This is a genomic window from Allofrancisella inopinata (assembly GCF_012222965.1).
Taxonomy (GTDB): Bacteria; Pseudomonadota; Gammaproteobacteria; order Francisellales; family Francisellaceae; genus Francisella; species Francisella inopinata.
Genome location: NZ_CP038241.1, coordinates 1557128 through 1614798, shown reverse-complemented (window position 1 = coordinate 1614798; position 57671 = coordinate 1557128). Strand labels below are relative to the sequence as shown.

Genomic DNA, 57671 nt, shown 5'->3' with positions numbered 1-57671 from the left:
TTTGAGTATATTGAGGCTTACTATAATACAAAAAGGAAACATTCTACAATAAATTATATGACTCCAAATCAGTTTGAATATATAATGGAAAATAAAAAGGTAAACTGTCCCAAATTGACGGGGTAGATCATTATTAGTGCTTTAATCCACGTTGGAGATGCTAATATTCCTGTAGGCTTTGAAGTACAAACTAAGGAAAACTTTGTAGTAGAAAAAGATAAAGCAGGTATGGAGCGCTTAAAGCGTAAAGCACGCTACACAATTAATGAACTGGCAAGAAAACTGATATTGAAAATTATTAAGAATTTCTCTAGTTTTGATTATATAGTAGCTGATAGATATTTTGCTTCTAAAACTAATTTGAAATTCTTTAACAAACATAAACTCTCGTATGTAATAGGTATAGCAAATAATCGTTTAGTTGCTAAGAGTAAAGCTAATGCTCTTGCTGGTAACTACTGTAGGTTAGATGAATTAGGATTGCTAGAAAATGAGGCTATGAAAATTTATTTAAAAGATATAAAATATAGTCTTGTGGTTACTCGCCAAGTCTTCAAAAACGGGGACAATTCAACAGGTGAGATTTATTTAATTACTAATGATCTAAACCTAGAGAGTAACCACATAGAAGATATCTATCAAAAAAGATGGAATATAGAAGTTTATCATCGAAGTATAAAACAAAACGCTAGTCTTGCTAAATCACCTACATCTGTAATTACTACTCAGCTTAACCATATAGGTTTATCTATAGGTGCATTTATTGAACTTGAAAAACTAAAACTTGCTTCAAATAAAAATCACTATGCGTTGAAAAGGAAAATGTTAATCGCCGCCAATCAAGCGAGTCATAGGGAAATTATAAAAATGAAAAAAATACTCAAAATGACTGCTTAAATTTAAAAGTCCGTAACTCCAGTAACTAATAGAGTTGGACAGACTGATCATTTTAATTTACAGTTAGGGTTAACAGCTGGAAATATCTCAATGGCACTTAAGCCATTAGGTTATATTCCTGTCCTTGGCGGAACAATAGAATCATATTTTAACACTATTTTAGGAGGGCTAGCTGATAAAAAAACTTATGGAATCTTAGAACCCCATGGCGTAGATGGCCGAGTTCGTGCTTTTTTATTTGGTAACGCTTGTAAGAATTTTGCTATGCACGTTAGAAAAACGCAGCAATATCTTACCTCTTCTCACAATAAAGCCAGGACTGGTCTACAGTTTGGTCAGTTAAATAATAGATCATTATTATTAGCTATCGATTGTTTTCATACTAAATATAAAGACTGTTTAAAAATCATGCCAAATAAAAAAGGGTCTCTTGGAACAATGTTGTGCATGTATGCCAATCCTGATATGGATCTAATGAATGGCAACTTACCAGATATAGATCAAAAAGCAATGGCCACATACGTTGAGAAGCGCCTATAAGGTTCTATTTAATCCCACATAGCACAGTCTATAAGTAGTAGTGCCTCTACGACGCCTTTAATTGGTTACATTTGTGGTTCTTAAAAAGGAATATCATCATCAAAATTAGACGAATTTATCTCTGCAAAATCAGGGATATTGTCTTGTTGAGTGGTTTGTTGATTGAAATTACTAGTTGCTTGCTCATTATTATAGCTTGCATCACCTTGAGTATTGCCACCACCAATAAACTGAAAATTACTTGCCACTACTTCAGTTGAGTATTGTGTGTTACCATTTTTATCTTGCCATTTGTTTGTACGTAATCTACCTTCTATAAATAGCTGCGAACCTTTGTTAGCATACCTTTGAATAATCTCCGCTGCTTTACCAAATACAACAACTTTATGCCATTCTGTAGTTATATTTTCACCCATGCCATCATTTGTAGCTAAACTTAAGGTCGCAACAGTTGTACCATTTTGGGTAGTTCTAACTTCTGGAGTTATACCCAATCTACCTAGTAAAATAACTTTATTTACAGTTCCTTTTGCCATTATCAAACTCCTATATTAAATTTTCATCAGCAACTATAGCTTACCCTAAAAAAAACTAACTTATAAGTAATTTATAATAAAAAACATAATTTTTTTTAATCTTCGGTAATTATAGTACTCTTTATTTCATCATAACTAAACCCATTATATACTAAATAGTTTATAGCTTTTTGTTTTAGTTTTGGATCTAGCTGTAACATTTCAATATCTGTATACTTTTTATATAAACGCTTCTTGCATAAGTCAAACCAGTCAACGTCTAAACCCGCCAAAAAGTTTTCTACTAACTCTTGAGATAAACCTTTTTGATATGCAGCTATATTTATAATCCTCTTCTTTCCTCTTAATTTGTTAATTTCACTACTAACAAAAACCTCTACGAAGCGTTTGTCTGATAACCAATTATTTTGTTCAAACTCATCTAGCAATTGCTCTATTTGCTCTTGGGAGATATTTGCTCTTTTATTTAATTTATCAAAAAGCTGTTTACGTGAATAATCTTGCTTAGCAAGAAGATATAAAAGATAATTTCTTTCTTTAGATAAGCTCATTTTGAGTTTTTGAGTTTACTTTTGGTTCAGATTTTGGGTTTTGGTTTGCGTACTTTTGAGGAAGTAAAAGCTCTAAAATAGACTTTTCTATCTCATCACGTTCGACAGTATTTTCTTTTAGATAGTCTTTGGCTTTTTCTTTACCTTGACCTATTTTTTTACCTTTATAACTATACCAAGCACCAGATTTTTCAATAATATTATGTTTTGCACCAAGGTCAACAAGTTCTGCCTCTAAAGATATACCCTCTCCATACACTAGCTCAAATTCTGCCTGTTTAAATGGAGGAGCAACTTTGTTTTTAACTACTTTCACTTTGATTTCATTACCACTAACATCAGCACCATCTTTTAGCGACCCACCTTTTCTTACTTCTAATCTTACAGAAGAATAGAATTTTAAAGCATTACCGCCAGTTGTAGTTTCAGGATTACCAAACATTACTCCTATTTTCATACGAATTTGGTTAATAAACATTACCAAAGTATTCGAGCGTTTGATATTGGCTGTAAGCTTTCTCAAAGCTTGTGACATTAATCTAGCTTGTAGACCCATATGAGAATCTCCCATATCACCTTCTATCTCAGCTTTGGGAGTAAGTGCTGCTACAGAGTCAACAACAACGATATCCACGCCACCAGAGCGTACAAGCATATCAGCAATTTCTAAAGCTTGTTCACCAGTATCTGGTTGAGACACTATTAGATTATCAATATCCACCCCTAGAAGCTTAGCATATTTAGGATCAAGTGCATGCTCAGCGTCAATAAAGGCTGCTGTGCCACCTTGCTTTTGGCATTGTGCTATCGCAAGAAGAGTAAGAGTAGTTTTACCTGAAGACTCATGCCCATATATCTCTATTATTCGTCCTTTAGGATAACCTCCTATTCCTAAAGCAACATCTAAAGCTATAATCCCTGATGGGATAATGTCAATATCATGTGCAGCCTGCTGGTCACCCAACTTCATGATTGAGCCTTTGCCAAACTGCTTTTCAATTTGTGATAATGCTGATTCTAACGCTTTTTCTTTACTCATTTTTAGACTTCCTTAGTGTTGCTTAGTGCTATCACTAGATTTCAAAGAATCTTGATACATTGCGTCAAAATTTACTGCTGATAGACATAACTGAGGGAAACCGCCGCTAACTACTAAGTCAGAAATAGCTTCACGAGCGTAGTGATAAAGTATGTTAGGGCAAAAAGAATACTTAGCATGTTCTATTTGTTGATCTTGCATATTAGAAATTGTAAAAACACCTGCTTGCTTAACTTCTATTTCAAAAGCTGTGACACCATCATTCTCAACTTTCACTTCTACAGTTAGTATACTTTCATAAGTATTTTCTTCTGGTAGTTTTTCTGCTGTAATTTTTAAATCTGTATGTAATTGCGGTTTCCACTGTGTAGCCCATATTTTGTCAGAATTTGGAACAGAGAAAGAAAGATCCTTTATATAAACTTTTTGGATTTGAAATTGTGGTTGTGTTTGTTGATCCATTTTATGATCCCTCTTTAGTTTAGTCTTTTAGTTTGAAGATGATTTTACTGGATAGCTGGCTTGTAGCCATGCTTTTAGACCATCTTTCAAAATATATACTTGCTCAAAACCTTCTTTACGTAATAATTGCATAGCTTTTTCTGCTTGGTCACCATAAATAACTATTGGTTTTGTTTTGCTTTTAATTAACTTTTTATGCTTATCTGCCAAATCATTAATATTAATATTTTGAGCTCCTATAATATGAGTTTTACTGTATTGCTCATGATCTCTAACATCTAAATATATCCCTTTATTTTTATTTACAGTAGCAACTGCTTCTACTACCGAAAGCTTATATTGAGACTTCTTTGATTGTGTTAGCTCAAAAACTATATATATAGCTAAAATAAGAATAAAAGATATACAAAATAACAAATTCTGTGATACAAAGTAAGCTAGATTTTCCATAACTTATTGCTAATAATTAAAATATACCTGAGATAAGATTATACATATCTTTAGGTATAAAAAAAAGCAGTTTTGGGTATATGGGAGTTTGCAAACTAAAATTATATGTTTCTAACTGTGTTAAAAATGGGTTGCAAGTGTGAGATTATATACACACCTATATCGCATCAATGATAAAGTAAACCATGTCACAAATAAATCCCCAGCAAGTATATTCTCCCACTTTGAAAAGTTACACATCCTAGAATAATCATAAGAAGGAACACGAACTATTAGAGATGTAAATTTCAGATTTAGTAGTGATATCTGCATTGAGCAATGAGAATATTATTATCCTGAATTTTGTAAACTAAGCGATGTTCTCTATCGATCCTTCTTGACCAGTATCCAGTCCAATTGTGTTTAAGTGGTTCTGGACCACCCAAGCCTTCAAAATAATTTCTTTTAATATCTTTGATTAACTGATTTATACGCTTTAACTTTTTCTTATCATTTGCTTGCCAATAAAGATAATCTTCCCAAGCGTTAGTTGACCAAGATAATATCATTCTTCAATAAGCTCTTTTTGTATTGAATTACCAGACTCAAGTTCTTTTATAGATTGATCAAGTCTATTATAGTTATTTATGCTAGACATCAAATGCGCCGTTTCTTGATACGATTTAAAATCATCTAAAGACATCACAACAACAGCTTTTTTTTCGGAGCCTCTAGTAACAACGATAGGTTGATGATCCTCAATGACGCTATCCATCGATGATGCCAGCTCATTTCTGAATGAGGTATAGTTTAAAGTTCTCATAATTATCTCCAATTTATTCAATTAATGACTAGTATACTATAAGTACTCATATAAGTACATGATTTATCGTCCATCTAATTTCAGCTTGCAACAGCCCTACTATAGATCTCTGACTGGTGTAAAGTGTTAATTTTCACAATTAAAATTGCCAACTGTGAAGGGTGCCTGCAGTTGCGTGCTTATTTATAGACATTTCTCTAGCAAGTACTTTTATTTAGTTTAGAGAAAGTTTTTATTCATGAAACCTAAACTCTTTTGAATGCTTTGTCTCAGGCATCTTGTATATGACTACTAGAGTGATTATAGATGTAATTACTAAGTAAAAGGCAGGAGCATAACTAGAGTTGGTTAAATTAATTAACCAAATACAAATCATAGGAGTAGTTCCAGCAAATAAGGCATTTCCTAAATTATAAGCAGCAGACATGCCACTATACCTATAGTTTGTTGGAAAAAGCTCTGTAACAGCTATTTGAAAAGCTGCTGTCATGGCGGAAATAAGTAAAGCTAATATTAGCTCTAATATTAAGATACTTTCTAACCCCCCATTATTAAAAAATATAAACATAGGAAAACTTAAAATAGCAATTAGAATTATAGGAAAGTATAAAAATGGTTTTCTTCCCCATATATCTGATAACCACCCAAAAATAGGCGAGACTACCGCATACAGAGTTGAGACAACTACAGTTATAAACATAATTTTATTTACATCGAACTGTCTATTGGTTATCAAAATATTAGGTAAAAAAGTAGCCATCATGTAATAAGCAATACCCACATAGCCTGTTATTACAAATGTCCAAACAAGAGGCATCTTAGGGCCACTTAAAGCATCCCTTAGCGGAGTTTTGCTTAGTCTACACTCATTTTTTATGCTTCTAAAAAACGGAGACTCTTTTGCCTTTTTCTGAAGAGTAGTTGAAACAATTGCTAATATTAAGCCGACTCCAAAAGCTACACGCCAGCCATATGCTAGCATTTGTTCTTTAGTTAAAAAAGTAGATAATATACCAACAGTTGAAGCACTCATAATAACGCCTATTTGTGAAGCTAAACCAGCCAAAGCTGTCGTAAATCCACGATACTTACTTGAAGCGCTCTCTGCTAAAGCTACTAATACACCAGAATATTCACCACCTACAGAAAATCCTTGGAACATACGGGCAAAAAGTAATATAAAAATAGCCCATATTCCTCCAGACTCATAAGTAGGCATAATCGTCATAATGAACATAGGCACACACATAAGGATCATACTTAATGTAATTGCATAACGCCTACCAAACCTATCGCCTAATGATCCAAAAAAGAACCCTCCAAGCGGGCGCATAATATAACTAGCTGCAAATATACCAAACACTGTAAGCAAAGCTACTGTTTGATCTTCTGTTGGGAAAAACAATATGCTTAAATAAATAGAAAGATAACCATAAAGACTAAACTCAAACCATTCTAAAACTGCCCCAAGATTTGTTATAAAGATAGTTTTTTTTCGTTGACTTGGAGTTAATTGCTTTACCATTCTGGTTAGATAAATATTAGTGCTGCTATTTATTATATAGTTTTAAAACGTTTTAAAAGCATTTTTTTCTAAGTTTCGGTTTAAATATTTGGATTATTATTTGGAAACTTTCATCTAGTTTACAATTTTAAATTACAAATAGACTTGAATAATAATCTAAGGAATGTTTAAATTACTTGACTCCTAATGAGGTGTATTTTGGAATCAGAATAAACATTGAAAATACAATCTAGCGTTGATATACGAATTATGGTTTTATAAAAAGTTTAAATTACTTTTTGATTTCTCCATTAAGACAGCATTATTTAAAGTTGTATTTGCAATCTCTTCAAGTGCTTCTTTAGTTAAAAAAGCTTGGTGAGCAGTTACTAAAACATTTGGAAATGTGAGAAGCCTTTCAAAGATTTCATCATTAATGATTTCTCCAGACATATCTCTAAAGAAAATATCTTTTTCATACTCATAAACATCTATAGCTAAACCAGCTATGGATTTAGATTTAAGAGCTTTGATGGTAACTTGAGTATCAATTAATGCTCCACGACTTGTGTTGATTATAAATGCCGAAGTTTTTATTAAACTAAGAGCTTTTTGGTCAATTATATATTTAGTATCCTCATTTAGAGGGCAATGTAAGCTTATAACATCAGCTTCCTTAAATATAGTATTCAAATCTACTAACTTAGCATATACAGGTATATCCTTTTTGTTTATAAAAGGATCATACACTAAAATTTCTCCACCAAATCCAGACATAATTTGACCAAAAGCTTTACCAATATTACCGAAACCTATTATTCCTATAGTTTTTTGATGAATATCAAAACCTTCTAACCCCTCTATATTAAAATTACTTTCTTTGACTCTATTATAAGCCTTATGTATCTTACGATTTAAGCATAATAAAAGAGCTAAAGTATGTTCAGCAACTGAAAATGGTGAATATGCTGGTACTCTGGCAACTTTTATACCTAGACTTTTAGCATGGGCAATATCAACGTTGTTAAAACCGGCGCACCTTAGAACTGGAGTTACGGACTTTTGGGAAAAAGTTAAAGCGAAAAAGTTTTCTATGTGTTAATTTATAATTACATCAACTATGTTATGTTCTAAAAATGAAACAACGTGAATTAGCCAATCTATATACTGAATATTTATTATGTCAAAACTCCCAAGCAAGTGCGACAATGTGTTCAAGTATGTTAGATGAACTAGTAAAGCATGATAGTTTTTCTCGGATGTTAAAAGTTGGTAGTTATGAAAGTAAATATGTCTGGTTAAAAGGTAAAAGTATTTTAAACGCCTACAAAGATAAGCCAAAGATATTATCTATAGACAATACAATAAGTCCTAAATCTGATAGTATGGTCAATGAGGTAGTAAACTGGTTTTATGATCATTCTGTAGGTAGAGCAGTTAAAGGCATCAATCTTATTAGTGCTTTAATCCACGTTGGAGATGCTAATATTCCTGTAGGCTTTGAAGTACAAACTAAGGAAAACTTTGTAGTAGAAAAAGATAAAGCAGGTATGGAGCGCTTAAAGCGTAAAGCACGCTACACAATTAATGAACTGGCAAGAAAACTGATATTGAAAATTATTAAGAATTTCTCTAGTTTTGATTATATAGTAGCTGATAGATATTTTGCTTCTAAAACTAATTTGAAATTCTTTAACAAACATAAACTCTCGTATGTAATAGGTATAGCAAATAATCGTTTAGTTGCTAAGAGTAAAGCTAATGCTCTTGCTGGTAACTACTGTAGGTTAGATGAATTAGGATTGCTAGAAAATGAGGCTATGAAAATTTATTTAAAAGATATAAAATATAGTCTTGTGGTTACTCGCCAAGTCTTCAAAAACGGGGACAATTCAACAGGTGAGATTTATTTAATTACTAATGATCTAAACCTAGAGAGTAACCACATAGAAGATATCTATCAAAAAAGATGGAATATAGAAGTTTATCATCGAAGTATAAAACAAAACGCTAGTCTTGCTAAATCACCTACATCTGTAATTACTACTCAGCTTAACCATATAGGTTTATCTATAGGTGCATTTATTGAACTTGAAAAACTAAAACTTGCTTCAAATAAAAATCACTATGCGTTGAAAAGGAAAATGTTAATCGCCGCCAATCAAGCGAGTCATAGGGAAATTATAAAAATGAAAAAAATACTCAAAATGACTGCTTAAATTTAAAAGTCCGTAACTCCAGTTAGAAGAATATTTTTGACTCCAATATCATCAAGTTTATCTAATACATCTGCGTCACAAACATCATTTACAAAGATGCACACAGCATCATAGCCTTTAGCAAAAATAACGGTTTCCTGGTTTAAAGGATAATCACCAAAAGTTAGTTGATGATTAGAGTTTAGTTTAGAAAAATACTCTTTGTCATACTTTTTAGTAGAATAAAAAAAGATTTTCATGAGCTTTAGCTCCTGTTTTTAGCCAACAGAAATTCTCTTGTATTTAATTTTAGTAATAGCATCATACTTATCGCCAAGACGGCGTTTTTTATCTTCGATATAAGCATCATAGTTACCTTCAAACCATACTACTTCACTATTGCCTTCAAAAGCAAGCATATGTGTAGCAATACGATTTAAAAACCATCTATCATGTGAGATAACCATAATACAACCAGGGAATGCTAAAATAGCTTCTTCTAGAGCTCTTAAAGTTTCTACATCTAGATCGTTTGTCGGTTCATCAAGCAATATTACATTACCACCACTTCTTAATAGCTTGGCTAGATGAACACGGTTTCTCTCACCACCAGATAATTGAGAAATATATTTCTGCTGGTCTGCACCTTTAAAATTAAATCTACCTACATACTGACGTGATGGGATTGTAAATTTACCCACTGTGATTACATCTAAACCATCTGAGATCTCTTCCCACACAGTTTTGCTATCATCTAGAGCATCGCGAGATTGATCTACATATGCTAGATTTACAGTTTCACCAATTGTGATATTTCCAGCATCTGGAGTTTCTTTGTCTGTTAGCATTTTAAAGAAAGTCGATTTACCAGCACCATTAGCCCCAATGATTCCAACAATCGAGCCAGGATAGACATCCATATCAAGACCATCGATTAGTAATTTATCATCAAATGATTTAACAAGATCTTTAACCTTAATTACATTATTTCCTAAACGTTCTCCAGGTGGAATATATAGCTCTTGAGTTTCATTACGCTTTTGGAACTCTTGCGAGCTTAATTCATCAAATTTTGCAAGTCTTGCTTTTGATTTTGCTTGGCGGCCTTTAGCGTTTTGACGCACCCACTCTAACTCTTCTTTTAGTGCTTTTTGGTGGGATGATTCACGCTTTTCTTCCATTTCTAAGCGTTTTTGTTTTTGCTCAAGCCATTGTGAGTAATTACCTTTAAATGGTATACCTTCACCACGATCTAGCTCTAAAATCCATTCAGCAACATTATCTAAGAAATATCTATCGTGCGTAACAGCTACAACAGTACCTTTGTATTCTGCTAGGAATTTCTCAAGCCATGCTACAGACTCTGCATCTAAGTGGTTAGTAGGCTCATCTAGAAGTAGAATATCAGGAGCAGATAATAATAATTTACATAAAGCTACGCGACGAGCCTCACCTCCAGATAATTTAGTAACATCAGCATCCCAAGGCGGTAAACGTAAAGCTTCCGCAGCTACTTCAAGCTTACGGTCTATCTCCCAAGCACCAGCGGTATCTATAGCATTTTGTAACTCTCCTTGTTCTTCAAGGAGTTTTGCCATTTCATCATCAGACATTGGCTCACAGAACTTCATACTAATTTCATCAAATCTAGTAAGCATATCTTTTAAGTGGGAAAGGGCTTCTTCAACATTACCACGGACATCTTTAGTATGATCTAGTTTTGGCTCCTGTGGTAGGTAACCAATTTTAACTCCTTTACGTGGAGCTGCTTCGCCCACTATTTCAGTGTCAAGGCCAGCCATAATTTTAAGTAGGGTAGATTTACCTGAGCCGTTTAAACCAAGCACCCCAATCTTTGCACCATCAAAAAAAGATAGCGAGATATCTTTGAGTATATATTTATTAGGCGGCACAACTTTGCCGACCCTATGCATTGAGTATATATATTTTTCAGCCATGAAAATTATTTAAAAAATTAAAGGTAAACAGATTATAGCAGATATGCTTAATAAAGATGATAAGAGAAGATTATTTTTCATAACCAATATATTCAATAGAATCATTAGTCACTTCAAACTTAAGTATCACCATCATTTGTTTTTGTAACTACTAACCGCCAATGTGCGTTACTTTAATTCTAGTGTTTAAAATGTCTTATATTCGTAAAGACCATTGCTATACCAGCTTTATTCGTAGCGTTGATTACTTCTTGATCATTTTTGAGCCACCTGGTTGAATAACAGCTTTTGCACCTGCTTTGATACATTCTTCTAAACCATCAGCGAAAGGAAAAAAGCATCGGAAAGCAACTACAGAGTTTGTGGCTTAGGAGTCTGCTTTAAATTTTTAATGACTGCTTGCAGTAGTTCAATTAGTAATAATATGAAATATATTCGTAAAAATATATTAATAATTAAATAACTGTGTTATATTTAAAATAAACAAATAATGGAGTTATTTCAAATAATTAAATGGAAGAATATAAAATTAAAAAAATTATTAATAATATTAATCACATGCTAAAACTTGGTCGTAATAGTTTAGACTTATCTAATTATAATCTATATAATGTAGATATTAAACAAATATTTAATAAGATTGAATATCCAAATTTAGTAACCTCGCTTAATCTTAAAGGTAACAAAATTATAACGAATGGAACTTTTGAAATTGCTAACACTCTAAGTAATTTGGAAGCATTAAATTTGTCTGGTAATAAGATTGGGGATGATGGTTTAGGGCATATAACTTACCGTTTAAAGCAAATGAAACACTTAACTCTCTCAGATTGTGACATTACTGACAAAGGGGCAAAGGAAATTGCTAACAACTTAAAAAAGTTGGAACACCTTAATCTTGAGCATAATGAAATAGGAATTGAAGGTGTTCGAGATATTTTTACGAATTTAAAAAATTTGAACTCGATAGATTTTTCACATAATACTTGGTTAAAAACTGGGATAGAAATGTCTGATGGAAAAGAAATGGCTCAAGCTATTGGATCTTATTTACCAGCAAGCTCAAAAACCTCAATGACGACTCTAAAAATTTCAGGCTATCCTGAAGGCATGAGAAATGTAATCATAAAGATTGTATCTTGCTTACCCAACATAAAACACTTACACTTGTCTGGTAATAATATTGGTGATGAAGAAGTAGAACTTATTGTTGGTAAACTAACAGGTTTGGAGTCATTGGATGTTTCGAATAATAGAATCACAGATAAAGGAGTGGGAGACATTGTCTCAAGTTTGCCAAGCTTGAAAATATTAAATTTAAATTACAATAAAATCACAGATAAAGGAGTGGAATCCATTGTCTCAAAGATGAAAAGCTTGGAGTCATTAAAATTATGTGGCAATAAAATAAGTAACCTATCTATAGCTGATAGCCACGCTTTCAGACTGAGCAAATTGAAGTCTCTAGATATTTCAGGTTATGAAATTTCTTATTCTTTAGCATATGTGATTGGCCAATACTTAAATTTAAGGTCACTATACCTTTCTAATTGTGAAATAATTGATATTGATTGGCTACTAAATTTATCAGCTCTGGAATCGCTGGATCTTTCAAATAGTAAAACCATAGACTATTCGCGTGTGGAGAAGCTTACGCAAAGGTTACCAAATTTGAAATACTTAAATATTTCAAATTGTATACATATTGATAGTGAAATATTAACACACTTACGTAGAAAGTATGGTGAAAAAAACTTAATTATAAAAGGATAGTCGTTGTCATATAATTCTAGTGGTTATATTGCTAGATTGTATTCTCAATGTTTATATTTTGATTCAAATAAAATCGCGCTGTATTACACTAAAAATAGGTGTTGTTAGGGATTAATGTGGCATATTTTACCTATTTTTACAGTAAACTAACTTTATGCATTATACTATAGCCTACTAGGCATAAAAGTAGTACTAACTGAAATAGCTTAAAACCAGCTATTTCAGTAGATTCCGTGGTCAAGCCTGACGGAATTGTAAGTTAAATTCTTAGTATAATGTTTACTAAGGAGTTAAATCAGAGCTGTTTAATAGTTTTGATTATAACCCAAGCGACCGTCCCGGAATAGATTTAAACAATCGTCGTCATCAAGGTACTTGGGTTATCTCCTTAATACGTTTGGATAGTTGCTTGGTTTTAACGACCGTTTACAATCGCAAACATTTATAAACATACTAAGGAGATACTTGAAATGTATCATAATTTTATCGGTATTGATATATCAAAGAATGATTTTGTAGTAGCAATTCATGCTAAGAAAAAGACTTTTAAATATCTTAATAACTTAACTGGTTTTGATGAGCTTTTATCAGATCATCCTATACTCAAGGATAATTCTTTTGTAGTTCTTGAAACTACTGGAGGCTATGAAAAAGCTTTACTTGAATATTTAATAGCTAAGAATATAGTTGTTCACAGAGCTAATACTAGAGTAGTTAAACATTTTATTCGCTCTACAGGTCAATTACTGGAGTTACGGACTTTTGGGAAAAAGTTAAAGCGAAAAAGTTAAAGCGAAAAAGTTTTCTATGTGTTAATTTATAATTACATCAACTATGTTATGTTCTAAAAATGAAACAACGTGAATTAGCCAATCTATATACTGAATATTTATTATGTCAAAACTCCCAAGCAAGTGCGACAATGTGTTCAAGTATGTTAGATGAACTAGTAAAGCATGATAGTTTTTCTCGGATGTTAAAAGTTGGTAGTTATGAAAGTAAATATGTCTGGTTAAAAGGTAAAAGTATTTTAAACGCCTACAAAGATAAGCCAAAGATATTATCTATAGACAATACAATAAGTCCTAAATCTGATAGTATGGTCAATGAGGTAGTAAACTGGTTTTATGATCATTCTGTAGGTAGAGCAGTTAAAGGCATCAATCTTATTAGTGCTTTAATCCACGTTGGAGATGCTAATATTCCTGTAGGCTTTGAAGTACAAACTAAGGAAAACTTTGTAGTAGAAAAAGATAAAGCAGGTATGGAGCGCTTAAAGCGTAAAGCACGCTACACAATTAATGAACTGGCAAGAAAACTGATATTGAAAATTATTAAGAATTTCTCTAGTTTTGATTATATAGTAGCTGATAGATATTTTGCTTCTAAAACTAATTTGAAATTCTTTAACAAACATAAACTCTCGTATGTAATAGGTATAGCAAATAATCGTTTAGTTGCTAAGAGTAAAGCTAATGCTCTTGCTGGTAACTACTGTAGGTTAGATGAATTAGGATTGCTAGAAAATGAGGCTATGAAAATTTATTTAAAAGATATAAAATATAGTCTTGTGGTTACTCGCCAAGTCTTCAAAAACGGGGACAATTCAACAGGTGAGATTTATTTAATTACTAATGATCTAAACCTAGAGAGTAACCACATAGAAGATATCTATCAAAAAAGATGGAATATAGAAGTTTATCATCGAAGTATAAAACAAAACGCTAGTCTTGCTAAATCACCTACATCTGTAATTACTACTCAGCTTAACCATATAGGTTTATCTATAGGTGCATTTATTGAACTTGAAAAACTAAAACTTGCTTCAAATAAAAATCACTATGCGTTGAAAAGGAAAATGTTAATCGCCGCCAATCAAGCGAGTCATAGGGAAATTATAAAAATGAAAAAAATACTCAAAATGACTGCTTAAATTTAAAAGTCCGTAACTCCAGTCAATTAGGTAAATCAGATAATATTGATGCTATTGGACTAGCTAAATATGGGTATGAAAGACACCGTGATCTAGAATGTTATCAACCTAATGATGATAAAATGCAGAAGCTTATAAAATATATTCTTAGAAAACAAGATATTAAAAAACAGTTAGTAGCTGAAAAAAATAGATATCAAGCACCAGACCAAAAATGTACAAAAGACTCTCACCAAAGAATGATAGGATTCTATAAACAAGAGATTATGATTATAGAAAGTTATATAAATAAGTTAGTCGATGATTGCCAATACTTAGTAAAAGCTAGAGATCTATTAGTTAAAGAGGTTACTGGTTTAGGAAATGCTACAGCCACATCTTTACTTGCTTTGATGCCTGAGTTAGGAAACTTAAACCGTAAACAAATAGCTTCTTTAGCAGGAGTAGCTCCATATCCGTATGAAAGTGGTAAGAAGGTTGGTTATAGAAAGACTTATGGTGGTAGAGCTGATTTAAAACCTATATTATTTATGTCAGCATTAACTGCTGCTAGAAGTAATGGTAAGCTTGGAATATTTTATAGAGATCTTGTTGAAAAGGGTAAAAAGAAGATGGTAGCACTTGTAGCTGTTATGAGAAAAATTATAGTCATTGCTAATGCTAAAATTAGAGATCTAAAAAGAGATTTGAAGGTCTTATAAAGAAATTAGCAACATAGTTGATGACGTACTACTTTTTAGTATCGTTAGCTATATTTCAGAAAATGATTTCTTAGGGATAATAAACATGAGTGCGTATAGAAAAAATGAGGATACAGTCTATCATTTGGAATTTTATTAAGCGATATGCGTTTAAAGATAGTTAGCTTAAATTACTCAGCACGTTGGTTTTTTTAAAATCGTATCATTTCTCTAGGCGCATTATTTTATTTATATATAGTTAAAATAAATTTATAATTTAACGGATAATTTTTATTTACTTATGTTAAAATTATATATATTGCGGTTTTATTATTAGTTAAAATAAATTATGTATGGTATAACTCATAAAGAAATTGAAAAAATGGCTCGGTTTTTTGATAATGGAAAGGTAATGGACCTATCTAATTATGGATTAACTGATGATGCTATAGAGCTGCTAGTTAAAACTATTAAGCACCCTGACAAAAAAATTTATTTGAATCTTAAAAGTAACAGTATTGAAGATCAAGGAATAAAATATATTACTAATAAGCTAAAAAAATTGAAGGTGTTAGATCTTTCAGATTGTAAAATTACTGATCAAGGAGTGGATTTTATTGTTAATCAACTAGAAGGTTTGGCAAGATTAAACCTTTCAGGTTGTAATGTTACTGACAAAGGAGTAAAAAATATTGCTGTAAAGATATCATCTTTAAAATCCTTGAGCTTTTCAAGTCATGAAATTACTGATGTAGGAGTAAAAAGTATTGCAACTTTTATGTCACATACGAAATGTTTAAAATCCCTAGAACTCTCTAGCAATAGTATTACTGATGTAGGAGTAGAGTATATTACTACAAATCTGTCGTCTTTAAGTTCATTAAGCCTTTCTAGCAATAGTATTACTGATGTAGGAGTAGAGTATATTACTACAAATCTGTCGTCTTTAAGTTCATTAAGCCTTTCTAGTGATAGTATTACTGATGTAGGATTAAAGTATATTGCTCAAAATTTATCGGCTTTAATGTCCTTAAATCTTTCAGGTTGTAAAAAAATTACTGATGTAGGAGTAAGAAGTATTGCAACTTTTATGTCACGTACGAAACGTTTAAAATTCCTAGAACTTTCTAGCAATAATATTACTGATGTAGGATTAAAGTATATTGCTCAAAATCTGCCATCTTTAAGTTCATTAAGCCTTTCTAGTAATAGTATTACTGATGAAGGGGTAAGATATATTGCTCAAAATTTACCGGCTTTAATGTCCTTGAATCTTTCAGGTTGTAAAAAAATTACTGATCAAGGAGCGATAAGAGTTATTAGAAGTATGTTTTTAAAAGAACTAGATCTTTCAGGTTGTAATATTACAGATAGGGCATTGACACATCTTTGTAATCAAAGTTATAAAAGAGAGGGCTTTTTTAACAACCTTTGTGAAGCTAAATTGCCTGATGAAAGAAATTCTATCTCTAGTAATGTGGGAGGAGATACAATTTGGGGGGGACGATCACTTAACCTTTCTAATTGTAAAGGAATTACTGATGCAGGAGTATCATATGTCGCTCATTGTAGATTCTTGGAAGAACTTAATCTTTCAGGTAGTAGTGTTACTGATAAAGGATTGAAACATATTGGTTTTGGGCTATACAATTTAAGGATCTTGGACCTTTCAAATTGCTCTGATGTTACAGATAAAATGATAGCTCCTCTCCTTATAAATAACCTACCTAAATTGGAATTTTTAAATGTTTTGGGTTGTAATAATATTTCTATAGCTATGTTAAATTCGACTATCAGACTACGTCCAAGATTATTATCATTAAAAAGTGACATGAGCATATATAAAGATGACTTTAATACGGTGGATTTATCTTACAGTAAATTACCTCTATCGGATGTTATAGAAAGGGTGAATTTATTTTTAAAACTTAAAAGAAAAATTAATAAATTAAACCTCGAGGGTAACAATATTAAACAATTCCAGCTCAAAAGCATAATATCTCTTCTAAATTCTAGCGAAATATGTCAAAGCCTGAAGTCATTGAACCTTTCAGGTTGTGAAATTGATGATAAAGGATTGGAGGTTATTACTAAAGAACTGACACATTTGAAGACTTTAATTCTAGCAGGTTATACTGCAGGTAGCTTTTTAGAAGGATTGTTTGCAAATGGTAGGATGCCAAATTTGAGGACTTTAGTCCTTGCTGATTGTAATATGGAGGTTGATATGGTGGTGGCTTCTCGTATCACTCAAAAGTTCCAAAATTTAGAATCACTAGACCTCTCGGGCTGTAGAATTAGTGATAAAGGATTAGAAATTATAGCTAAAGGGTTAATACACTTGAAAACTTTAATTCTCGCAAATTGCGATATGGCTAGCATTAATGATGGATTGTTGGCGATTGGAGGGATGTCAAATTTGAGGACCTTAGTCCTTGCTGATTGTAATATGGAGGTTGACACTATGGTGGCTTCTTGTATTACTCAAAAATTCCAAAATTTAGAATCACTAGACCTCTCGGGCTGTAGAATTAGTGATAAAGGATTAGAAATTATAGCTAAAGGGTTAATATGCTTGAAAACTTTAATTCTCGCAAATTGCGATATGGCTAGCATTAATGATGGATTGTTGGCGATTGGAAAGATGTCAAATTTGGAGTCTTTAAATTTTTCAAGTTGTGGAGAAGGTATAAATGACAACGTCATATATTATATAGCTAGAACTTTACCAAATTTAAAGTTGCTCAATATTGCTTACTGTAAAATTACTGAGCAAGGGGTAAAAACTATTACAAACAAACTAAAAGGATTGAGTTCGTTAAATCTTTCAGGTAGTAACATTAGTGAGATGGATGCGCGTAGTCTTGCTCGTCAGCTAAATTGTTTAAAATTATTAGATCTTTCAAACTGTCAGAATATTAACGATAAGATACTGGGGACCTTCACCAAAGAGTTTCCACATTTGACATTCAAGAGTCTAGATTGTAAAAATTTAGGCTTTAAGACAAAGAGCTCGAAGTTATTAATAATAGGGTTTTAATGCCTGAAATGTCTTATATTCGTAAAGACCATTGCTATACCAGCCTTGTTTGCAGCATCGATTACTTCTTGATCATTTTTTGAGCCACCTGGTTGAATAACAGCTTTTGCACCTGCTTTGATACATTCTTCTAAACCATCAGCGAAAGGAAAAAAAGCATCAGAAGCAACTACAGAGTTCATGGCACCGGCATGAGCTTGAGCTTTTTCAGCTCCAATTCTTGCAGAATCAACACGACTCATTTGTCCAGCTCCAATCCCCACAGTTTGAGTATCCCTAGCATAAACGATAGCATTTGATTTAACATATTTGACTGCTTTCCAAGCAAACATCAAATCTGTCCATTCTTGCTCGCTAGGAATTCTGTTTGTAACTACCTTACAGTCTTGTATTGTAACGCCACCGTTATCGTAAGATTGAGATAGTAAACCTCCATGGATATTTTTACTAATCATACGTGATGATTTAGTATCAAAAATTTGACCTGTTTCTAAAACTCTTAGATTTTTTTTACTTGCTAATATTTCTAGAGCTTTAGGTGTGTAGCTAGGAGCTATTATTACCTCTAAGAACATTTTTCCTAATGAGTTTGCAAACTCTTCATCAACTTCGCAGTTAAATGCAACTATACCACCAAACGCTGAAATAGGATCACACGATAAAGCTTTCTGCCACGCTTGATAAGCATTTTTACCAGAAGCTATACCACACGGATTAGCATGTTTAATAATCGCACAAGATGGTTGTGTAAACTCACATACCATTTCAAATGCGCCATCTGCATCGTTAATATTGTTATAAGATAATTCTTTTCCTTGTAACTGTTTGGCGTTTGTTATACTTATTGTGTTAGAGTTTGTAGAGTATACAGCAGCTTTTTGGTGTGGATTTTCGCCGTATCTAAGCACTTGCTTTAGGGTGCCTACAGAAAAAAGTTTTTCTGGGTATTCTTCTTTTAATTCTTTAGAAAACCAATTAGCTATATGACTGTCATACTCTGCTGTATGTGAAAAAGCTTCTAAAGCTAGTTTTCTACGAGTCTCTAAAGTAGTAGAACCATTATTTCCTGCCATCTCTTTTATTATGGTTTGGTATTGGTTTGGATTAGTGACGATAGTAGTATGCTTGTGGTTTTTTGCACATGAGCGGACCATAGAAGGGCCACCGATATCTATATTTTCTATACAGGTTTCAAAATCAGCACCTGAAGCTACAGTGTTAACAAAAGGATATAAATTAACTACAACCATATCTATTTCGCCAATATTATTTTCTTGCATAGCTTTGATATGCTCAAGGTTATCTCTATCAGCCAAAATACCGCCATGAATTAGAGGGTGCAAGGTTTTAACTCGACCATTCATAATCTCAGGAAAAAGAGTATGTTCTGAGACATCTTTAACCTTTAATCCAGCATCTTTTAGAGTTTTAGAAGTTCCACCTGTTGATAAAATCTCAATACCATATTTAGCTAATTGATTTGCAAAATCTACTATACCAGTTTTATCCGAGACAGATATTAAAACCCTTTTGATCTTTTCCATTTTTATTCCTTATGAATTTAGAGTATTTATAAACTTTTGGTACTCATTATAACAATTTTGGATAGAAAAAAACTATAGTTAGTTTGTCTTGATAAAGATTGCACTAGCAAAATTAGTACTAATATATTAGTATATTAGTCATCTAAATTTTAAATCTCAAAAAATTCAAATAAATGTCAAATATCGTAATCGTTGGTGCCCAGTGGGGTGATGAAGGTAAGGGTAAAATAGCAGATACTTTAGCAGAAAAGTCAGATTTGGTCGTTCGTTACCAAGGTGGTAATAATGCTGGCCATACTCTTGTTGTAAATGGTAAAAAAACATTTTTACATCTTATACCATCAGGTGTTTTGCATAAACATACTAAGTGTGTAATAGGTCATGGAGTAGTTTTAGATCCAGTAGCTCTTGACCAAGAAATCACTAGATTACTAACAAATGGTGTAGAAATCTCTTCTAAAAATCTGTTTGTTTCTGAATCATGCGTTGTTATTACTTCTTATCACAAACTTTTAGATGCGGTTAGAGAAAATAGTACTAATGAGAAAATAGGTACAACAGGTAAAGGTATTGGCCCAGCGTATGAAGATAAAGTTTCTCGTAAAGGTATAAAATTTAAACATTTGTTTGATAAAGAACAGTTAAGAACTAGACTTGTTAATAGCTTATCGGAAAAAGAAACTTTGTTTAAAGATTTGTATAAAGTTGAGTATCCAAGCTTAGAAGAAGAGCTAGAAAGGTTGTATAATTTAGGACAAAAACTAAAGCAATATGCAGCAGATACTTTTTCCATAATTGATGGAGCTATTTCACAAGGTAAAAATATTGTTTATGAAGGAGCTCAAGGTGTATTGTTAGACATTGACTATGGTACTTATCCTTTTGTTACATCTTCAAATACTTCAGTAGCAGGTGTTTATTCAGGTGCAACAACAGCTGGTCATAATTTAGACCATGTAATTGGTATTACCAAAGCATATACTACTAGAGTTGGTGAAGGACCTTTCCCTACAGAGCTTTTTGATGATATCGGTAAATTTATCCAACATAAAGGTGGGGAAATAGGTGTAACTACAGGTAGAATCCGTAGATGTGGTTGGTTAGATCTACCACTTTTAAAATATTCTGCTAAATGCTCTAATTTAACATCTATAGCTTTAACAAAAATTGATGTACTTTCAGGTATGGACACTTTGAAAATATGTGTTGGTTATAATTATGAAGGTAGAGAAATCGATTGTGCTTATCCTGGTATTGATTTAGCTAAGGTTGAGCCTATATTAGTCGATTTAGAACCTTTTACTATCCAAGAAAAAATTACTCAAGATAATATACCAGAAGCTCTTAAAATATATTTGGAAACGATCGAAAAACATGTAGGCATTCCTATATCCGCAGTTGCTTATGGTCCATCTAGAGAACAAATTTTATTTTTAGAAGATTATTTTAAATAAAGGTTAAGTGTAATGAGTTATTCTGCGTATGATACAGATGTGTATATAACTAGTGAAGAAATAGAAAAAGAAGTAACAAAGCTTGCTCAAAAAATAAATAAAGATTATGAGGGACAAGAACTTACCTTAATATGTGTGCTTAAAGGCTCATTTATGTTTTTTGCAGACCTTGTTAGAAAGTTACGTGTAGACTTAAGAACTCAATTTGTAACAGCTTCATCATATGGTTCTGGTACTAAAAGCTCAGGTAAGGTAAATTCAACAGTAGAAGCTTTGAAAGAAGAGCATATTAAAGGTAAGAATATAATAATAGTTGAAGATATCGTTGATACTGGACATACTTACCATAGATTGCTGGAAGGAGTTAAAAATTTCCAACCTAAAAGTTTAAAATTTGCAACTTTATTATTTAAGCCAGCTAGATTAGAAAGAGAGGTAGTTTTAGACTATGTTTGTTTTGAAATAGAAGATAAATTTATAGTCGGTTATGGTTTAGATTATGATGAAAGATTTAGAGAGTTGCCATATATAGGTTTGATAAAGTAGAACACTTTTCTAAAATTTACCAATTTATAAGCGTAAGTGTGCTTTAAAACGACAGTTTAAAGTTTTCAAAAACTTCATTGTGTACAAATAATCATTCTAAAGATTTAGTAAATATCACCCTTAATGTTTATAATATAACCATATTTAATGTATCGTAGGTAGATATATGAAAGTTCTAATAGTTGGTGCTGGCCCTACAGGTCTTACTTTAGCTGTAGAATTAGCTTATAGAGGTATCGATGTTCGAATTGTTGAAAAAAGAAAAAATGCTTCTAATTTATCTAGAGCTATAGGCATCCAGCCAGCTACTTTAAAGAGATATGAACATTTAGGAGATATCAAACAAAATATACTAGCTGAAGGTGTACACATACCACACGTAAATATTTTTCGTCATGATAAACTTCTAGTAAGTATAGATCTAAAAAAATATTTGGCTGATGATGAGCTTATGATCTCATTGCCTCAAGATAGAACAGAAGCAATTATAGAGCAGAGATTAAAAGAACTTGGTAGAGAAGTTGAATATGGTGTTGAGCTAAAAAGCTTGCATCAAAATGATGATGCAACAGTTACAGCAGAGTTTTTAAATGCTAAAGATGAAACTTTTGATTATGTGGTTGGTACAGATGGAGCTCATAGCAAAGTTAGAGAATTAGCAGAGATTGAGCAACAAGGTTATGTACTTCCTGATACATGGTATATAGCAGATTTTTATGCCAAGTCAGAAAATATTGACGCAGCTACAGTTTCAAATACTAAAACTGGCTTGCTTTTTATGATGAGAATGGCTGATAAGAGATATAGAATTGTTTCTAACCATGAGATAGATTTAAAAAATTTACCGTATAAGCTAGAAGTTGATAATGTTTATCGACAAGGTAGCTTTAAAATATCTATCAAGCAAGCTAAGCAATATTTTAAAGGACATATTATCCTCTGTGGTGATGCAGCACATACTCATTCTCCTGTTGGTGGTAGGGGTATGAATTTGGGTATAGCGGATGCATTTGCTGCAGCCAAAGCCATTGTAACAGGCAATTTAGCAGCTTATAATGATAAGCAACATGCAAAAGGCAGAGAGATAATAAACATGACTGAACGTATTAGAAAATTTGTTATGTCACAAGGCCAAGGTAACGCATGGCTACTTAGGGTAATTCTTTTAATTTTGTCTAAGTTACCATGGTTACAGCGCAAGTTTGCTAAAACTATAGTTACTTTTTGAGCTTTTTTTAAGAGGTTTTACATTGAATTGAGTTGTGGAAATAGTTCACACGAGTAGTGTTCCCTAAAAAAATTATGTCATGCACTACAAACCAATTTAGCTTTGATTCTATGTTCGTAGATTAGTTTATTAGTGTCATGTTACCTCCAGACTAATTAACATTTATTTAACGACGCTTTCACATAAACGGCTCCTATCATTGATGGTTTTTCTTATGCTGAATTAAACCAGAGTTTTGTTTAAATGCTTGACCACAAACTTCACATACAAATATTTTTTCTTCTCCATGTGTCTGCATATGTGCCTTCAAATTTCCCTGTCGGTTAAAGCTCTTATTACAGCCTTCATGCTTACATACAAATGGCTTTAGCTTTTCTCTTGTTTCAGCATGTGTCTGTAGATGTGCCTTCAAATTTTCCTGTCGGCTGAAGCTCCTATTACAGCTTTCATGTTTACATACAAATGGCTTTTCTCCTGTATGTGTCTGCTGGTGTCTCAGCAAATTCGATCGGGAGAAAAAACCTTTATTACAGCCTTCATGCTTACATACAAACAGCCTTTCTCTTGTTTCTGCATGTGTCTGCTGGTGTTTCTGCAAATCCGATCGGGAGAAAAAACCTTTATTACAGCCTTCATGCTTACATACAAACAGCCTTTCTCTTGTTTCTGCATGTGTCTGCTGGTGTCTCCTTAAATTCGATCGGGAGAAAAAACCTTTATTACAGCCTGCAAAATCACATTTATGATTTTTTACTTTTATGTCTGTTTGCTCCTGTTTATAAAGACTACTTTGATTATCAATATTAAATTCTTTTTCTAAAGCTTCAAGTGAAGTACTACAATCTTTCCTTTTTTGGCCTATCATATTACTAGAAGTCTGTGGAAGTAAATTTTTAGTAGATAAAGTAGATTTTTTAGATATACTGGCACTTAAATTACTTTTTGGGCTAGTATTCACAGTAGATACAATCTGATTATTATTATCTTTTATTTGCCCTGCAAAATAATGGTCGCCAGTATAACCTAATGTGATGATATTATGACCATTACCAACCGTTTGCATATTGTTACCGCCTACATATGTTGAGACAATATTAATACTCAAGCCCGGGTAAGCCAATGAGAGTAATTGTGGTGCTAAATCGCCAGCAGAATTATTCCAATTACCCATCTGAATTAGGCTACTTCTAATATTAGCTAAGTTACCCGCATTATATCCAGAATTCCTTAAAGCTTGCTGAAAATTATAACTATCAAAAACTTGTAATAAATCATATCGCATTGCTTGGATTATTGCTTCATCACTAGCTCTATTGATAGGTAATAAATGAGCACTATTATTATCTCTTGCTGCTCTTAATACTGCTCTATAGAAACAATTTCCATCCGATTCTACATCTTTATAATTACTTATTTTATACCACTGGTTATCAGGTGGTCTCCTTGGTGTCTTAGAAGGTGGTTCATATTGTAAAGCTTTAATTAGTAAGTCAATTACTTCCTTGCTAAGGTTTATATTAGATCGGTCTGAAAAAACTTGAGTTTGTTTAAAGTTATAAAATTTATCTATTTCTGGTAAAATATCTTTACTAAATTTAAGCTTATTTTCTCCATTAAACTTACTTCTTACAATCCTGCTTATAATTATAATTTTTGATATATAATTTGTGATGTTCTTTATCTTTTTCTTAAAATATGGACTACTTCTATTAATAATGTTTTTTGATAAAAGAAAATTTAATTCTTGAGCTGTTAATAAATCCTCCCTAAGAGATCTGGCTTTATCTAAAGGGTTTTGGTTATTGATCTTTAAAGTCATTAAATGTAATTGTTTTATAAATTTGACTAATTCATCAAAATCCTGTTTATCCCAAAATGTTTTGAACAAATTATCAAAAATTTCCTTACCATCGTTGTGATTATATTCTATTATTGTGAAACCACTTTTTGCTCTAGGGTTTTGAGAATATTTGTTTGGGTTATTAAACATACTTCCATAATAGCCTAAAGCCTTATCTGTACTTTCAAGTTCAGTTTTATAATTATAGCAAAATACAGATAAAAGAACTCTAGCGTAACCATTAGCAAAAAATCCTGATTTTTTTCCTTCAAACTCTTGTTTCTCTTTATATACTGCATTACTTGAGTAAAGATATGATATATGAACAAAGTTTTGTTTAGGATGTTTAGGCTTATTATTACCAGAATTATCCCAATTATAGTAACAGTGTAACCCATGATCTATCGGAGTATCGTAAACCAATACTGCTAAAATTAATTTAGTTACTTTACAAACTAATAATAATGCTCCTCCACCGATATCAGGTAAAAATGGTCTTAATAGATTATCTTTTGGATTATCTATTAGAGTAACTAACTCTTCAGGTTGTAATTGTTGTTTACAAGCATCTACACTCAACTTAGGAATTATATACTTATTATCTTGAAGAAGCTGATTTTTAGTTGCTTCGGCATATTCTTCTGATATTACAGTTGGTTTTTTGCTACCAAATTTAAGATATGTATACTGTATATAGCCAAAGGCTATTTTAAATCCTGTACTCTCATAAACTACAGAAACTAGCTTCTCTGACCATGGTATAACGTAAATATCTGCTGCAATTGTATTTAAAAAATCTTTAAATCCTTCAGGGGCATATAAATTATATAACATCAGCAATATCCTTAACTAAACAAGTCAAAAAGTAAAATAAATATAAAACAATACTAATTTTTTATACAATATATTTAAATATATTTTAACTTAATTTTTTGGTATAGTAAATTATTTTACATTAAGCTAAATAAGTTTGCAGCTTTAACTGGTTATATTTTCTTTTAGAAAAACTTACTTTTAAGAATGCTTATGAGATATAAACTACATATGATAGTTGTTATAAGGAAGCTAATAGGTATATCTATATAGTATGCTATAGCTATACCAGCCCATACGGTTAGTAAAGAAATTATAGAGCTTAGAAATATTGGTTTATAAAAGCCGTCAACCCATTGTATCGTAATTGCAGCAGGCCCAATTAACAAAGAAAAAATTAATAATATCCCAACTACCTGACAAGCCATAGACACAGTAATAGCTATAGCTATAAAAAGTATTACAGAAAGTAGTTTATTTGGTATTTGTTTTGCTTCTGCAAATACAGGATCCAGAGAGGATATAAAAAGAGGTCTAGCAATAACTATCAGTAAGATAATTGTAAATATAGCTAAGCCTATAAGTACATATATTTGTTCAATAGATACTGCTAGGATATTTCCAACAAGTATAGTCATTACCGAACCGGAATAACCTGTTTGGTATAAGAAAAGAAAATAGGTGCCTAAACCTAGGAAAAACGTTAAAACTATTCCTATCGCAATATCATTTTTTTTAACTTTATCACCAAAAGTTCCCATAAGAGTACCAGCTATTAGGTTGATAACTAATTGGCCAGTCATAGGTGAGAGATTTATTAATACAGCTCCAGCAGCTCCAGTAAGGCTAATATGCCCCAAAGCATGGGATGCAAACGATAATCTACGAATTATCACGAAAAAGCTTATGACTCCACACATAACCGCAATAATACTTCCAGCAATAAAAGCATTTTGCATAAAGGTATAGTTAAACACAGATATCCTCCTGTAAGCAAGGTAATTTGTCACAGTAGTGGCAAGTGCCGTCTTTAAAATGGATAAAAGCATCTAGCTGAGAACTTATTTCTTTCATGTCATGAGATATTATTAACAAAGTAATATTCTCTTTTTTATGTATTTCTTTTAAGCTTGCGATAAACTTTTGTTTTGCATTAGGATCTAAATCTGACAATGGCTCGTCAAGCAAAAGTATTTTCGGTTCGTTTATTAGAGCTTGAACTAAAAATATACGTCTTTTTTGACCACCAGATAGATCTTTAAAAGGCTTTCTAATATATTCTTTAGTTTCGGTAAGTTCTATAAGATAATTTAATTTCTTTTTAAATTCTTTATTAAAGAAAGGCAAACCCCAGGATTTTGGTTTGAAGCTGTATTTTATTAGTGTCAAACCAGAAGTTTTTTCCTCACAATTAATTTCACGTTCTTGGGGGATATAACTAATAGTATTTAGATCTATTTTACCTCCATTTACTGTGATTTCTCCTGCAATAGCTGGTATTTTTTTAAGGATGGTTTTAAAAAATGTCGACTTGCCTATACCATTTTTTCCAACTATCCCTACCCATGAATTAGTTGGGATATTTAAGTTAAGAGGTTGGCTTAAAGGGACATTCTTATAGCCGATAATCAGATTTGAGCATTTAATCATTTTGAGCTGTCTTACTATTTTCTTTAGCTAGCTCTAATGCTTTTGCTGTAGTATTTAGAGTTTCAATCATCCAGCTTATAACGTTTTTATCTGCAGGCATTGTTTCTGTAACTCCAACTACAGGAATATCATTTTTACCAGCAACATTTAATATATTTTTAGTAGTGTTGTCTGTAACTTGTTTGTTGTAAAATAATACTTTTACTTCTTTATCAGCAAAAAGTCTTTGGTAATCTATTACCATTTTTGGACTGGGTTCTGAATCATTCATTATAACCCATTGGAAATCTAAACCTTTCATATCTAAGCCAAGAGCTGTAGCCATGTAACCAAACAGAGGTTCTGTTGCAGTGACGGGGGTACCTTTATATTTTTTATTAATTTCGGTTACAAGCTCAAACACCTTTTTATATTCCTGATTAAAGGCTTGGTAATTTTTACTGTATAAATTACTATTTTCTTTATCCATTTCGGAAAAAATAAGTTCTAACTTTTCTGCTAAGGCAGGAAAAGTTTTTGGGTCATACCATAGATGGGGATTAATACCTAAACTTGAAGTGTTTTCAAAATTACTTAAGTCTTCTACTTTAATTACTCTTGCCTTTTTATTACTTTTTAAAATAGAGTCCACCCATGAATCGTAATCTGCTCCATTGTAAATAATCACCTCAGCATCAGCTAGTAGTTTGGCATTTTTTACTGAGGATATAAAAGTATGAGGGTCTCCATCAGCGTTACTGATAATATTTGCAACATCAACATTATCTCCACCAATCAGACTAGCAACGCTGCCATATTGGTTTTCTGCAGCTACGACATTAATTTTTTCAGCAAAGGTTAAACTACAAAATCCGATAAATAGCAATAAAAGATATGATAGCTTTTTCATTATATAACTTTAGAAAAGATTTGTTTAAATAAAAATAATAAATTAAATAATTAACTGAGTAAAGCACTATTGTTAGCTTCTAGAGTCTTTTATGAAAAAACCTATTATAAAAGAAAAAAACATTAATACAGGGATAGCTATCATGGTTGTTTTAAATGCGAAAAGTTCATGATGTGATTGGCTTATGTAGTTAATAACTTCTCCCGTTAGTGGTTGTAGGACACCGCCACTAAGAGGTAAGAATAAATTTACTAAAGCTAAAGCTGTAGCGATGCGTGTTATTGCAACAGTATTTCTTAACGCTGAAAAATTAAGCACGTGAACTGCTTGAACACCACCAAATAATAAGCATAATATGAAAACTATATATACGTTAGTATTTACGTATAGTAATAAGATAACGACAAATATCCCTAACAAAGGAGCTATTATAAGAGGCTTTCGTTCTCCATCTAATAACGTAGCGATCATCCCCCAGATGGGACTAAATATAGCGACACCTATGAAAATTAAGGATGTGCAAATCCCGGCATTGTATTGAGAAAAACCTAACAATTTTAAATATTTTATTCCCCATAAATCAGCAAATAGTACAGTAGTGCCATAGATAGTAAAGCAGTATATACCATTAAGCCAAATTTGTTTATTTCGTAAAACTTCTATTAAGTTGATTAAAGAGCTAGTTGGTTTGTCTTTAAAGAGTATATTTTTAGAGAATTCAGGGTGAGTTTTAATTATGAAAACACTTAGTAAGAAAATAATGATTGAAATTAAAAAGACCCCGCTCATAATCATTGAAATATTAAAATATTTTGATAATACTACAAGGGGGGCTGCTGATAACATTGCGCCAAAATATAAAAAAAATTGAGTAAGTCCAGTAAATAAAGGAAATAGTCGCGCAGGCAACCAAAGGGATATGCTCTTAAAAGCACATAAAAATGCAAATCCTCCTCCTAACCCAGCAAGGCTACGATATATAATAATACCATGAAGAGAGGTTGCTATGGTGGCAATAAATATTGAAACGCTAAAAATTAGTGTGCTTACAATCATGATTCTTTTTATGCCAAATTTATCTACTAATAATCCTGCAGGTAGTTGAGCAATTACATATGTTAGATAAAAGGCAGAGCTAGATAAAGAAATATCTTGAGCAGACATATTGTACGGGGAGATAGAAAAAGAGTGATACAATGCTCCGCTAGAGGATCTTATGAAATATTCTAGAGCATAGAAAAAAGCACAAATAAACCAAATACTTAACCCTAAGGTTTTTACTTTTTCCTTTAACATCAAAATGCTCCATATTTATTGATTTGTGTTAATGTTAGCCGTTTTATTGTTTAGGTGATGGTGATTCTATAGGTATTATCCTGGTATTATTTCCAGCAAATAAAATTGTTACTTGATCACCTACGTGAAGATTTTTATCATCTTCTTGTAATACTGCAATTGTACGATCATCTTTAAGCTGTATGGTAAATTGGTAAGCTTCAGCAGACGTTAAAGTTTTTTCAGTTACACCTCCAGCGATGCCTCCAACTATCGCACCACCTATAGAGCCTGCTATGCGGCCAAGTGTGCTGCCACCACCAGCAAGCGCGCCTCCAAGACCGCCAGCTAATCCGCCTACTTGTGTACCAATATTGTCTTGGCCTTTAATATTAACTTTTTGGATGTCAATAATCTTACCTTGTTCTACCTGAGAAACTTGTCCTACTGAATTAGCTGAGTAGGTTGGTCCAGAGCTAGAGCAGCTAACTAGAATCACAGATATAATAGTTAATAAAACTATACTATAAATTTTTTTCATTCAATAGGCTCCCTAAATTAACTAGAACAACAGGTATAATAGTTAATAAAATTATACTACAAATTTTTTTCATTGAATAGAGCTACTAAATTGAAAGTCTACTTGCTATAGTTGCTACTCTTCTGCCTAGAGTTTTACATATCCTAATTTCGTCATCAGATAGTGTTTTATTAGCTGAAAATGTGTTTAAATGTGATGCTCCATAAGGGGTTCCTCCTGTACGAGTATGCTCCAAAGCTTGCTCACTGTATGGTATGCCGACTATCAAACAACCATGATGCATAAAGGGGATCATCATTGATAAAAGAGTACTTTCATGTCCAGCGTGCATCCCTGAAGCAGCTGTAAAGAAGCCTACAGGTTTATCTATTAAGTTACCTTTAAACCATAAATCACTGTGTTTTTCTAGGAAGTGTTTAAGTGGTGAGGCCATATTACCAAAGTAAGCTGGGCTGCCAACAATTAAACCATCACAGTTAGCAAGATCCTCTTTTGTTGCAAACAGATCTCCACTTTCTGGAATAGAAGGTTCAGTTTTTTCTATGTTGGCAGAAATGTTTGGTACTGTACGAATCATTGCTTCAGCTCCAGTAGCTTCAACACCAAGAGCTATCGTATGAGCCATTTTTTTTGTACTTCCACCTTGACTGTAGTATATTATTAGTATGTTTTTCATTGCTTTGTTTCTATGTTTATTGAAATTAGATTATACAAAAAATATCTGCTAGTTTTTAAAAACTATTGGATATGGGTCTTTAAAGAATATGTCCGCAAAGACTGTTCTACTGTAGCAGCATCTATGACTCTTATCAGTTTGTTTGCTATCGTACCAACTTTTTTTATTATAATAAATATTTTGAATGTTTTTAATGTATTTAATTCTCTTTCTAGCAACATTCAAACATTCTTGTTTGATAACATGCTTCCGGCTACAGCTGCTACTGTACAGGAGTATATCCTAAGTATTTCTAATAATATGACTTCCTTACCAGTACTTTCTGTACTCTTTCTTGTTTTAATTATATTTTTAATGATTAAAAACCTAGAAATGACTTTAAATAAAATCTTTTTTGTTAAAAAAGCTCGTCCAATGATACAAAGCTTATTAGTATATTGGGCATTAATGACAATGGGCCCTTTACTATTAGGGTTTGTTTTTATTTCTAGTACATATATATTATCTATGACATGGTTTTTTAATGGTATTGGAGCCAAGCAATACTTTTTGAACTCTTTATCTATAACGTTTTTGACAGCGGGTTTTTTCGTAGTTTATAAAATACTTCCGAATACAAAAATTAACTCATGGATAGCTTTAGTAGTAGCTTTATTTGTAACTATAGTTTTTTTTATAGCAAAAAGAATATTTTCTTTATACATGTTTTATGTGCCTACATATTCAGTTATTTATGGCTCTTTATCACTAATTCCAATATTTATTCTATGGGTGTACGTAATTTGGCATATTACTTTGCTAGGTGCAGTTATGATCAGGGCTATACAGTATATGAAAATCACTTTAGACTTCAAAAAAGAGGTCAAAAGAGATGATTTAAGTATTGGGATAAACGTTCTAAAAGAGCTATATTTGGCTCAAAAAGAACAAACAGATGGTTTATCAATAGATGACATCTATAAAAAGATGTCTGTAGCTAATTATGATAAGATTAAAAAAATACTTTATGCTTTGGAGGATAAAAGTATTATTCGCATAGATGTAAGTGATAAATGCTTTATCAATTGTGATATATTTGATATTAGTTTACAGCAAGTGTATTTGGCTTTTAGTCCAACGTTGAATTTTAAAACGAGTTCATTTAGAAAAATTAATGCTATAAAATCGCAGTTATATAAAGAACTTGATGTGAAATTACATGAATGTTTTAACTAGGTGATTTAGATGCTTTTAAACTTTCTTGATTATTTTGCCTTAGTAGTTAATGTGTTGTACACAGTGTACCTTGCTAGATTAAAGGTATGGTCATGGTCTTTGGGTATAGTGGGTGCCATTGCTCTTTTGGTTTTATTTGCTCTCAAAGGAATTTATTCTCTTGTTTTATTACAAACTGTTTATGTAGGCTTTTTTAGCTTTGGCTGGTATAAGTGGTCTAGGCAAGGAGTAGAGGGTGAAAAGCAAGCTATTAGGTGGATGGGTGTAGCTGATTATATACACTATAGTTTTTATACGATAGCGTTATGTTTATTATGTTTAGGGTTTAATTACCTTACAAATTCAAGTGGTATTGTATCCACAGGTATTCTAACGGGTATAACGTTTACAGCTATTATTATGACTATCCAGAAATTTATGGAAAACTGGGTAGTTTGGATAATCTCAGATCTGTATTTTGTTGTAGTAATGTATCAGCAAGAATTATATGGTCAAATTATTCAGAATTTTATATTTTTTCTCACAGCAGTATATGGGTTTTACTATTGGTATATTAACACAAAGGTCACTAAAAACTAGACTATGATAGTAAAAGTCGCTTTAGCAGTTCCACCGGCTTATTTATTGGATTATAAAGTAGATGGACAAAATTTAGATTTATTTGACAGAGTCTTAGTACAAGTTGGCAAGCGTCAACTTATAGGCTTTGTTGTAGCTAAAGATGTTACGGTGGATTATGAAATCACTAAAATAAAACCAATAATTAAATTGCTTGATAAACCTATAAGTTTACAAATGCAGAAAATTATCCAATGGATAGCTAATTATTATTGCTGTGATCTATATAGTGCAATACGTCTGGCTTTGCCAAATGACTACTTTAGAAATGAAATTATAGTTCCACGTCAAGAGGTTTTTGTTTATATTAATCAGGTTAAGTTACAAAGTTATAAACCTACACTTAAACAGCAACAGTTATTAGTAAATTTTAAAGAAAGAGAGCTTATTAATTTTGAAGAGCTAAAAATTTTAGGTTCTATTCACGTTATTAATAAACTTCTTGAGAAAGGGGTTTTGCTGAAGAAGACACAGTTGAAAAGTTTACCTACAAAAATTGTTGAAAGCGATCGTTCTAAAAAATTAACTAAAGAGCAACAAAAAGCTGTAGAAACTATTTTAAGTGTAGATACCTTTAAAGTTTTTTTACTGTATGGTGTAACAGGTAGTGGTAAGACGGAAGTTTATTTACAAACTATTAGTAGATATCTAGAAAAAGCAAAGCAAGTTTTAGTTTTAATTCCAGAGATAAACCTTACACCACAAACTGTAAGTAGGTTTGAACAACGCTTTAATGGTAAAAAAGTGGTTGTGTTACATTCTAAATTAAGTGAAAAAGCACGTTTGACTAATTGGCATAATATAAAAGAGGGTAATGCTGATATTGTAATCTCAACTAGAAGTGGTGTTTTAGCAGATTTTAAAGACTTAGGTATAATTGTCGTAGACGAGGAGCATGATACCTCATTTAAACAACAAACTAGCACTATACGTTATAATGCCCGTGATGTGGCTATATTCAGAGCAAAAGAGTTAGATATACCTATTATATTGGGTAGTGCTACTCCCTCTATTGAAAGTTACTATAATGCCCTAATAGGTAAATACAAGCTTTTGTGGCTTAAAAGTAGAGCTCTCAATAACCATACAAATGAAATCAAACTTTTAGATTTAAAATCAGCAATTGTAGATAACGGTATAAGTAATACGCTTTTTTCGCTTTTAGAAAAAAATATTAATTCCTACCAGCAATCATTAGTTTTTATCAATAAGCTTGGCTTTGCAAAAGCTTTAGTGTGCAAGAGTTGTGGGACTGCTATCGAATGTGAAAAATGTGATAAATCTTATACATTACATACTCATCCTTATCAGTATTTAGAGTGTCATTTTTGTGGCACGCGTAAGACACTAGTTATTGTATGCCCTTATTGTGGAGGAGAGTTGTTTACTTATGGTGTAGGAACTGAAAAGATCCAATCTCGGCTAGAGGCTAAATTCCCTTATAATAAGATCATTCGTTTTGATAGAGCTAATGTCAAAAGTATAGATGACCTTGATAGTATAAATAAAATGATTAGCTTAAATATGGTTGATATTGTAGTCGGTACGCAAATGATAGCTAAGGGCCATCATTTTGCAAATATCACTTTAGTAGGGTTGATTAATATAGATGCTGGATTTTACAGTACAGACTTTCACGCGATAGAAAAAACTGCCCAAATGATTGTGCAGGTATCAGGTAGAGCTGGTAGAGCAGATAAAAAAGGATTGGTTTTATTACAAACTTACCAACCAGAAAATAAGCTTTTACAACTATTGGTGAGTAAGGATTACTTAGAATTTTTAGATTATTTGCTAGAGCAAAGAAAATATGCAAATTATCCACCATATAGTTATCAAGCTCAGGTGATTGCGGAATCCAGAAAAGGAACAGATATTTTAGAGTATTTAAATACTTTACATAGTCATATAATTTTCGCTAACGATATTACCATATCAAAACCGCTGCCCGCATTACACTTAAAAAAGAATAACATTTACAGGTATAGTTTATTGGTGACATCCCCATCTCGCAAGCATATAAACACTTTAATTAGGTGGATAAAAAGTACCACAGAAAAGCAAACACCTAAATCAATAAAATTATATTTTGATATAGATCCAGTAGAATTAGTTTGAACCATTTATAATATCTACTTTTTTATATATGCTTTTCTACTTAAGTGTTTAGTGAGAGCTATATTTTTGGCATAAATCGGAAAATTGATGGTTGTATTGTTGTAGTACGCGATATTTATCCTCACAATTTTGTAGCTTAATTAGCTTTTCTATTTGCTTACTTATACTATTCCATTTTTGCATCAACTCATTATACGAGTCTTTATTAAGGTATAATGCTTCTTGGGCTTCTATGATTTTATTTTTGAGCGTATTTAAATCATTATTATAATCGTTATACTTTATGTTGTTTTTAACATATGTATCCTGGCATTTACGTGACTCTACGGTTTGCTTTTTAATTTCATCTTGAATGGCGCATTTAGCTTTTTCAAACCCGGAATATTTCTCTTTATAATCTAAATAATCTTGCTCATATATAGAGATTCCAGAATTCTTTTTTATATATGCATCTAGTTCTTTATCTAAAGAGTCAAGTTTGTTTTTTATATCATTAAAAGATTTTTCAAGGTTTTGGATAGTCCCCATCTTCTTTGAATATATACCATAATTTTTATCGAATTCTAACCGATTATCGCTTATCCTTGATTCTACATTTTTCAAAGAAAGTTCGTTATCCTGTTTTTCCCTCATAATAGTGAGTTGTCCAGACACTAGATTTTCAAGAGAAAAAATAATTGAATCTAGTTTGCGAAAATGATATTCAATCGCAGCATCTTTAATTCCCATCACGTTCTTTTTGAAAACGGCACTATGTATACGATGCTGTTTATTCGCGATCAAGCTTAGAGCTTCATTACGGGAATATTGTAAATATTTACCATTTATAGCTAGAAAATTTTTCCATATTGGAATAATATCTTGTATAAACTGTATTTTATTTCTATCTGTATAGGAAGTTCTTATATCCTCTATTCTTTTAAAAGTATCTTTATAGTGTTGCACATCTCTAGATCTGTATTCTTCGATATTAAATACATGCTTTGCATATACGCATTGTAACCATTTTATAACTATTTGGCTAAAGAACGGGTAGTATTCTTTATTATTATTTTCATTTATCTTGTCGAGATTGAGATATGTGGATATATTATTAATTGCTAATAAAATGTTAGGCACAGGAGATACTTGATTGAAATTTACTTTTATTAAATCATTACTTAAACCAGATGTTATATCATGTATTGTGTAGATAAATGCAAAAGCAGCAAATATAGGATCTAAAAGGCTGTTTCTCATACGGGGAGTATTAATAGCATCTTTTGATATTGCAATTGAAGATGGATGAAATGGAGAAAGATCTGACATCTCTGTAGCACTTTTTAATTGTCGAGAAGAGTATTCAAAATCGTATTTCAAATGTCTTAATTTTTTGATGGCATTTTCTAGTGCTATACATGACGATTGTTTATTGGATTTAGGACCATTATTTCTAATAGTAAGTGCTTGGTTAAAACCAATCTCAAGTTGGTTAATCATGCCTATACACGATTGGTTCAATTTTAGAAGAGATTTGGCATGATGGTATCCAAAATCTTTCTTTGAAACTTCTTCATATCTTGAATTTATTTGCTCTAATATGACAGGGTTTACCATTTCCAAAGTTTTTCCGTAAGGTCCAAACTCTATTATATCCATTCAACAACCTTCTAAATTTAACAAGTATTAGTATTAAATAATAACATAATACTTCTGGGATTGTATTACCAAGAGTTAATAAATAATTGAAAAAAGATTCTAGTGTATTATATGTTAAGGATAGAAGATTAGAAACCTCTCGAGTTAATACACTATTTAATAGTTGTTTTACAAAGCCTGTATTAATTGAACAAAAAAATTTAGCAGGTATTGAAGGCTTATTGAAGACTATTTTTCACAGACATCGTCTTTCCAGCTGCTAACCGCAATGTGCAAATTTGTAAAATAATTGTTGAAATGAGGTTATTAAAATAGTGATAGTAGGCAAAGTATGACCTCTTATGAAAGTACAGATTGTGAATGATGGACAAAACATAACGTAATAGAGACCAAAGTTGATAATACTGAAACTAGTTTTATGGATATAGAATCTAGGTTTATAGATACTTTTGCACTAAAAAAAATATGTGTTTATAGCATTGATTACTCATATTCCAAATAAACTGAAGAATAACTCTAACAAAGTTTTTGATCACCTGAATGAAACTGTATGTAAAAAGATTAAGAGTGGCCGGTCTTGTAAAGGTATTCTCTATCCTGATTTCTGGAATCATACTATACTTAATTCTTCAGTTATTTATGGTGATATTGAATTAGCTATGAGGAGACTGAAGACATGTCTATGAACCTTACAAATTAATCAGGAAAATAGTTTAGAAATTCATTTTGGTTTATTTTAAAGTCACACCAAAAATAGTTACCATAGTTAGGGTTATTTAAAAAGGGTTTCTTACTTTCAAAATATTTTATATTCTTTCGGTGGACAAATTTATTAACAGCTAGGTTAATATTTAAATTTTTTGTCATCCATGGGGGATCAACAGCAATATTGTTTCTATAAAAAATAACGGTATCATTTAGCTTATTCCAGTTTTTAAAAATGTATAAAAATTCAATCTGGGTACAAGGAACATAGTTACTATTTGGTACGGGTTCTTGGTTAAAAAAAGAAGCAAGAATTTTGTCATCTATCCCATCAAGAATGAAATGAATTTTAGCTTTATACTGCTGAGCTAGCAATAAACCAAATTTACAGCTATCCCGTATTATCTTCCACCTTTTCTGCTCGAGTAACCGATCATCTTGCCCCTTATTTTTATGATTTATTTCAAAACCACCAGTTCTATATGTCATTAACTTGTCTTTATTAACCTTAAAAGCGCCTCGTCCATTATTATAGCTATGTTCAAAGTAAGCTTTAAGATTTTTTAAATATCTGATAGCTTTTTCACAATAAATATCCAAACTATTAATGTTATCAATAGAATCTTTTTCACCTTGAGTGGTAACATGAGATTTTGTATTTTCGACTATTTTAGAAAGTTTAGCCAAATCTTGTTGATAGGAAAAAGTAATCGCTGGGTTTTTTTTTAAGTTATTCTTTAATGACTTAATATATTGCATAGAGTTTTGTAATGTATACTTCTCTTTTGCAAATTCTTTCAGCGTTTCTAGATACTGAGCTCTTTCTTCTATATATTTGACAAAATCTTCAAAAAAATTGAGGTTATCAAGACTTTTTTTCGAATCAAGTTTGATAATATCATTGTTATAGAAATCAATAAATGGAAGTGTATGTGGAGGTATCATCGCTGAAAGCTCTCCAAAGCTTAACTTTTCTTTACTTAACTCTTCTTTATGTTGGGTTTGGCAAATCCATATAGAAGGTCACCTCTTAGATGATCAAATTCTTTATCTAAAAATTTCATTCTCAAATCTCCTCTAAAATTGTAGTTAGTATAAATTAAACAAAATTTTGCATTATATAGGATAATAAGTTAGCACCAAATCATTATTTTAAAATTCACCTCTGCGGTTAGCAGAGTAAAAGCATAATGCCGTTTTTGTTAATGCTGTTTTATAGTTTGTTTAAATAATACAAATTTGAAGGATAAATTGATATGGGTTGAATTTAATAACTCACCTTACGCATTTTAGTTATGAATTTCTAATTTCATATAACTCCTTAAGAGCAATAGCGTTAGATCTAACTAATAGCTTATATTTCAGAGCGAAGTGGTTTAGTGAAGTTTTTATCTTAAGCATTTCTAGTTTACAAAAAGCTACTAATGAGCAAAAAATATGATTTCTTTGAGTTTTCTCAACTTTAGTTGGTGAGGCTGATAAAGAAGTATTTTGCTTAATTGATTTATGATAAACCTCTATTTGCCATCTTTTTTGATAGTCATGGTATAACTGATTAGAATCTATTTCTAAATCATTTGTTACAAGATATAAAATTCCTTTTGTACCGTTCTCGTTTATGAAAATCTTTTTTGTTAAAAGCACAGGGAAATTCATATCTTTAAGCCATATCTTTAAAGATTCTCCATCAGCAATATCAAGTTCAGAGAGCTTAATAAAATCCTTACTCTTTCTAGCATAATCACTCAAGGCAACAACTCTATTTGACTTCATACCAAGTATAAATTTCTTCGATAATCTATGATGTATGAAATTCATATTATCTTTAGAGCAAAACCAGCTATCTGCCAAAATATATTTAAACTTAACATGATTAATAACTGCTCGATTTATCATGTTTTGAAACATTTGGTTTTTAGTAACTTTAGATCTTCTTTTATACCGCTTATCTTTTTCATCATAATATCGCTCATCCTTTTTCACTATCTCATAGTCTATAGGAATAGATAAGTTTGATGTACTAAGCATACATGAGACTATATTAATACCCTTTACATGAACACTTTTAGCATGAGAGTGATGCCAACAGACTATATCATTTTCATCTGTGCTTGGCTTTTCACTAATTGTATCATCCAAACAAAGAACATCGTATTCGCTGTTATGTTTTCTAACTAAAGGCTTTATATATTTCCAAAATTCTAAGCTTGTTAAATCTGACTTGTTTAAAAACCTTGTTATTTTGTCATGTGATACTTCTTGATCTAATATATCTGATAATTTTGTGGCTGTAGCATACTTAGTTTGGCTTATAAGATAGTCTGTGTATATATCTAGTAAATCCTTGTCCATTTCTTAAAAAACAGAATTTTTTCCTATGTCCAGTATTCTAAATATCTTTTTAAAACTTACAATCTTTTACGTAAGGTGAGTAATTTACTAGAATCTCCCTTAAATAGAACTTCTTTTAAATCATCTTCTGGTAAGTCTAAATCTCCGGCTCCCATCATATTTAAAAATAATTTTAGTTGATCGAACCCATCATCTATAGTCTCTCTCTTTTCTTCAGGATAATACTTTGTAGCATATTTATCTAAGGTGTCACGAATATCAGATATTCTTTTTGAATCATACAAATGCAGCTTACCATCAACTTGATACATATGCTCATCGATCTCATCAAATAATGTTTCTCGTTGCCTTTTAGTAAGATTTTCAGAGGGGATAAATGAAATCAGATGTGCAATTAGATCACAATGAGTACTAGACATCTGCTTCTCAAGAGGCATTACCACTGATTGATACTCATTGTATAACTCATCTACTTTTTCTTCTGCTTTTTGATTCCTTACTTCTGCTTTTTCTATTTTTTCCCATAATATTTGTAATTTACTCTTATCCGTCGTTTTAGATGCGTTTGGATCTGTAATATTTAATATATCAGTGCTCATTTTATTGTCCTGTTGAGATTATTAATAGCTTATTTTTTTTACCATTTCCTAGAGAATTCATCTACCACATGTTCATATGTGAAACTTAAATATATTGATGTAGTTGCAAACCAGCACGGTTCGAATGACTCTTCTACTACCTCTACAATTAACTCTATAAAATCAGTGTAATCATTCTGCACATGAGCTTTATCTCATGCAACTATGGATCATATGGCAGTACTTCAGGATATAGAGGCTACTTAGTTTAATTCTTTAGATTCTTCATATAGACTATCAGCCCTTCAATTGTGTGGCAAATCACGTCTCTGTTGATGCGATAGAAAGATTAATGTCTCCACTTCTTAGTACTTCTAATTTATAATCAGCAATAAATCTATTAATATGCGAAAAATATTTTTGCTTACGAATACGATAATGCTCTAGTATTTCTTCAAAAACTCCATCATCTGCTTCAGGGGATCGTTGCGCCTTCTTACAAGTAACCAAAAAACCATCAATAAGGTTTTGCTGTTTTGATCCATCCTGCTCTCGCTCTAACATCACACACAAATTCCAAGAGACTATTGCCATTTGAAAGGTCATTCTTATTTGATCATCTGTTTCAGCGTAATCAAGCATATCTGATGCAAATTCTTTTATTATATCAGACATTTTAAAGCCGTCGCTTTCCTTAACCTTTATATTCTTATTCTTTCGCACAAGCTCTTGCTGGTGCTTATTCATCAATTTTCTTGAACCATCAGTTGACGTGTTTGACTTAGAACTAAGCAAATCTTCCTTACCGTAACAACATTTCTTATATTTTTTGCCAGAGCCACAAATACATGGCTCATTCCTACCTATTTTCATCTAATCAGCTCTCTACTTTCTATTTTTCTTAATTACTCCTTTCTTTAACTTGTCTACTGCTTTGTCTTTCTTTAGCTGGTAATAGTTTGTATTTACTTTTGCTATTTTTTGCATAGAAGCACACTGCTGCTTTGACACTTAATTATAACATAAACCTCTACTTTGATAATAAGATTGGCTAGCACTGTCTTCCTGCTATTAGCTTTGATGAAACTATGAAGAGAGGAGAGCTTATAAAGGTTTTTGAAATTATAAAGGGTACTAAATCTAAGATACCTTGTGATTGTGTAATTCTAATAAAGAATCGTATTGACCATTTTTAATACGATAAAAGGTGCCATTACTGATTCGATGTTTCTTCATAATATTAGCAACGGTTAAACTAGATGTTATATCATCTTTAACCTCTTTTATGGTTTCAGGTGATATAGACATTTTTCTACCTAATCTTTTACCATCCTTTTTAGCTTTGAGAATGCCCTCTTTTTGTCTTTCCCTACGTATTTCATTTTCAAACTCTGCTATAGATGATAATATTTGGAATGTTAACCTACCATAACTAGTAGTTGTGTCTATTTGTTGATCTATAACTACAAAATTTACTTCCTTTTTTTGCAACTGTTCAACTATTTTACCCAAATGAAGAGAGCTACGAGCGATTCTGTCGAGTTTTGTTACTACAAGAGTATCATCACTATCTCTAACATAATCTAAGCACTTAAGGAGCTCAGGTCGCTTTTGATCCATAGCAGATTTTTTCTCTGTATAGATCTTTGTACATCCATAAGCTTTTAGCTTCTCAATTTGCAATTCTAGTGACTGTCCTACACTAGATACTCTAGCATATCCTACTATTGCCATTACGCTTCCCTATAAGTGGATTAATCATAAAATACAATACCCTTTATTCTTTATGTCATTATGTAGTCTATCTGGAGCTACATCAACACCGCAATCCCAAACAATGGTTTTTCCATTACCAATAAAAAACTTTCTAAACTCATCAGTCTTTTTAAGAGGCTCGAACACCCCTTTTAAATTTTCTTCATTAAAGCATAATTCACCTTTTAAACCATCAGCAAACTCAATCTCTAATTTTAAATGTTTTTTATAATTTACATTTTTTATATCCCAATACATAATAACTCCTATATCAAAGGTTCAATTTTATTACTCACCTTACGTAAAAGATTGTAAGTTTTAAAAAGATATTTAGAATACTGGACATAGGAAAAAATTCTGTTTTTTAAGAAATGGACAAGGATTTACTAGATATATACACAGACTATCTTATAAGCCAAACTAAGTATGCTACAGCCACAAAATTATCAGATATATTAGATCAAGAAGTATCACATGACAAAATAACAAGGTTTTTAAACAAGTCAGATTTAACAAGCTTAGAATTTTGGAAATATATAAAGCCTTTAGTTAGAAAACATAACAGCGAATACGATGTTCTTTGTTTGGATGATACAATTAGTGAAAAGCCAAGCACAGATGAAAATGATATAGTCTGTTGGCATCACTCTCATGCTAAAAGTGTTCATGTAAAGGGTATTAATATAGTCTCATGTATGCTTAGTACATCAAACTTATCTATTCCTATAGACTATGAGATAGTGAAAAAGGATGAGCGATATTATGATGAAAAAGATAAGCGGTATAAAAGAAGATCTAAAGTTACTAAAAACCAAATGTTTCAAAACATGATAAATCGAGCAGTTATTAATCATGTTAAGTTTAAATATATTTTGGCAGATAGCTGGTTTTGCTCTAAAGATAATATGAATTTCATACATCATAGATTATCGAAGAAATTTATACTTGGTATGAAGTCAAATAGAGTTGTTGCCTTGAGTGATTATGCTAGAAAGAGTAAGGATTTTATTAAGCTCTCTGAACTTGATATTGCTGATGGAGAATCTTTAAAGATATGGCTTAAAGATATGAATTTCCCTGTGCTTTTAACAAAAAAGATTTTCATAAACGAGAACGGTACAAAAGGAATTTTATATCTTGTAACAAATGATTTAGAAATAGATTCTAATCAGTTATACCATGACTATCAAAAAAGATGGCAAATAGAGGTTTATCATAAATCAATTAAGCAAAATACTTCTTTATCAGCCTCACCAACTAAAGTTGAGAAAACTCAAAGAAATCATATTTTTTGCTCATTAGTAGCTTTTTGTAAACTAGAAATGCTTAAGATAAAAACTTCACTAAACCACTTCGCTCTGAAATATAAGCTATTAGTTAGATCTAACGCTATTGCTCTTAAGGAGTTATATGAAATTAGAAATTCATAACTAAAATGCGTAAGGTGAGTTAATAAGAACTAAGAGTTTTTGATAGTCTAGATTGTACCCTTAATATTAATTTTGATTCCGAAATGTACCTCCTTAGGAGTTAAATACTTTAAAACAGGAGGGGAAATAACTTAGGGAATCAAGCTGTCTGGAAATGAGAAAATTATTACAAATCAATAGTTTAAGGTTCTTTTTTATCTATTCTGCTAGCAACATAGCAACCAGCACTAGTTGCTAAAAATGCTGATATTATCCATGCTAAATAATACATATATTTTCTCCTTGAATTAGTACATTTCTAATGAGTTAGCTTTAATTTCTTGGACAGATGTTCTGCGACCATTAGCCCACATTTTTTTATATACAAAGAATGTATAGCTAAAGATGATGGGTAGGATTATCACCGCAGCACACAAAATACCTATTAAAGATGTCTGACTACTACTAGCGTTCCAGATTGTTAAGCTATATTGGTGTCCACCAGTGTTAGATACCATGATAAATGGGAACAGTGCAAATCCAACAGTTAATACAGCACCAAGTATAGAAGCTGTACTTGCTAAAAATGCAAACCCATCTTTATCTTGCTTGTTAAATTTAATTACAAGCAAGGCACCAACTATAGCTAATATTGGAGCAAGCCACATCCAAATATGTGCATGGTTAAAATTATAATACCAGGAATAGTTAGTAGATACAGTGCTAGATGTGAAAGGGTGATGCAAAGCATCAGACATATTTACTAAGTTTGCATTTGGGGTATATTGATAACCAGGAATAAAAGTAATCCAGATACCAGCTATTATAAATATTAGTATATAAGTCATAGCTGATACGTTCGTTACTTTTCTAAATCTATCTCTTAATGTACCTGTGGTTCTTAATTTTGCATAGGCTGAACCATGCATAAGAGCCATGATTAAAGCAAATACGCCAAATAACAAAGCAAAAGGTGACAGTAAATGGATTAGTGTAACCCACATGGATTGGTATTGTCCATTTACTATTGTGCCGTATACTAGTCTTGCAGTATCATCATAAGATATAGGGAAGCCTAAATATAAGTTACCAACAGCTACACCCATCACAACTATTGGAATTACACTACCTAATACTAGCATCCAGTCCCAGAAATTTTTCCATTTTGGATTATCAACTTTCTTTCTGTATTCAAAAGCTGGCGGTCTTAAGAATAATCCCCATAACACCACTAAAATCGCAATATATAAGCCAGAGAAACTAGTAGCATATACTTGAGGCCATATTGCAAAAATTGCTCCACCTGCTGTAATAAACCAAACTTGGCTTCCATCCCAAGTAGGACCAACAATGTTTATGATAGCTCTTTTTTCATAGTCATCTTTGCCTACAAATTTAGCTAGAATCCCTACACCAAAATCAAAACCAACTGTAGCCGCTACTAAAAATATTAAAACACCTACAACTAGCCAAGAGATAATTTGTAAAACATCTAATAACATTTACCTCTCCTTATTTACCTTGTTTGTTTTTTTCAAAGTGATATTTACCAGTTCCTAATGAGCTAGGTCCAAGCTTAGCGTATTTAAACATTAAGAATAGTAATACAGCAAACATAGCAGTATCTATCAGCAAGAAGATTGCTATAGAGGTGGCAACATCTGTAGAAGTTAAAGCAGATGAGCTAATGCTAGTAGGCAATTCATTGTATACTGTCCAAGGTTGGCGTCCATGTTCTGTTACATACCATCCTGCTAAACATGCGATAAATGGTAGAGGTATTGACCATGTCATAATCCTTAAAGTAAACCTAGTAAAGGCGTTGCTAGTTAGAACATTTCTAATTAGTAAAATTAGACCAACTATTATCAACCCAAACATAAAGAACCCTATGAATACCATTACCCTGAAACTCCAGAAAACACTAGCAACATCAGGAACCATGTTTGTAGCAACTGATTTAACTAGCTCTGAGTTATTAGCAGCTTTAGCGATAGTTGTAGAATCAGCTACACCATATTTTTCTGTAGCTGCTTGGGTTAACATTTTACCAAAACCAATATATCTTTGATATTCAGGGTTATTGTAATATTTATAGTTACTGTTTGGCTTATCGTCGTTGTGACCAGATTCTCTCCATTTTAGAAGATCTGCATAAGCTAAACCACCTTGTTTTATCATAACCAACGCAGAAGGGACTTTTTCATAAATGCTAGGATTAGCTTCAGCTTCCTCCGGAGAGACACCAGCAGTTATGCCAGTTTTTATATTTCTGTAGTAAGCAAAGTTTGGATCTCTAGTGCCATCAGCTGTCATTTTCCCGTATAGTATTGCTTTAACGCCAGGGATTTGTACATCTGTAGAGTGAGTTGCTATCAATCCCAATACAGCTGGGATTTCGACAGCGTAATTATTTTTTTGTTCTTTTTGGCTTGGTAAAGCTACAGCATTAAATGCAGCAGGAGCTTTTGATGTTTCCCATTCTGCTTCTATAGCAGCCATTTTTAAAGGTTGTACTTTAAAAACATCAACACCGTTTGCATCACCGAAAAGTATCGCAACGATACATGTCACTAAGCCAAAGCCAAGTCCTATACCTAGAGACCTTTTAGCAAAAGCTAAATCGCGACCTCTAATTATATAGTATGCGCTAATTCCTACAACAAACATTGCTGCAGTAGTATAACCAGCAGTCATTACATGACCAAAGTTAGTTTGAGCAGTATGGTTTAAAAATACGTCTAATAAACTAACAGTTTCCATTCTCATAGTTGATGCTACAAACTCAGAACCAACAGGGTGTTGCATGTATCCGTTTGCTACTAAGATTAAAAGAGCTGAGAAGCTTGATCCTATAGCCATACAAAAAGTAGATAATAAATGCTGTTTCTTTGATAGCTTATCCCAGCCAAAAAAAAATAACCCAGCAAAAGTTGACTCAAGCATAAATGCAGCAAGCCCTTCTATAGCCAGAGGTGTACCAAAGATATCACCTACAGATTGTGAATAATAAGACCAGTTAGTACCAAACTCAAACTCCATAGTAAGTCCAGTAATAATTCCTAAGGCAAAGTTTATTCCGAGTAATTTACCCCAAAACTTTACCATATCTTTGTAAACTTCTTTTCCTGTTCTTATATACATTAGTTCCATTGTGAATATAATCCACGTTAAACCTAAAGTTAAAGGTACAAATAAGAAGTGAAATGATGCTGTTAGACCAAACTGCCATCTTGCAAGATCTACAGACATAAGCGTTGGTAACATATTGTTTTCTCCTTAGTCATTGAAGTGATAATCAAATAAATTGATTTTTTATTAAAAGTTGGAGGAAGAAAAAATAGGCTTGGCTTGGTTGTAGTCACTTTTTCTAACCTAAAACCTAAGCTTGTATATGGTTACTAGTCCCCCACTAGCTTAGATTAAAAAAGTACGCTCAAATTGTAACATAATAATTCACAAAATCAAAAAAATAAATCTCATTCAAAGCCTTTATTTTCAATGGTTTGAGTATACTAAATTGGTATAGTTTAGTTTAAGAAAATAAGTCCTATGACCACAGTGTGATGTGGTTATGGATTAATGGGCTGACAATTAAATTCCCTTTGTATTTTATAGATAAACGAGTTTTCGTTGAATTCTTTTTTATCTATTTTTAGATAAATTGTTTCCTCATCTGAACAAACTATAGACTCATAAACACCTTTTTGACTAAGGAGAAATTTTTCTAAATGATCTTTGATTTCAGATACATGACAGTTTAATTTGTAAATCTTTGAGTTTAAATAAGTTGGTTCAGCCATGGCTAGAGAAATTATTAACCATGAAAGCGCTAATAGAATACAAAATATTAATACGCCTAGAATTTCAAAGTGATGAAAAATAATTCCTCCTAAAGTGCCTCCTATAAAAATACCTAAAAACTGGCAGCTGGAGAAAACTCCCATAGCAGTACCCTTGCTACCAGCAGGGGCAATTTTAGATACTAATGATGGTAGGCATGATTCTAAGAAAGTAAAAGCTGCAAAAAAGAAGACAAGTGTAGTACTTACTACAAGGGTTTGGCTATATCCAAACACTAGGCCTGTTAAGCATATGGCCAGTAGAGCTATTGCTAATATAAAGTACTTTCTCATTTTACGTTTAACTTCAGCGATCATGACAAATGGGAACATCATGAAAAATGATATTATTAAAACAGGCAGATATATCATCCATTGGTAACTGGTTGGGATTTGTAAAATATTTGTTAAGATGGTTGGAACTATTATAAAAAGAGCTGTTAGTATGGCGTGCAAACTAAATATACCATAATTAAGGCGTAAAAGTTCTTGGTGAATGATTACATCTTTGACTAGTCCAAACACTGTCTTAGCTTCATGGTGGAAACTAGGAGTTTTGGGGGTAGGAATTTTGGCCAGCATAAGTATTCCAGCTACACCAAATATAGCAGTTAGCCAAAAAATTCCTGATAATCCGATAATGCTATTTAAAATAGAGCTAAGCATCATTGCCACGATAAAAGAAAACCCAATAGATAGCCCGATCATAGACATTGCTTTAAGGCGATTTTCTTCTTTAGTTGTATCAGCGACTAGTGCTGTAAGTGTACTGCCAATTGCTCCAGCTCCTTGAATAGCTCTACCTATTATAATTCCATAAATATTGGTTGAACAAGCAGCTATGATACTTCCTATAATTAAAAGTATTAATCCAAACACTATTATAGGTTTGCGACCAAAGCGGTCAGATAATATACTTAGAATAATTTGTAGCATAGCTTGCGTTAGTCCATATATACCCAGTGCTAAGCCTATTAGAAAAGGGGTAGCATATTGTAGATGGTTAATATATAAACTAAATATAGGGAATATTATAAACAACCCTATCATCCTGGAACTATATATTAACGAAATATAAGCGGTTGTTTGAAATTCTTTGTTATACATATAAGATAGTTTTTCTTATAAAAATAAAAGTAAAAATGAGTATAGCTAATAGAAGCTTATAATTAAACAGTGTTTTTTAGGTTTATATTGGCTGAGTTCTTTTAATCAGCTATATTTTTTCAAATACACTAAACGTAAAATCAAACTCATTTTTATCATCTTTTGAGTATTGTTTTTGACCTATGCGTTTATATTTTGATTCATCCCACTTGGGGAAAAATGCATCAAGATCTTTAATCTGTGTATCAACTTCAGTGATATACAGTCTATCAGCTAGATTTATAAATTCTTTATATATTTGAGCGCCACCAATTATAAATATTTCATAATGGGGTTTAGATTGTGCAAAATTGATTATTTCTTCTACGCAATGAATAATTAAGCAGTTATCTTGCTTGTAGTTTTTATCTCTAGTTAAAATTATATTCTTACGATTTGGTAGAGGTCTTCCGATAGACTCAAAAGTTTTTCTTCCCATTGCAATATAGTTATTCTCGGTTATTTTTTTAAAATTCTTTAAATCTTCAGAAAGCTTCCAAGCCAAAGAGTTTTCTTTACCGATTCCAAAGTTTTTATCGTAAGCAACAATTAGAGAAATCATTTTAGATATTAAATTTTTTAAAAATATGTTTGGTATTGTAGCATTTTACGAAATAATTAAATAGCCAAATAGCTTTGTAATTTTTAGTTAAGTTGTGATATGATAGGCGAGCTTGAAATGTATTTTTAAGCAGGTATATGTTAATTTAATAAATCAAGCATCTTTTCAAATTATATCTATTTCAAGGGGTGTCCTAGGATATTTGAAATAGTTTAGATGCTAGATAATAACCCAAAAGAGGAAAAACAAATGTCATTAATGAAAGATATGTTATCAGCTGGTGTGCATTTTGGACACAAAAAAGCTTTCTGGAACCCACAGATGAACGAATACATTTTCGGTATTAACCATGGGGTTCATATTATCAACTTAGAAAAAACAGTCCCACTTTTCCAAGATGCTGTAAATTTTGTTGGTAAAACAATAGCTAATGGCGGTAAAGTACTTTTTGTTGGTACTAAGAGACAAGCACAATCAATAGTTGAAGCTGAAGCTAAAAGATGTGGTATGCCATATGTAAGTCACAGATGGTTAGGCGGTATGCTTACTAACTATAAAACTGTTAGACAATCTATCAAAAGGTTAGCTCAGTTAGAAAAAATGAGAGAAGATGGTACTTTAGAGTCTCTAACTAAAAAAGAAATGTTACAGAACTTAAGAACTATCGAAAAGTTAGAGAAAGTCCTTGGTGGTATCAAAGAAATGGGTGGTATCCCTGATGCTATCGTGGTTATCGATAGTAATAAGGAGCACATTGCTATCCAAGAAGCTAAAAAGTTAGGTATCAAGGTTGTAGCTGTAGTAGATACAAACTCTAATCCAGAAGGTATTGACTACATTATTCCAGGTAATGATGATGCGGTTAAATCAATATCTTTTTATATGAGTAAGTTTGCTGATGCTATTATCGATGCTCAAGGTTTAGATAGAGCTATAGCAGCAAAGACTGAAGAAACTACAGAAGCAAAAGAAGACTAATAGGAGCTAAAGCAATGTCAAATATTTCTGCTAAATTAGTAAAGGAACTTAGAGAAAGAACTGGTGCGGGCATGATGGAGTGTAAGAAAGCTCTTGTTGCTACAAATGGGGATATTGAAAAAGCTGCTGAAGAAATGAGAATTTCTGGTCAAGCAAAAGCTGATAAGAAGGCGTCTCGTGTTGCTGCTGAAGGTGTTATAGAAGCTTATGCTGCTGATGGTAAAGCAATACTGCTTGAGATTAATTCAGAAACTGACTTTGTTGCTAGAGATGAAAGTTTTAAAACTTTTGCTAAAGAAGCTGTTAAGGCTGCTCATACTGCAAACGCGCAGGATATAGAAGAGGTTTTAACTGCTAAGCTTTCCATCCATAAAGAAACAGTAGAAGAAGCAAGAAAATCACTAATTGCAAAAATTGGTGAGAATATTCAAGTTCGTAGAGTAAAAACTATAGAGGCTCCTACGTTAGGATCATATGTTCATGGTGGTAAAATAGGTGTTGTAGTTGCTCTAGAAGGTGGCGATGAAGAGCTTGCTAAAGATATCGCTATGCATGTTGCTGCTGTAAACCCTATGGTTGTTTCAGGTGATGAAGTTCCCGCTGATGTTGTAGCTAAAGAAAAAGAAATTTTCACAGCTCAAGCAAAAGAAAGTGGTAAGCCTATGGAGATCATTGAAAAAATGATCGAAGGAAGAATTCGCAAGTTCTTAGAGGAGGTTGCTCTTTTAGGTCAAGCTTTTGTAAAAGATCCTAGCATCAAGGTTGAAAAACTAGTTAAAGATAAGGGTGCAAAAGTACTTGGCTTTATCCGTTTAGATGTTGGTGAAGGTATCGAGAAAAAAGAAGAAGATTTCGCAACAGAGGTAATGAACCAAATCAAAGGTTAATTTTATGTCTAGCGATTCGTCAGAATATTCTAAAATGGCTCCAAAGTTTAAGCGCATTTTGCTTAAACTTAGTGGAGAGTCTCTATCTGCAGATCATAGTTTTGGTATAAGTGTTGAAGCTGCACAGCCTATTTTGAATCAGATTAAAATTATTACCCAGCTAGGTATTGGGTTAGCTATAGTTGTCGGAGGCGGCAATATCTTACGTGGGGGTAGAGCTAATTTTGGTGATAAAATTAGAAGAGCCACAGCTGATTCTATGGGTATGATAGCAACTATGATAAATGCTTTAGCATTGCGTGATATGCTTATGTCAGAGGGCTTAGATGTCGATGTTTTCTCTGCAAGAGGTGTTGATGGGCTACTTAAAGTTGCTAGTGCACACGAGTATAATCAAGCATTAGATGCTGGTAAGGTAGTTATATTTGCTGGTGGAACTGGCAACCCTTTTGTTACTACAGATAGTTCAGCTAGCCTTAGAGCTGTTGAGATAAATGCAGATGCATTACTTAAGGCCACTACGGTTGATGGTATTTATGATAAAGACCCAAATAAGCATCCAGATGCTAAACGTTTTGAACAAGTTAGCTTTGAAGAGGTTGTGCGTGAGGAGTTGTGTGTAATGGATTTAGGAGCTTTTACTCAGTGTAGAGATTTTAATATACCTATTTACGTCTTTGACTTAGGTCAGCCATATGCTTTACTTGATGCTGTAACTGATTCTAAGTATGGTACTTGGGTAACTTTAAATTAAGGAAAAATTTTATGATAAATGACGTTATAAGGGATGCAGAAGCTAGAATGACTAAATCACTAGATGTTTTAGCAGATGATTTGGCAAAAATTAGAACAGGAAGAGCACACCCTGATGTTTTGGCTCATATCACTATAGATTACTATGGTGTTGAGACGCCAATTTCACAGGCTGCTAACATAACAGTTTTAGATGCCAGAACATTGGGGATTACACCTTGGGAAAAGGGATTGGCTTCTAAAATTGAAAAAGCTATTTTGACTTCTGATCTTGGGCTTAACCCAGCTAATTTGGGTGATAGTCTTAGGATTCCAATGCCAGCTTTAAATGAGGAGAGAAGAAGAGAGCTTGTTAAGCTTGTTAAATCAGAGACAGAAAGCGGCAGAATTTCTATTAGAAATATTCGTCGTGATGCTAACAGCGATATCAAAGAGCTGCTTAAAGAAAAAGAAATCACAGAAGATGAAGCTAAAAGAGCAGAAGATAGTATCCAGAAGCTTACTGATAAAATGGTAGCTCAAGCTGACGCTATGGCAGCTAAAAAAGAACAAGACTTACTGTCTCTTTAAATTCTTAATTCCTGAATAAAGCTTGTATTTACAACTGTTCTTTCTTATTATTTAATCAATACATCATGTTATCAAAATATATTTATGACTTTGGCTGAGAATAGCGCTCTAAAACATGTTGCCATAATTATGGATGGCAATGGTAGGTGGGCAAGAAAAAAGTTTAAGCCAAGGGTTTTTGGTCACAAGAGTTCAATAGCAAGTGTTGATGCTGCGATAGAGTATTGTGCTGAGAATTCTGTCGAAGTGCTTACCTTGTTTGCTTTTGGTCGCGATAATTGGTCTAGATCACCTCAAGAAGTTTCGGATTTGATGGATCTTTTTTATAAAACACTAAAAGATAAAGCTCCAAAGCTTGATAAAAATAACATTGTCCTTAAAGTGGTTGGTGATAGATCAAGATTGTCTAAAAAATTGCTGGAAAAGATAGTTCAAAGTGAGGATCTAACCAAAGACAATACAGGTCTAGAACTTAGGATAGCTATTGATTACTCAGGCAGCTGGGATATTGTAAACGCAGCAAAAGCTTTTGCTAAAGATGTGGTTTTAAGCGGTTTATCTCCAGATGATCTAGATAGCAATTCTTTTGAAAAATACTTAATTGGTGGAACGCTTCCTATAGATTTGCTTATTCGCACTAGTGGAGAGGTTAGGCTTAGTGATTTTATGTTGTGGCAATTGGCATATGCTGAAATGTATTTTACGGATGTGATGTGGCCAGATTTTTCCAAAAAGGAAATGCAACAAGCGGTAGATTATTTTCATTCTCGTCAGCGAAGATTTGGCAAGAGTGTAGAGCATATTTAAGGTTTTTTTATAGATAAGAGGATAATATGAAAGAGAGAATATTAACAGGTATAGTATTGGTTACGATTGTGTTTGGTTTTTTACTTTGCGCATCGGATTATTTATTTGGTGTAGGAGTTTTTTTGGTGTCTATATTGGCAGCCTATGAATGGCTGAAGCTTGCAAAAACCTCAGAAGATGATATGGTGAGAAATTTAATAGTGTTTTCTGCGACAACGTTTTTGGTTTCTAGTTTCTTTGTATATTTGCAATTTGTATTTCCATTGTTTTGGCTATATGCAATATTTAAGTTAAACCAGTATGAAAGACAAAAGATAGATGCTCTAACTACTAACCAGATGCTTTTTATGGGACTTTTTGTTGTTTCTCCTTTTTGTGCAAGTTTGTATGTGTTGCATAGTAATGGTGTAGCTTGGATATTTATGTTTATACTAGTAATTGCTGCAGCTGATAGTGTGGCTTATTTTACTGGTAAAGCTATTGGCAAGAAAAAGATGTTGCCACGCTTAAGTCCAAATAAAACAATAGAAGGTTTATTGGGGGGGCTTATAGGTTCAATCGTTGTTGCAGTAGTATTTTTGTTCTTTATGGATTTGAGTGTTGTGCAGTATTTATTGATGGTTACGGTTTTAGCTATTGTTGCTGCAGTATCTGTCATAGGCGATGTCTTTGAAAGTATGATGAAGCGTATTGCTGGTGTAAAAGATAGTGGTAACATTTTGCCAGGACACGGGGGAATACTTGATAGATTAGATGGTTATATGCCAGCACTGCCATTATTTGTGTTGCTGGGTTATTTGGTTGGGGTTTTTGTTATATAAGGTGCTTTTGTTATGAAAATACAGATTAAAATTTTGGATAAAGAAAATATAAAAGAGGCGCCGGCGTATGGAACGGAAGGTTCAGCAGCAGTGGATTTAAGTGCTTGTATTAAAGAAAAGGTTTTTCTAATGCCGGGCGAATGCAAGCTTATAGGTACGGGTGTGGCGATAAATATAGCAAACCCTAACTATGCAGCCTTGATCCTTCCTAGATCTGGATTGGGTCATAAAAGGGGGTTGGTTTTGGGTAATGGGACGGGACTTATAGATTCGGATTATCAGGGTGAGCTAAAGGTTTCTTGTTTTAATAGGTCCCAAGAAACTATAGAGATTGAGCCCTTAATGAGGTTTGCTCAGCTTGTTGTAGTGCCAGTTGTGCAGGCAAGATTTGAACTAGTTGAAGAGTTCTCTAATGTGACAAGTAGGGCAGATGGTGGCTTTGGTCATACGGGAGTATAGATATGTTTTTTAATATTCCTAACATCTTAACTTTTGGACGTTTGGTTTTAATACCTTTTATAGTAATTTGCTATTACTTTGAATTTCCTCACCATCATGGTATTACAGCGACTTTATTTTTGTTTGGAGCAGCTACTGATTGGTTGGATGGGTATTTAGCACGTAGGTGGCAGCAAACTAGTAAGTTAGGAGCATTTCTTGATCCAGTTGCAGATAAGTTGATTGTTGCTACAGCATTATGTTTATTTATTGAGATGTACCCTTATTGGTGGGCGACTATTCCTGCTATTATAATGATATGTAGAGAGATAGTTGTTTCAGCTTTACGTGAGTGGATGGCAGAATTAGGCCAGCGTAGTGTTGTTAAGGTTGGATGTTGGGGCAAAGTTAAAACCACGGCACAAATGGCAGCTTTATTCATTTTCCTTATCAAGCCTGCTATAAATTTTGACTATCAAGTGGATTATGCAAGTTTTAATACTTGGTTTATATTTTTGGGGTTTTTAATGTTATACATAGCAGTCATTCTGACAATTTATTCTATGTGTAACTATTTGTATCTGGCTTTTAAGTCAGTTTTTGGTACTGCAAAAGAGTAGTATTTTTCTTTTATTTTATTTGTTTTTTTGTTATTATTGTCGTCTAATGCCATTTTTGTATAAAAGTGGGATTAAGAATTTACATAAAATTTAAAACTGATAATAAAAAAACGGAGAATAATAACTAATGGCAACTATAAATCAGTTGGTGAACAACCCTCGCAAGAGATCGGTTGTTAAATCTAAGGTTCCTGCGTTGAAGGCTTGTCCTCAAAGAAGGGGTGTATGTACAAGAGTTTATACTACAACTCCTAAGAAGCCTAACTCAGCACTTAGAAAAGTTGCTCGTGTGAGATTAACGAGCGGTTTTGAGGTAACAAGTTACATTGGTGGTGAAGGTCACAACCTACAAGAGCACAGTGTAGTGCTAATCAGAGGTGGTAGGGTTAAAGACTTGCCAGGTGTTCGTTACCACATTGTTAGGGGTGCTTTAGACACTTCAGGTGTTAATAATCGTAAGCATGGCCGTTCTAAGTATGGTACAAAGCGTCCTAAGTCTTAGTTTGTGTTTTAACTTTAATTTAAAAAGGTGTATTAATGTCTAGAAGAAATAGAGCTCCTAAAAGAGATATTTTACCTGATCCTAAATATAAGAGTCAGGTTGTTACTAAATTTGTTAACCATATAATGTTAGATGGTAAAAAATCTATTGCAGAAAAAATTGTATATGGTGCATTTGATAAGATTAAAGCAAAAAATGCTTCAGTTAGTGAGGTTGAAGCTTTTGAGCAGGCTTTAGAAAGTGTTAGTCCTATGGTTGAGGTTAAATCTCGCCGTGTTGGGGGTGCTACTTATCAAGTTCCTGTTGAGGTTAGACCAGAGCGTCGCCAAACTTTGGGGATGAGATGGATTATAGAAGCTGCTCGTAAGAGAAAAGAGAGCACTATGGGTGATAGAATTGCTGCTGAAATCCTAGAGGCTTTAGAGGGCAGGGGTGCTGCTGTCAAAAAAAGAGAGGATACTCATAAAATGGCAGAAGCTAACAAAGCATTTGCTCACTTTAGATGGTAATTAAGGAGAAAGATAGTGTCTCGTAAAACAGCTTTAGAGAAATATAGAAATATTGGTATCTGTGCTCACGTTGATGCAGGTAAAACTACTACTACTGAGCGTATCCTTTTTTATACAGGGCTATCTCATAAGATAGGTGAGGTGCATGATGGTGCTGCTACAATGGACTGGATGGAGCAGGAGCAAGAAAGAGGTATTACAATTACTTCAGCTGCGACTACTACATTTTGGAAAGGTATGGATCAACAATTTGATGAGCATCGTGTAAATATTATTGATACTCCAGGCCACGTTGATTTTACAATTGAAGTAGAGCGTTCTTTACGTGTTCTTGATGGTGCTGTGGTTGTGTTTTGTGGTTCTTCAGGTGTTGAGCCTCAATCAGAAACTGTATGGCGTCAGGCAAATAAGTACGGTGTTCCTAGAATAGTATTTGTTAATAAAATGGATAGATCTGGTGCTGATTTTGAAAGAGTTTGTGCTCAGATTAGAACTAGATTAAAAGCTAATGTTGTTCCTGTGCAGTTAAATATTGGTGCTGAGGAAGATTTTAAGGGTGTAATAGACCTTATTAGAATGAAAGCTATTATGTGGAATGAAGAAGACATGGGTCTTACTTATGAGCTTGTTGATATTCCTGCAGAACTTCAAGATAGAGCAGAAGAGCTTCGTATGGAAATGGTAGAGGCTGCTGCGGAAGCTTCTGAAGAGCTTATGGAAAAGTACTTGGAAGAGGGTGAGCTTACTGAAGAAGAAATCCATGAAGGTCTACGTAAGCGTGTGATTTCTAACGAAATCGTATTAGCTTTTTGTGGCTCGGCATTTAAAAATAAGGGTGTTCAAGCTGTTCTTGATGGTGTTGTGCGTTATTTGCCGGCACCTAACCAAGTTCCTGCTATTAGATGTGAAACTGAAGATGGTCAGCCAGCAGCAAGAAAATCTTCTGATGATGAGCCTTTTGCGGCATTGGCGTTTAAATTAGCTACTGATCCATTTGTTGGTAACCTTACATTTATACGTGTTTATTCTGGTGTTCTTAAGTCTGGTGATGCGGTTTATAACCCTGTTAAGAGTAAGAAAGAGCGTGTAGGACGTATAGTTCAGATGCATGCTAATAAGCGTGAAGAGATTAAAGAAGTTAGAGCTGGTGATATTGCTGCCTGTATTGGTCTTAAAGATGTAACTACTGGTGATACATTGTGTGATCTTGATAAAGTAGTGGTTCTTGAGAGAATGGAGTTCCCTGAGCCAGTTATTTCTGTTGCTGTTGAGCCTAAGACAAAAGCAGATCAAGAGAAGATGGGTATTGCTTTAGGTAAATTGGCTGCGGAAGATCCTTCATTTAGAGTTAAAACTGATGAAGAAAGTGGTCAGACAATTATTTCTGGAATGGGCGAGCTTCACTTAGATATTATTGTTGATCGTATGAGACGTGAGTTTAAAGTAGAGGCAAATGTTGGTAATCCACAAGTTGCATACAGAGAAACTATTAGATCAACCGTTGAGCAAGAATCTAAATTTGTTCGTCAGTCGGGTGGTCGTGGTCAATATGGTCATGTATATGTGAAATTCGAACCGTTATCTGGCCAGGATGAGAATGGTGAAGAGAAAGTTTATGAGTTCGTTGATGCTATCGTTGGTGGTGTGGTTCCTAAAGAGTATATAGGTTCTGTTTCTAAAGGTATTGAAGAGCAATTGTCAAATGGTGTTTTAGCGGGCTATCCTATGATAGGTGTTAAAGCTACACTATTTGATGGTTCATATCATGATGTTGACTCATCTGAAATGGCATTTAAGATTGCAGGTTCCATGGCTCTTAAAGAAGGTGCTAAGAAGGCGAATGCTTGTATACTTGAGCCAATTATGAAGGTTGAGGTTGTAACTCCTGAGGATTATCTTGGTGATGTTATGGGTGACCTAAACAGAAGAAGAGGTATTATCGAAGGTATGGATGAAAACCCAAGTGGTAGAGTAGTTAGCGCTTTAGTTCCTCTTGCAGAGATGTTTGGTTATGCAACTAATGTACGCT

The 57671-nt window shown here is 32.7% G+C and carries 58 protein-coding genes and 3 pseudogenes (2 of these 61 running past the window's edge); 28 read left to right on the top strand and 33 right to left on the bottom strand.

The window, feature by feature from the left end; translation table 11 throughout:
- The 3 genes and pseudogenes from E4K63_RS07480 to E4K63_RS07470 form a co-directional block, all read left to right on the top strand.
- Positions 1-126 carry the 3' portion of an IS3 family transposase gene (locus E4K63_RS07480; protein WP_244947459.1) on the top strand. 750 nt of this gene lie to the left of the window's left edge, so the window shows 126 of its 876 coding nt (coding positions 751-876); the start codon falls outside the window, past its left edge; its stop codon occupies positions 124-126.
- 3 nt (positions 127-129) lie between these two features.
- Positions 130-897 (top strand): annotated as a pseudogene (locus tag E4K63_RS07475) (transposase); the annotation flags it as partial.
- Positions 898-987: 90 nt separating this feature from the next.
- Complete coding sequence (locus tag E4K63_RS07470) at positions 988-1437, top strand: hypothetical protein (RefSeq protein ID WP_133942541.1); 450 nt, start codon at positions 988-990, stop codon at positions 1435-1437.
- Positions 1438-1517: 80 nt separating this feature from the next.
- Here E4K63_RS07470 and E4K63_RS07465 read toward each other — a convergent pair whose 3' ends face one another.
- From E4K63_RS07465 to E4K63_RS07430, 8 genes are all read right to left on the bottom strand, one after another.
- Complete coding sequence (locus tag E4K63_RS07465; protein ID WP_133942542.1) at positions 1518-1973, bottom strand: single-stranded DNA-binding protein; 456 nt, start codon at positions 1971-1973, stop codon at positions 1518-1520.
- A gap of 95 nt (positions 1974-2068) precedes the next feature.
- Positions 2069-2524 carry a regulatory protein RecX gene (locus tag E4K63_RS07460; RefSeq protein WP_133942543.1) on the bottom strand — a complete coding sequence of 152 codons (456 nt, stop codon included), beginning with the start codon at positions 2522-2524 and terminating at the stop codon, positions 2069-2071.
- Entirely contained in the window at positions 2511-3563 is a 1053-nt protein-coding gene (gene recA, locus E4K63_RS07455; RefSeq protein ID WP_133942544.1) for a recombinase RecA, read from the bottom strand. The genes E4K63_RS07460 and recA overlap by 14 nt, the downstream gene beginning before the upstream one ends.
- A 12-nt stretch (positions 3564-3575) precedes the next feature.
- A complete protein-coding gene (secB, locus tag E4K63_RS07450; protein WP_133942545.1) occupies positions 3576-4025 on the bottom strand; it encodes a protein-export chaperone SecB in 450 nt (149 codons plus the stop codon).
- Positions 4026-4052: 27 nt separating this feature from the next.
- The gene (locus E4K63_RS07445; RefSeq protein WP_035720378.1) at positions 4053-4475 is read right to left on the bottom strand and encodes a rhodanese-like domain-containing protein; all 423 of its coding nucleotides are present in this window, start codon (positions 4473-4475) and stop codon (positions 4053-4055) included.
- Between the two features lie 293 nt (positions 4476-4768).
- The gene (locus E4K63_RS07440) at positions 4769-5023 is read right to left on the bottom strand and encodes a Txe/YoeB family addiction module toxin (RefSeq protein WP_133942546.1); all 255 of its coding nucleotides are present in this window, start codon (positions 5021-5023) and stop codon (positions 4769-4771) included.
- On the bottom strand, positions 5020-5277 hold the full coding sequence (locus E4K63_RS07435) for a type II toxin-antitoxin system Phd/YefM family antitoxin (protein ID WP_133942547.1): 258 nt from the start codon (positions 5275-5277) through the stop codon (positions 5020-5022). The genes E4K63_RS07440 and E4K63_RS07435 overlap by 4 nt, the downstream gene beginning before the upstream one ends.
- 232 nt (positions 5278-5509) lie before the next feature.
- Positions 5510-6802, bottom strand: coding sequence for an MFS transporter (locus E4K63_RS07430; RefSeq protein ID WP_133942548.1), 1293 nt, complete (start codon positions 6800-6802; stop codon positions 5510-5512).
- 120 nt (positions 6803-6922) lie between these two features.
- On the opposite strand from E4K63_RS07430, the pseudogene E4K63_RS08415 reads away from it, so the two are divergent.
- Positions 6923-7035 (top strand): annotated as a pseudogene (locus E4K63_RS08415) (IS30 family transposase); the annotation flags it as partial.
- 22 nt (positions 7036-7057) lie between these two features.
- Here the strand turns inward: E4K63_RS08415 and E4K63_RS07425 are convergent.
- Positions 7058-7771 (bottom strand): NAD(P)-dependent oxidoreductase, encoded by a 714-nt coding sequence (locus E4K63_RS07425; protein WP_243830518.1) that lies wholly within the window; start codon positions 7769-7771, stop codon positions 7058-7060.
- A 146-nt stretch (positions 7772-7917) separates the two neighbouring features.
- Here E4K63_RS07425 and E4K63_RS07420 point away from each other — a divergent pair, with 146 nt between their 5' ends.
- Entirely contained in the window at positions 7918-9000 is a 1083-nt protein-coding gene (locus tag E4K63_RS07420) for an IS701 family transposase (protein ID WP_179965672.1), read from the top strand.
- A gap of 2 nt (positions 9001-9002) precedes the next feature.
- Here the strand turns inward: E4K63_RS07420 and E4K63_RS07415 are convergent, their stop codons facing one another.
- The 3 genes and pseudogenes from E4K63_RS07415 to purH (E4K63_RS07405) form a co-directional block, all read right to left on the bottom strand.
- Positions 9003-9239 (bottom strand): Rossmann-fold NAD(P)-binding domain-containing protein, encoded by a 237-nt coding sequence (locus E4K63_RS07415; RefSeq protein WP_133942550.1) that lies wholly within the window; start codon positions 9237-9239, stop codon positions 9003-9005.
- A gap of 18 nt (positions 9240-9257) precedes the next feature.
- Positions 9258-10937: an energy-dependent translational throttle protein EttA gene (ettA, locus tag E4K63_RS07410; RefSeq protein WP_133942551.1), complete on the bottom strand. Its 1680-nt coding sequence runs from the start codon at positions 10935-10937 to the stop codon at positions 9258-9260.
- A 179-nt stretch (positions 10938-11116) separates the two neighbouring features.
- Positions 11117-11295 (bottom strand): annotated as a pseudogene (gene purH, locus E4K63_RS07405) (bifunctional phosphoribosylaminoimidazolecarboxamide formyltransferase/IMP cyclohydrolase); the annotation flags it as partial.
- A gap of 155 nt (positions 11296-11450) precedes the next feature.
- On the opposite strand from purH (E4K63_RS07405), the gene E4K63_RS07400 reads away from it, so the two are divergent.
- The 5 genes from E4K63_RS07400 to E4K63_RS07380 all read left to right on the top strand — a co-directional run bounded on the left by E4K63_RS07400 (position 11451) and on the right by E4K63_RS07380 (position 18363).
- Complete coding sequence (locus E4K63_RS07400; protein ID WP_133942552.1) at positions 11451-12710, top strand: leucine-rich repeat domain-containing protein; 1260 nt, start codon at positions 11451-11453, stop codon at positions 12708-12710.
- 470 nt (positions 12711-13180) lie between these two features.
- Positions 13181-13501: an IS110 family transposase gene (locus E4K63_RS07395; RefSeq protein WP_244947446.1), complete on the top strand. Its 321-nt coding sequence runs from the start codon at positions 13181-13183 to the stop codon at positions 13499-13501.
- A gap of 59 nt (positions 13502-13560) precedes the next feature.
- Positions 13561-14643: an IS701 family transposase gene (locus E4K63_RS07390; protein ID WP_179965672.1), complete on the top strand. Its 1083-nt coding sequence runs from the start codon at positions 13561-13563 to the stop codon at positions 14641-14643.
- A gap of 44 nt (positions 14644-14687) precedes the next feature.
- On the top strand, positions 14688-15344 hold the full coding sequence (locus E4K63_RS07385) for a transposase (protein ID WP_342353778.1): 657 nt from the start codon (positions 14688-14690) through the stop codon (positions 15342-15344).
- Positions 15345-15672: 328 nt separating this feature from the next.
- Complete coding sequence (locus tag E4K63_RS07380; RefSeq protein WP_133942450.1) at positions 15673-18363, top strand: hypothetical protein; 2691 nt, start codon at positions 15673-15675, stop codon at positions 18361-18363.
- Here E4K63_RS07380 and purH (E4K63_RS07375) read toward each other — a convergent pair.
- A complete protein-coding gene (purH, locus tag E4K63_RS07375; RefSeq protein ID WP_133942451.1) occupies positions 18360-19907 on the bottom strand; it encodes a bifunctional phosphoribosylaminoimidazolecarboxamide formyltransferase/IMP cyclohydrolase in 1548 nt (515 codons plus the stop codon). The genes E4K63_RS07380 and purH (E4K63_RS07375) overlap by 4 nt on opposite strands.
- Before the next feature lie 173 nt (positions 19908-20080).
- On the opposite strand from purH (E4K63_RS07375), the gene E4K63_RS07370 reads away from it, so the two are divergent.
- From E4K63_RS07370 to E4K63_RS07360, 3 genes are all read left to right on the top strand, one after another.
- The gene (locus tag E4K63_RS07370) at positions 20081-21361 is read left to right on the top strand and encodes an adenylosuccinate synthase (protein WP_133942452.1); all 1281 of its coding nucleotides are present in this window, start codon (positions 20081-20083) and stop codon (positions 21359-21361) included.
- A gap of 12 nt (positions 21362-21373) precedes the next feature.
- Entirely contained in the window at positions 21374-21907 is a 534-nt protein-coding gene (gene hpt, locus E4K63_RS07365) for a hypoxanthine phosphoribosyltransferase (RefSeq protein ID WP_133942453.1), read from the top strand.
- Between the two features lie 166 nt (positions 21908-22073).
- Positions 22074-23135, top strand: coding sequence for an FAD-dependent oxidoreductase (locus E4K63_RS07360; protein ID WP_133942454.1), 1062 nt, complete (start codon positions 22074-22076; stop codon positions 23133-23135).
- Between the two features lie 196 nt (positions 23136-23331).
- Here the strand turns inward: E4K63_RS07360 and E4K63_RS07355 are convergent, their stop codons facing one another.
- The 7 genes from E4K63_RS07355 to wrbA all read right to left on the bottom strand — a co-directional run bounded on the left by E4K63_RS07355 (position 23332) and on the right by wrbA (position 30819).
- The gene (locus tag E4K63_RS07355) at positions 23332-25809 is read right to left on the bottom strand and encodes a C2H2-type zinc finger protein (RefSeq protein ID WP_179965702.1); all 2478 of its coding nucleotides are present in this window, start codon (positions 25807-25809) and stop codon (positions 23332-23334) included.
- Positions 25810-25973: 164 nt separating this feature from the next.
- Entirely contained in the window at positions 25974-26747 is a 774-nt protein-coding gene (locus tag E4K63_RS07350; protein WP_208318270.1) for a metal ABC transporter permease, read from the bottom strand.
- Between the two features lie 10 nt (positions 26748-26757).
- Complete coding sequence (locus E4K63_RS07345) at positions 26758-27438, bottom strand: metal ABC transporter ATP-binding protein (RefSeq protein ID WP_133942457.1); 681 nt, start codon at positions 27436-27438, stop codon at positions 26758-26760.
- The gene (locus tag E4K63_RS07340) at positions 27431-28327 is read right to left on the bottom strand and encodes a metal ABC transporter solute-binding protein, Zn/Mn family (protein ID WP_133942458.1); all 897 of its coding nucleotides are present in this window, start codon (positions 28325-28327) and stop codon (positions 27431-27433) included. The genes E4K63_RS07345 and E4K63_RS07340 overlap by 8 nt, the downstream gene beginning before the upstream one ends.
- A gap of 72 nt (positions 28328-28399) precedes the next feature.
- Positions 28400-29623, bottom strand: coding sequence for an MFS transporter (locus E4K63_RS07335; protein ID WP_133942459.1), 1224 nt, complete (start codon positions 29621-29623; stop codon positions 28400-28402).
- A 43-nt stretch (positions 29624-29666) separates the two neighbouring features.
- The gene (locus E4K63_RS07330; protein ID WP_133942460.1) at positions 29667-30143 is read right to left on the bottom strand and encodes an outer membrane lipoprotein; all 477 of its coding nucleotides are present in this window, start codon (positions 30141-30143) and stop codon (positions 29667-29669) included.
- Between the two features lie 85 nt (positions 30144-30228).
- The gene (wrbA, locus tag E4K63_RS07325) at positions 30229-30819 is read right to left on the bottom strand and encodes an NAD(P)H:quinone oxidoreductase (protein ID WP_133942461.1); all 591 of its coding nucleotides are present in this window, start codon (positions 30817-30819) and stop codon (positions 30229-30231) included.
- Between the two features lie 12 nt (positions 30820-30831).
- Between wrbA and E4K63_RS07320 the strand changes: the two genes are divergently transcribed.
- Genes E4K63_RS07320 through priA form a run of 3 tightly spaced genes read left to right on the top strand, consistent with a single transcriptional unit; the run spans position 30832 to position 34770 of the window.
- Positions 30832-32034: a YhjD/YihY/BrkB family envelope integrity protein gene (locus tag E4K63_RS07320; protein WP_133942462.1), complete on the top strand. Its 1203-nt coding sequence runs from the start codon at positions 30832-30834 to the stop codon at positions 32032-32034.
- Between the two features lie 9 nt (positions 32035-32043).
- Positions 32044-32613 carry a nicotinamide riboside transporter PnuC gene (pnuC, locus tag E4K63_RS07315; RefSeq protein WP_133942463.1) on the top strand — a complete coding sequence of 190 codons (570 nt, stop codon included), beginning with the start codon at positions 32044-32046 and terminating at the stop codon, positions 32611-32613.
- A 3-nt stretch (positions 32614-32616) separates the two neighbouring features.
- Entirely contained in the window at positions 32617-34770 is a 2154-nt protein-coding gene (gene priA / locus E4K63_RS07310; RefSeq protein ID WP_133942464.1) for a replication restart helicase PriA, read from the top strand.
- A 48-nt stretch (positions 34771-34818) separates the two neighbouring features.
- On the opposite strand, the gene E4K63_RS07305 is transcribed toward priA, so the two are convergent.
- From E4K63_RS07305 to E4K63_RS07275, 8 genes are all read right to left on the bottom strand, one after another.
- Entirely contained in the window at positions 34819-36408 is a 1590-nt protein-coding gene (locus E4K63_RS07305) for a hypothetical protein (protein ID WP_133942465.1), read from the bottom strand.
- Positions 36409-37104: 696 nt separating this feature from the next.
- Positions 37105-38058, bottom strand: coding sequence for a hypothetical protein (locus tag E4K63_RS07300; RefSeq protein ID WP_133942466.1), 954 nt, complete (start codon positions 38056-38058; stop codon positions 37105-37107).
- A gap of 348 nt (positions 38059-38406) precedes the next feature.
- Complete coding sequence (locus E4K63_RS07295) at positions 38407-39465, bottom strand: IS701 family transposase (protein ID WP_179965674.1); 1059 nt, start codon at positions 39463-39465, stop codon at positions 38407-38409.
- A gap of 56 nt (positions 39466-39521) precedes the next feature.
- Complete coding sequence (locus E4K63_RS07290) at positions 39522-40064, bottom strand: hypothetical protein (protein ID WP_133942555.1); 543 nt, start codon at positions 40062-40064, stop codon at positions 39522-39524.
- Between the two features lie 300 nt (positions 40065-40364).
- Positions 40365-40916 (bottom strand): SEC-C metal-binding domain-containing protein, encoded by a 552-nt coding sequence (locus tag E4K63_RS08145; protein ID WP_208318271.1) that lies wholly within the window; start codon positions 40914-40916, stop codon positions 40365-40367.
- Between the two features lie 12 nt (positions 40917-40928).
- Positions 40929-41054, bottom strand: coding sequence for a hypothetical protein (locus tag E4K63_RS08315; protein WP_280525939.1), 126 nt, complete (start codon positions 41052-41054; stop codon positions 40929-40931).
- Positions 41055-41183: 129 nt separating this feature from the next.
- Positions 41184-41777, bottom strand: coding sequence for a recombinase family protein (locus E4K63_RS07280; RefSeq protein ID WP_179965680.1), 594 nt, complete (start codon positions 41775-41777; stop codon positions 41184-41186).
- Between the two features lie 24 nt (positions 41778-41801).
- A complete protein-coding gene (locus E4K63_RS07275; protein WP_035719788.1) occupies positions 41802-42056 on the bottom strand; it encodes a DUF2442 domain-containing protein in 255 nt (84 codons plus the stop codon).
- 113 nt (positions 42057-42169) lie between these two features.
- Between E4K63_RS07275 and E4K63_RS07270 the strand changes: the two genes are divergently transcribed.
- Positions 42170-43228 carry an IS701 family transposase gene (locus E4K63_RS07270; protein ID WP_179965674.1) on the top strand — a complete coding sequence of 353 codons (1059 nt, stop codon included), beginning with the start codon at positions 42170-42172 and terminating at the stop codon, positions 43226-43228.
- Positions 43229-43409: 181 nt separating this feature from the next.
- Here E4K63_RS07270 and E4K63_RS07265 read toward each other — a convergent pair whose 3' ends face one another.
- The 5 genes from E4K63_RS07265 to E4K63_RS07245 form a co-directional block, all read right to left on the bottom strand.
- A complete protein-coding gene (locus E4K63_RS07265) occupies positions 43410-43499 on the bottom strand; it encodes a cytochrome bd oxidase small subunit, CydX/CbdX family (RefSeq protein WP_133941979.1) in 90 nt (29 codons plus the stop codon).
- A 16-nt stretch (positions 43500-43515) separates the two neighbouring features.
- Positions 43516-44709: a cytochrome d ubiquinol oxidase subunit II gene (gene cydB, locus E4K63_RS07260; protein ID WP_133941977.1), complete on the bottom strand. Its 1194-nt coding sequence runs from the start codon at positions 44707-44709 to the stop codon at positions 43516-43518.
- A 10-nt stretch (positions 44710-44719) separates the two neighbouring features.
- Positions 44720-46474: a cytochrome ubiquinol oxidase subunit I gene (locus E4K63_RS07255; RefSeq protein WP_133941975.1), complete on the bottom strand. Its 1755-nt coding sequence runs from the start codon at positions 46472-46474 to the stop codon at positions 44720-44722.
- Between the two features lie 305 nt (positions 46475-46779).
- Positions 46780-48156 carry an MFS transporter gene (locus tag E4K63_RS07250; protein WP_133941973.1) on the bottom strand — a complete coding sequence of 459 codons (1377 nt, stop codon included), beginning with the start codon at positions 48154-48156 and terminating at the stop codon, positions 46780-46782.
- A 109-nt stretch (positions 48157-48265) separates the two neighbouring features.
- A complete protein-coding gene (locus E4K63_RS07245) occupies positions 48266-48757 on the bottom strand; it encodes a dihydrofolate reductase (protein ID WP_133941971.1) in 492 nt (163 codons plus the stop codon).
- 249 nt (positions 48758-49006) lie between these two features.
- Here E4K63_RS07245 and rpsB point away from each other — a divergent pair, with 249 nt between their 5' ends.
- The 11 genes from rpsB to fusA all read left to right on the top strand — a co-directional run.
- Positions 49007-49735, top strand: a complete 729-nt coding sequence (rpsB, locus tag E4K63_RS07240; RefSeq protein ID WP_133941981.1) for a 30S ribosomal protein S2 — start codon at positions 49007-49009, stop codon at positions 49733-49735.
- A gap of 14 nt (positions 49736-49749) precedes the next feature.
- Positions 49750-50622 (top strand): translation elongation factor Ts, encoded by an 873-nt coding sequence (tsf, locus tag E4K63_RS07235; protein WP_133941969.1) that lies wholly within the window; start codon positions 49750-49752, stop codon positions 50620-50622.
- A 4-nt stretch (positions 50623-50626) separates the two neighbouring features.
- On the top strand, positions 50627-51376 hold the full coding sequence (pyrH, locus tag E4K63_RS07230; RefSeq protein ID WP_133941967.1) for a UMP kinase: 750 nt from the start codon (positions 50627-50629) through the stop codon (positions 51374-51376).
- A gap of 11 nt (positions 51377-51387) precedes the next feature.
- Complete coding sequence (gene frr, locus E4K63_RS07225) at positions 51388-51945, top strand: ribosome recycling factor (protein WP_133941965.1); 558 nt, start codon at positions 51388-51390, stop codon at positions 51943-51945.
- Between the two features lie 84 nt (positions 51946-52029).
- The gene (gene uppS / locus E4K63_RS07220) at positions 52030-52752 is read left to right on the top strand and encodes a polyprenyl diphosphate synthase (protein ID WP_133941963.1); all 723 of its coding nucleotides are present in this window, start codon (positions 52030-52032) and stop codon (positions 52750-52752) included.
- A 26-nt stretch (positions 52753-52778) separates the two neighbouring features.
- The gene (locus E4K63_RS07215) at positions 52779-53573 is read left to right on the top strand and encodes a phosphatidate cytidylyltransferase (RefSeq protein WP_133941961.1); all 795 of its coding nucleotides are present in this window, start codon (positions 52779-52781) and stop codon (positions 53571-53573) included.
- Between the two features lie 12 nt (positions 53574-53585).
- Entirely contained in the window at positions 53586-54032 is a 447-nt protein-coding gene (dut, locus tag E4K63_RS07210; RefSeq protein WP_133941959.1) for a dUTP diphosphatase, read from the top strand.
- Positions 54033-54034: 2 nt separating this feature from the next.
- Positions 54035-54631 carry a CDP-diacylglycerol--glycerol-3-phosphate 3-phosphatidyltransferase gene (gene pgsA, locus E4K63_RS07205; protein WP_133941958.1) on the top strand — a complete coding sequence of 199 codons (597 nt, stop codon included), beginning with the start codon at positions 54035-54037 and terminating at the stop codon, positions 54629-54631.
- Positions 54632-54758: 127 nt separating this feature from the next.
- Complete coding sequence (gene rpsL / locus E4K63_RS07200) at positions 54759-55133, top strand: 30S ribosomal protein S12 (RefSeq protein WP_003035357.1); 375 nt, start codon at positions 54759-54761, stop codon at positions 55131-55133.
- A 35-nt stretch (positions 55134-55168) separates the two neighbouring features.
- On the top strand, positions 55169-55642 hold the full coding sequence (rpsG, locus tag E4K63_RS07195; protein WP_133941956.1) for a 30S ribosomal protein S7: 474 nt from the start codon (positions 55169-55171) through the stop codon (positions 55640-55642).
- Between the two features lie 15 nt (positions 55643-55657).
- Positions 55658-57671 carry the 5' portion of an elongation factor G gene (gene fusA / locus E4K63_RS07190; protein ID WP_133941954.1) on the top strand. The gene runs 101 nt beyond the window's last position, so 2014 of the gene's 2115 nt are visible here — the first part of the coding sequence; its start codon is at positions 55658-55660; its stop codon lies off the right edge, out of view.

Bases quoted from the DNA above. Each gene is read 5' to 3' on its own strand.
- wrbA (WP_133942461.1), bottom strand. From the start codon at position 30,819: ATGAAAAACATACTAATAATATACTACAGTCAAGGTGGAAGTACAAAA.
- E4K63_RS07280 (WP_179965680.1), bottom strand. From the start codon at position 41,777: ATGGCAATAGTAGGATATGCTAGAGTATCTAGTGTAGGACAGTCACTA.
- E4K63_RS07345 (WP_133942457.1), bottom strand. From the start codon at position 27,438: ATGATTAAATGCTCAAATCTGATTATCGGCTATAAGAATGTCCCTTTA.
- E4K63_RS07470 (WP_133942541.1), top strand. From the start codon at position 988: ATGGCACTTAAGCCATTAGGTTATATTCCTGTCCTTGGCGGAACAATA.
- E4K63_RS07435 (WP_133942547.1), bottom strand. From the start codon at position 5,277: ATGAGAACTTTAAACTATACCTCATTCAGAAATGAGCTGGCATCATCG.
- E4K63_RS07445 (WP_035720378.1), bottom strand. From the start codon at position 4,475: ATGGAAAATCTAGCTTACTTTGTATCACAGAATTTGTTATTTTGTATA.
- E4K63_RS07255 (WP_133941975.1), bottom strand. From the start codon at position 46,474: ATGTTACCAACGCTTATGTCTGTAGATCTTGCAAGATGGCAGTTTGGT.
- E4K63_RS07380 (WP_133942450.1), top strand. From the start codon at position 15,673: ATGTATGGTATAACTCATAAAGAAATTGAAAAAATGGCTCGGTTTTTT.
- E4K63_RS07415 (WP_133942550.1), bottom strand. From the start codon at position 9,239: ATGAAAATCTTTTTTTATTCTACTAAAAAGTATGACAAAGAGTATTTT.
- E4K63_RS07430 (WP_133942548.1), bottom strand. From the start codon at position 6,802: ATGGTAAAGCAATTAACTCCAAGTCAACGAAAAAAAACTATCTTTATA.
- E4K63_RS07290 (WP_133942555.1), bottom strand. From the start codon at position 40,064: ATGAGCACTGATATATTAAATATTACAGATCCAAACGCATCTAAAACG.
- E4K63_RS07275 (WP_035719788.1), bottom strand. From the start codon at position 42,056: ATGTATTGGGATATAAAAAATGTAAATTATAAAAAACATTTAAAATTA.
- E4K63_RS07370 (WP_133942452.1), top strand. From the start codon at position 20,081: ATGTCAAATATCGTAATCGTTGGTGCCCAGTGGGGTGATGAAGGTAAG.
- E4K63_RS07350 (WP_208318270.1), bottom strand. From the start codon at position 26,747: ATGCAAAATGCTTTTATTGCTGGAAGTATTATTGCGGTTATGTGTGGA.
- E4K63_RS07215 (WP_133941961.1), top strand. From the start codon at position 52,779: ATGAAAGAGAGAATATTAACAGGTATAGTATTGGTTACGATTGTGTTT.
- pgsA (WP_133941958.1), top strand. From the start codon at position 54,035: ATGTTTTTTAATATTCCTAACATCTTAACTTTTGGACGTTTGGTTTTA.
- E4K63_RS07460 (WP_133942543.1), bottom strand. From the start codon at position 2,524: ATGAGCTTATCTAAAGAAAGAAATTATCTTTTATATCTTCTTGCTAAG.
- E4K63_RS07250 (WP_133941973.1), bottom strand. From the start codon at position 48,156: ATGTATAACAAAGAATTTCAAACAACCGCTTATATTTCGTTAATATAT.
- E4K63_RS07355 (WP_179965702.1), bottom strand. From the start codon at position 25,809: ATGTTATATAATTTATATGCCCCTGAAGGATTTAAAGATTTTTTAAAT.
- ettA (WP_133942551.1), bottom strand. From the start codon at position 10,937: ATGGCTGAAAAATATATATACTCAATGCATAGGGTCGGCAAAGTTGTG.
- E4K63_RS07360 (WP_133942454.1), top strand. From the start codon at position 22,074: ATGAAAGTTCTAATAGTTGGTGCTGGCCCTACAGGTCTTACTTTAGCT.
- purH (WP_133942451.1), bottom strand. From the start codon at position 19,907: ATGGAAAAGATCAAAAGGGTTTTAATATCTGTCTCGGATAAAACTGGT.
- E4K63_RS07440 (WP_133942546.1), bottom strand. From the start codon at position 5,023: ATGATATTATCTTGGTCAACTAACGCTTGGGAAGATTATCTTTATTGG.
- E4K63_RS07465 (WP_133942542.1), bottom strand. From the start codon at position 1,973: ATGGCAAAAGGAACTGTAAATAAAGTTATTTTACTAGGTAGATTGGGT.
- dut (WP_133941959.1), top strand. From the start codon at position 53,586: ATGAAAATACAGATTAAAATTTTGGATAAAGAAAATATAAAAGAGGCG.
- tsf (WP_133941969.1), top strand. From the start codon at position 49,750: ATGTCAAATATTTCTGCTAAATTAGTAAAGGAACTTAGAGAAAGAACT.
- E4K63_RS07420 (WP_179965672.1), top strand. From the start codon at position 7,918: ATGAAACAACGTGAATTAGCCAATCTATATACTGAATATTTATTATGT.
- E4K63_RS08145 (WP_208318271.1), bottom strand. From the start codon at position 40,916: ATGAAAATAGGTAGGAATGAGCCATGTATTTGTGGCTCTGGCAAAAAA.
- E4K63_RS07390 (WP_179965672.1), top strand. From the start codon at position 13,561: ATGAAACAACGTGAATTAGCCAATCTATATACTGAATATTTATTATGT.
- E4K63_RS07305 (WP_133942465.1), bottom strand. From the start codon at position 36,408: ATGGATATAATAGAGTTTGGACCTTACGGAAAAACTTTGGAAATGGTA.
- E4K63_RS07335 (WP_133942459.1), bottom strand. From the start codon at position 29,623: ATGTTAAAGGAAAAAGTAAAAACCTTAGGGTTAAGTATTTGGTTTATT.
- E4K63_RS07295 (WP_179965674.1), bottom strand. From the start codon at position 39,465: ATGGACAAGGATTTACTAGATATATACACAGACTATCTTATAAGCCAA.
- pyrH (WP_133941967.1), top strand. From the start codon at position 50,627: ATGTCTAGCGATTCGTCAGAATATTCTAAAATGGCTCCAAAGTTTAAG.
- priA (WP_133942464.1), top strand. From the start codon at position 32,617: ATGATAGTAAAAGTCGCTTTAGCAGTTCCACCGGCTTATTTATTGGAT.
- E4K63_RS07245 (WP_133941971.1), bottom strand. From the start codon at position 48,757: ATGATTTCTCTAATTGTTGCTTACGATAAAAACTTTGGAATCGGTAAA.
- secB (WP_133942545.1), bottom strand. From the start codon at position 4,025: ATGGATCAACAAACACAACCACAATTTCAAATCCAAAAAGTTTATATA.
- pnuC (WP_133942463.1), top strand. From the start codon at position 32,044: ATGCTTTTAAACTTTCTTGATTATTTTGCCTTAGTAGTTAATGTGTTG.
- E4K63_RS07400 (WP_133942552.1), top strand. From the start codon at position 11,451: ATGGAAGAATATAAAATTAAAAAAATTATTAATAATATTAATCACATG.
- E4K63_RS07330 (WP_133942460.1), bottom strand. From the start codon at position 30,143: ATGAAAAAAATTTATAGTATAGTTTTATTAACTATTATATCTGTGATT.
- frr (WP_133941965.1), top strand. From the start codon at position 51,388: ATGATAAATGACGTTATAAGGGATGCAGAAGCTAGAATGACTAAATCA.
- E4K63_RS07395 (WP_244947446.1), top strand. From the start codon at position 13,181: ATGTATCATAATTTTATCGGTATTGATATATCAAAGAATGATTTTGTA.
- hpt (WP_133942453.1), top strand. From the start codon at position 21,374: ATGAGTTATTCTGCGTATGATACAGATGTGTATATAACTAGTGAAGAA.
- uppS (WP_133941963.1), top strand. From the start codon at position 52,030: ATGACTTTGGCTGAGAATAGCGCTCTAAAACATGTTGCCATAATTATG.
- E4K63_RS07265 (WP_133941979.1), bottom strand. From the start codon at position 43,499: ATGTATTATTTAGCATGGATAATATCAGCATTTTTAGCAACTAGTGCT.
- rpsB (WP_133941981.1), top strand. From the start codon at position 49,007: ATGTCATTAATGAAAGATATGTTATCAGCTGGTGTGCATTTTGGACAC.
- recA (WP_133942544.1), bottom strand. From the start codon at position 3,563: ATGAGTAAAGAAAAAGCGTTAGAATCAGCATTATCACAAATTGAAAAG.
- rpsL (WP_003035357.1), top strand. From the start codon at position 54,759: ATGGCAACTATAAATCAGTTGGTGAACAACCCTCGCAAGAGATCGGTT.
- E4K63_RS07320 (WP_133942462.1), top strand. From the start codon at position 30,832: ATGTTTATTGAAATTAGATTATACAAAAAATATCTGCTAGTTTTTAAA.
- E4K63_RS07340 (WP_133942458.1), bottom strand. From the start codon at position 28,327: ATGAAAAAGCTATCATATCTTTTATTGCTATTTATCGGATTTTGTAGT.
- E4K63_RS07270 (WP_179965674.1), top strand. From the start codon at position 42,170: ATGGACAAGGATTTACTAGATATATACACAGACTATCTTATAAGCCAA.
- E4K63_RS07300 (WP_133942466.1), bottom strand. From the start codon at position 38,058: ATGATACCTCCACATACACTTCCATTTATTGATTTCTATAACAATGAT.
- rpsG (WP_133941956.1), top strand. From the start codon at position 55,169: ATGTCTAGAAGAAATAGAGCTCCTAAAAGAGATATTTTACCTGATCCT.
- cydB (WP_133941977.1), bottom strand. From the start codon at position 44,709: ATGTTATTAGATGTTTTACAAATTATCTCTTGGCTAGTTGTAGGTGTT.